Origin of the sequence: Flavobacterium ichthyis, assembly GCF_009915155.1 — a bacterium.
GTDB lineage: Bacteria > Bacteroidota > Bacteroidia > Flavobacteriales > Flavobacteriaceae > Flavobacterium > Flavobacterium ichthyis.
Map to the genome: position 1 here is coordinate 1 of NZ_JAABLM010000004.1, position 57,671 is coordinate 57,671.

The 57,671-nt window shown below is 35.9% G+C and carries 53 protein-coding genes and 5 tRNA genes (1 of these 58 running past the window's edge); 35 read left to right on the forward strand and 23 right to left on the reverse strand.

What is annotated here, in order from left to right:
* The first annotated feature begins 235 nt into the window (after positions 1-235).
* Positions 236-421 (forward strand): hypothetical protein, encoded by a 186-nt coding sequence (locus GV828_RS04015; protein WP_166536196.1) that lies wholly within the window; start codon positions 236-238, stop codon positions 419-421.
* Positions 422-447: 26 nt separating this feature from the next.
* Here GV828_RS04015 and GV828_RS04020 read toward each other — a convergent pair whose 3' ends face one another.
* Positions 448-2,544, reverse strand: coding sequence for a glycoside hydrolase family 97 protein (locus tag GV828_RS04020; RefSeq protein WP_166536197.1), 2,097 nt, complete (start codon positions 2,542-2,544; stop codon positions 448-450).
* Between the two features lie 202 nt (positions 2,545-2,746).
* On the opposite strand from GV828_RS04020, the gene GV828_RS04025 reads away from it, so the two are divergent.
* A complete protein-coding gene (locus GV828_RS04025) occupies positions 2,747-3,622 on the forward strand; it encodes a cation diffusion facilitator family transporter (RefSeq protein ID WP_166536198.1) in 876 nt (291 codons plus the stop codon).
* Positions 3,623-3,633: 11 nt separating this feature from the next.
* Here the strand turns inward: GV828_RS04025 and GV828_RS04030 are convergent, their stop codons facing one another.
* The 5 genes from GV828_RS04030 to GV828_RS04050 form a co-directional block, all read right to left on the reverse strand.
* Complete coding sequence (locus GV828_RS04030) at positions 3,634-4,524, reverse strand: mechanosensitive ion channel family protein (RefSeq protein ID WP_166536199.1); 891 nt, start codon at positions 4,522-4,524, stop codon at positions 3,634-3,636.
* Positions 4,525-4,795: 271 nt separating this feature from the next.
* A complete protein-coding gene (locus GV828_RS04035; RefSeq protein WP_166536200.1) occupies positions 4,796-5,389 on the reverse strand; it encodes an ATP-binding protein in 594 nt (197 codons plus the stop codon).
* On the reverse strand, positions 5,340-6,452 hold the full coding sequence (locus GV828_RS04040) for a DNA cytosine methyltransferase (RefSeq protein ID WP_166536201.1): 1,113 nt from the start codon (positions 6,450-6,452) through the stop codon (positions 5,340-5,342). Before GV828_RS04040 ends, GV828_RS04035 begins: the two co-directional genes overlap by 50 nt.
* A gap of 3 nt (positions 6,453-6,455) precedes the next feature.
* Positions 6,456-6,665 carry a helix-turn-helix domain-containing protein gene (locus tag GV828_RS04045; protein WP_166536202.1) on the reverse strand — a complete coding sequence of 70 codons (210 nt, stop codon included), beginning with the start codon at positions 6,663-6,665 and terminating at the stop codon, positions 6,456-6,458.
* A gap of 279 nt (positions 6,666-6,944) precedes the next feature.
* Positions 6,945-7,017 (reverse strand) — tRNA-Met (locus GV828_RS04050).
* A gap of 117 nt (positions 7,018-7,134) precedes the next feature.
* Between GV828_RS04050 and era the strand changes: the two genes are divergently transcribed.
* Positions 7,135-8,019, forward strand: a complete 885-nt coding sequence (gene era / locus GV828_RS04055) for a GTPase Era (protein ID WP_166536203.1) — start codon at positions 7,135-7,137, stop codon at positions 8,017-8,019.
* Here era and GV828_RS04060 read toward each other — a convergent pair whose 3' ends face one another.
* Positions 8,020-8,490 carry a hypothetical protein gene (locus GV828_RS04060; protein ID WP_166536204.1) on the reverse strand — a complete coding sequence of 157 codons (471 nt, stop codon included), beginning with the start codon at positions 8,488-8,490 and terminating at the stop codon, positions 8,020-8,022. It abuts the gene before it with no gap.
* Between the two features lie 185 nt (positions 8,491-8,675).
* On the opposite strand from GV828_RS04060, the gene der reads away from it, so the two are divergent.
* A complete protein-coding gene (gene der, locus GV828_RS04065; protein ID WP_166536205.1) occupies positions 8,676-9,986 on the forward strand; it encodes a ribosome biogenesis GTPase Der in 1,311 nt (436 codons plus the stop codon).
* Positions 9,987-10,230: 244 nt separating this feature from the next.
* Positions 10,231-13,023: an outer membrane beta-barrel protein gene (locus GV828_RS04070; protein WP_166536206.1), complete on the forward strand. Its 2,793-nt coding sequence runs from the start codon at positions 10,231-10,233 to the stop codon at positions 13,021-13,023.
* Between the two features lie 272 nt (positions 13,024-13,295).
* Here GV828_RS04070 and GV828_RS04075 read toward each other — a convergent pair whose 3' ends face one another.
* The 4 genes from GV828_RS04075 to GV828_RS04090 all read right to left on the reverse strand — a co-directional run bounded on the left by GV828_RS04075 (position 13,296) and on the right by GV828_RS04090 (position 15,553).
* A complete protein-coding gene (locus GV828_RS04075; protein WP_166536207.1) occupies positions 13,296-14,084 on the reverse strand; it encodes a TPM domain-containing protein in 789 nt (262 codons plus the stop codon).
* Between the two features lie 2 nt (positions 14,085-14,086).
* Complete coding sequence (locus tag GV828_RS04080; RefSeq protein WP_166536208.1) at positions 14,087-14,524, reverse strand: TPM domain-containing protein; 438 nt, start codon at positions 14,522-14,524, stop codon at positions 14,087-14,089.
* A 43-nt stretch (positions 14,525-14,567) separates the two neighbouring features.
* Positions 14,568-15,155 (reverse strand): LemA family protein, encoded by a 588-nt coding sequence (locus tag GV828_RS04085; protein ID WP_166536209.1) that lies wholly within the window; start codon positions 15,153-15,155, stop codon positions 14,568-14,570.
* A 65-nt stretch (positions 15,156-15,220) separates the two neighbouring features.
* Positions 15,221-15,553 carry a MerR family transcriptional regulator gene (locus GV828_RS04090; RefSeq protein ID WP_166536210.1) on the reverse strand — a complete coding sequence of 111 codons (333 nt, stop codon included), beginning with the start codon at positions 15,551-15,553 and terminating at the stop codon, positions 15,221-15,223.
* 221 nt (positions 15,554-15,774) lie between these two features.
* On the opposite strand from GV828_RS04090, the gene alaS reads away from it, so the two are divergent.
* Positions 15,775-18,411 carry an alanine--tRNA ligase gene (gene alaS / locus GV828_RS04095; protein ID WP_166536211.1) on the forward strand — a complete coding sequence of 879 codons (2,637 nt, stop codon included), beginning with the start codon at positions 15,775-15,777 and terminating at the stop codon, positions 18,409-18,411.
* Between the two features lie 61 nt (positions 18,412-18,472).
* Here alaS and GV828_RS04100 read toward each other — a convergent pair whose 3' ends face one another.
* Positions 18,473-18,895, reverse strand: coding sequence for an SRPBCC domain-containing protein (locus tag GV828_RS04100; RefSeq protein WP_166536212.1), 423 nt, complete (start codon positions 18,893-18,895; stop codon positions 18,473-18,475).
* Positions 18,896-19,019: 124 nt separating this feature from the next.
* Here GV828_RS04100 and GV828_RS04105 point away from each other — a divergent pair, with 124 nt between their 5' ends.
* Entirely contained in the window at positions 19,020-19,976 is a 957-nt protein-coding gene (locus GV828_RS04105; RefSeq protein WP_166536213.1) for a GSCFA domain-containing protein, read from the forward strand.
* A gap of 65 nt (positions 19,977-20,041) precedes the next feature.
* On the forward strand, positions 20,042-20,656 hold the full coding sequence (locus GV828_RS04110; RefSeq protein WP_166536214.1) for a DUF4230 domain-containing protein: 615 nt from the start codon (positions 20,042-20,044) through the stop codon (positions 20,654-20,656).
* A 59-nt stretch (positions 20,657-20,715) separates the two neighbouring features.
* Here GV828_RS04110 and GV828_RS04115 read toward each other — a convergent pair whose 3' ends face one another.
* The 4 genes from GV828_RS04115 to GV828_RS04130 form a co-directional block, all read right to left on the reverse strand.
* On the reverse strand, positions 20,716-22,473 hold the full coding sequence (locus GV828_RS04115) for an aromatic amino acid hydroxylase (RefSeq protein WP_166536215.1): 1,758 nt from the start codon (positions 22,471-22,473) through the stop codon (positions 20,716-20,718).
* A 160-nt stretch (positions 22,474-22,633) separates the two neighbouring features.
* Positions 22,634-23,170, reverse strand: coding sequence for a DUF4136 domain-containing protein (locus tag GV828_RS04120; protein ID WP_166536216.1), 537 nt, complete (start codon positions 23,168-23,170; stop codon positions 22,634-22,636).
* A gap of 218 nt (positions 23,171-23,388) precedes the next feature.
* Positions 23,389-25,422 carry a urocanate hydratase gene (locus tag GV828_RS04125; RefSeq protein ID WP_166536217.1) on the reverse strand — a complete coding sequence of 678 codons (2,034 nt, stop codon included), beginning with the start codon at positions 25,420-25,422 and terminating at the stop codon, positions 23,389-23,391.
* Between the two features lie 19 nt (positions 25,423-25,441).
* Positions 25,442-25,627, reverse strand: a complete 186-nt coding sequence (locus GV828_RS04130; protein WP_166536218.1) for a DUF5522 domain-containing protein — start codon at positions 25,625-25,627, stop codon at positions 25,442-25,444.
* A gap of 122 nt (positions 25,628-25,749) precedes the next feature.
* Here GV828_RS04130 and GV828_RS04135 point away from each other — a divergent pair, with 122 nt between their 5' ends.
* From GV828_RS04135 to hemL, 4 genes are all read left to right on the forward strand, one after another.
* Entirely contained in the window at positions 25,750-26,076 is a 327-nt protein-coding gene (locus tag GV828_RS04135; RefSeq protein WP_166536219.1) for a hypothetical protein, read from the forward strand.
* Complete coding sequence (locus GV828_RS04140) at positions 26,073-26,978, forward strand: 1-aminocyclopropane-1-carboxylate deaminase/D-cysteine desulfhydrase (protein ID WP_394350646.1); 906 nt, start codon at positions 26,073-26,075, stop codon at positions 26,976-26,978. Before GV828_RS04135 ends, GV828_RS04140 begins: the two co-directional genes overlap by 4 nt.
* Positions 26,971-27,840 carry a glucosaminidase domain-containing protein gene (locus GV828_RS04145; RefSeq protein ID WP_166536220.1) on the forward strand — a complete coding sequence of 290 codons (870 nt, stop codon included), beginning with the start codon at positions 26,971-26,973 and terminating at the stop codon, positions 27,838-27,840. Before GV828_RS04140 ends, GV828_RS04145 begins: the two co-directional genes overlap by 8 nt.
* Positions 27,841-28,121: 281 nt before the next feature.
* Positions 28,122-29,408, forward strand: coding sequence for a glutamate-1-semialdehyde 2,1-aminomutase (hemL, locus tag GV828_RS04150; protein WP_166536221.1), 1,287 nt, complete (start codon positions 28,122-28,124; stop codon positions 29,406-29,408).
* Positions 29,409-29,474: 66 nt separating this feature from the next.
* Here the strand turns inward: hemL and GV828_RS04155 are convergent, their stop codons facing one another.
* The 5 genes from GV828_RS04155 to GV828_RS04175 all read right to left on the reverse strand — a co-directional run bounded on the left by GV828_RS04155 (position 29,475) and on the right by GV828_RS04175 (position 33,944).
* The gene (locus tag GV828_RS04155) at positions 29,475-29,789 is read right to left on the reverse strand and encodes a hypothetical protein (RefSeq protein ID WP_166536222.1); all 315 of its coding nucleotides are present in this window, start codon (positions 29,787-29,789) and stop codon (positions 29,475-29,477) included.
* Positions 29,790-29,862: 73 nt separating this feature from the next.
* Positions 29,863-30,294, reverse strand: coding sequence for a hypothetical protein (locus tag GV828_RS04160; RefSeq protein ID WP_166536223.1), 432 nt, complete (start codon positions 30,292-30,294; stop codon positions 29,863-29,865).
* A gap of 364 nt (positions 30,295-30,658) precedes the next feature.
* A complete protein-coding gene (locus GV828_RS04165) occupies positions 30,659-30,973 on the reverse strand; it encodes a hypothetical protein (protein WP_166536224.1) in 315 nt (104 codons plus the stop codon).
* A gap of 81 nt (positions 30,974-31,054) precedes the next feature.
* Positions 31,055-32,755: a lysine--tRNA ligase gene (lysS, locus tag GV828_RS04170; RefSeq protein ID WP_166536225.1), complete on the reverse strand. Its 1,701-nt coding sequence runs from the start codon at positions 32,753-32,755 to the stop codon at positions 31,055-31,057.
* 421 nt (positions 32,756-33,176) lie between these two features.
* On the reverse strand, positions 33,177-33,944 hold the full coding sequence (locus GV828_RS04175) for a hypothetical protein (RefSeq protein WP_166536226.1): 768 nt from the start codon (positions 33,942-33,944) through the stop codon (positions 33,177-33,179).
* Positions 33,945-34,242: 298 nt separating this feature from the next.
* Here GV828_RS04175 and lipB point away from each other — a divergent pair, with 298 nt between their 5' ends.
* On the forward strand, positions 34,243-34,962 hold the full coding sequence (gene lipB, locus GV828_RS04180; protein WP_166536227.1) for a lipoyl(octanoyl) transferase LipB: 720 nt from the start codon (positions 34,243-34,245) through the stop codon (positions 34,960-34,962).
* On the opposite strand, the gene GV828_RS04185 is transcribed toward lipB, so the two are convergent.
* Complete coding sequence (locus tag GV828_RS04185) at positions 34,959-35,567, reverse strand: ribonuclease HII (RefSeq protein WP_166536228.1); 609 nt, start codon at positions 35,565-35,567, stop codon at positions 34,959-34,961. The genes lipB and GV828_RS04185 overlap by 4 nt on opposite strands.
* 203 nt (positions 35,568-35,770) lie before the next feature.
* Between GV828_RS04185 and GV828_RS04190 the strand changes: the two genes are divergently transcribed.
* From GV828_RS04190 to GV828_RS04215, 6 genes are all read left to right on the forward strand, one after another.
* Positions 35,771-38,803 carry a SusC/RagA family TonB-linked outer membrane protein gene (locus GV828_RS04190; RefSeq protein WP_166536229.1) on the forward strand — a complete coding sequence of 1,011 codons (3,033 nt, stop codon included), beginning with the start codon at positions 35,771-35,773 and terminating at the stop codon, positions 38,801-38,803.
* Between the two features lie 12 nt (positions 38,804-38,815).
* On the forward strand, positions 38,816-40,267 hold the full coding sequence (locus GV828_RS04195) for a RagB/SusD family nutrient uptake outer membrane protein (RefSeq protein WP_166536230.1): 1,452 nt from the start codon (positions 38,816-38,818) through the stop codon (positions 40,265-40,267).
* Between the two features lie 20 nt (positions 40,268-40,287).
* On the forward strand, positions 40,288-41,157 hold the full coding sequence (locus GV828_RS04200; protein WP_166536231.1) for a Calx-beta domain-containing protein: 870 nt from the start codon (positions 40,288-40,290) through the stop codon (positions 41,155-41,157).
* A 141-nt stretch (positions 41,158-41,298) separates the two neighbouring features.
* Positions 41,299-43,164 (forward strand): S8 family serine peptidase, encoded by a 1,866-nt coding sequence (locus tag GV828_RS04205; protein ID WP_166536232.1) that lies wholly within the window; start codon positions 41,299-41,301, stop codon positions 43,162-43,164.
* Positions 43,165-43,260: 96 nt separating this feature from the next.
* Positions 43,261-45,246 (forward strand): putative porin, encoded by a 1,986-nt coding sequence (locus tag GV828_RS04210; protein WP_166536233.1) that lies wholly within the window; start codon positions 43,261-43,263, stop codon positions 45,244-45,246.
* 266 nt (positions 45,247-45,512) lie between these two features.
* A complete protein-coding gene (locus GV828_RS04215; RefSeq protein ID WP_166536234.1) occupies positions 45,513-46,874 on the forward strand; it encodes a pyridoxal-phosphate dependent enzyme in 1,362 nt (453 codons plus the stop codon).
* A 91-nt stretch (positions 46,875-46,965) separates the two neighbouring features.
* Here GV828_RS04215 and GV828_RS04220 read toward each other — a convergent pair whose 3' ends face one another.
* Positions 46,966-48,639: a PNGase F N-terminal domain-containing protein gene (locus GV828_RS04220; protein ID WP_166536235.1), complete on the reverse strand. Its 1,674-nt coding sequence runs from the start codon at positions 48,637-48,639 to the stop codon at positions 46,966-46,968.
* Between the two features lie 99 nt (positions 48,640-48,738).
* On the opposite strand from GV828_RS04220, the gene GV828_RS04225 reads away from it, so the two are divergent.
* The 16 genes from GV828_RS04225 to rplA form a co-directional block, all read left to right on the forward strand.
* Positions 48,739-50,013 (forward strand): DUF2851 family protein, encoded by a 1,275-nt coding sequence (locus tag GV828_RS04225; protein ID WP_166536236.1) that lies wholly within the window; start codon positions 48,739-48,741, stop codon positions 50,011-50,013.
* Between the two features lie 25 nt (positions 50,014-50,038).
* Complete coding sequence (locus GV828_RS04230; RefSeq protein ID WP_166536237.1) at positions 50,039-50,260, forward strand: PspC domain-containing protein; 222 nt, start codon at positions 50,039-50,041, stop codon at positions 50,258-50,260.
* A 37-nt stretch (positions 50,261-50,297) separates the two neighbouring features.
* Positions 50,298-51,170, forward strand: coding sequence for a helix-hairpin-helix domain-containing protein (locus tag GV828_RS04235; RefSeq protein ID WP_166536238.1), 873 nt, complete (start codon positions 50,298-50,300; stop codon positions 51,168-51,170).
* Positions 51,171-51,198: 28 nt separating this feature from the next.
* Positions 51,199-52,371, forward strand: coding sequence for an acyl-CoA dehydrogenase family protein (locus GV828_RS04240; RefSeq protein WP_166536239.1), 1,173 nt, complete (start codon positions 51,199-51,201; stop codon positions 52,369-52,371).
* Between the two features lie 230 nt (positions 52,372-52,601).
* Complete coding sequence (gene rpsU / locus GV828_RS04245) at positions 52,602-52,796, forward strand: 30S ribosomal protein S21 (protein WP_166536240.1); 195 nt, start codon at positions 52,602-52,604, stop codon at positions 52,794-52,796.
* A 74-nt stretch (positions 52,797-52,870) separates the two neighbouring features.
* Positions 52,871-53,767: a tyrosine-type recombinase/integrase gene (locus GV828_RS04250; RefSeq protein WP_166536241.1), complete on the forward strand. Its 897-nt coding sequence runs from the start codon at positions 52,871-52,873 to the stop codon at positions 53,765-53,767.
* A 35-nt stretch (positions 53,768-53,802) separates the two neighbouring features.
* Positions 53,803-54,105, forward strand: a complete 303-nt coding sequence (hpf, locus tag GV828_RS04255; RefSeq protein WP_166536242.1) for a ribosome hibernation-promoting factor, HPF/YfiA family — start codon at positions 53,803-53,805, stop codon at positions 54,103-54,105.
* An 89-nt stretch (positions 54,106-54,194) separates the two neighbouring features.
* Positions 54,195-54,268 (forward strand) — tRNA-Thr (locus tag GV828_RS04260).
* Positions 54,269-54,301: 33 nt separating this feature from the next.
* Positions 54,302-54,382: transfer RNA gene (locus GV828_RS04265), tRNA-Tyr, on the forward strand.
* 33 nt (positions 54,383-54,415) lie between these two features.
* Positions 54,416-54,487: transfer RNA gene (locus GV828_RS04270), tRNA-Thr, on the forward strand.
* Between the two features lie 51 nt (positions 54,488-54,538).
* Positions 54,539-55,732: an elongation factor Tu gene (gene tuf / locus GV828_RS04275; RefSeq protein WP_166536243.1), complete on the forward strand. Its 1,194-nt coding sequence runs from the start codon at positions 54,539-54,541 to the stop codon at positions 55,730-55,732.
* Positions 55,733-55,792: 60 nt separating this feature from the next.
* Positions 55,793-55,863, forward strand: a tRNA-Trp gene (locus tag GV828_RS04280).
* Positions 55,864-55,880: 17 nt separating this feature from the next.
* Entirely contained in the window at positions 55,881-56,075 is a 195-nt protein-coding gene (secE, locus tag GV828_RS04285) for a preprotein translocase subunit SecE (RefSeq protein WP_166536244.1), read from the forward strand.
* A gap of 5 nt (positions 56,076-56,080) precedes the next feature.
* Positions 56,081-56,632 carry a transcription termination/antitermination protein NusG gene (gene nusG, locus GV828_RS04290; protein WP_166536245.1) on the forward strand — a complete coding sequence of 184 codons (552 nt, stop codon included), beginning with the start codon at positions 56,081-56,083 and terminating at the stop codon, positions 56,630-56,632.
* A gap of 65 nt (positions 56,633-56,697) precedes the next feature.
* A complete protein-coding gene (gene rplK / locus GV828_RS04295; RefSeq protein WP_166536246.1) occupies positions 56,698-57,138 on the forward strand; it encodes a 50S ribosomal protein L11 in 441 nt (146 codons plus the stop codon).
* Between the two features lie 8 nt (positions 57,139-57,146).
* Positions 57,147-57,671: the 5' portion of a 50S ribosomal protein L1 gene (gene rplA, locus GV828_RS04300; RefSeq protein ID WP_166536247.1), read on the forward strand. It continues 165 nt past the right edge of the window; the window shows 525 of its 690 coding nt (coding positions 1-525); it begins with the start codon at positions 57,147-57,149; the stop codon falls past the right edge of the window.

The following is a 57,671-nucleotide window of genomic DNA, read 5'->3' on the forward strand; positions in this document are numbered from 1 at the left end:
TCGTTGCAGCAGCGATTGAAGTGGAAAGCCCGGAGGCAGAAAAACTATTTTTTGTGCCCGGAAAAAACAGCGACCAGCGGAAGCTCGTTTTTTGGGCTACAAAAAAAGTTTTTTCTGCCGAGGACTTATAACGGAAAGCGCGACCGCTGCCCAAATGATTGCTGTAATTTTTAATTTGATTGATGTAAAAGGTGGGTTGGGTTTTATGCGTAAATTTGGTGTAAAATCAATCATTATGAAACATTTAGAAGATAAAAATTTGCGTGAGAAATCAGCAAGTGAAAAGGAAAGTGAAGCGCTAATTGAGCAATATAAGTTGAACGACGAGGCGTTTAGAAAGAGTAGCAAAGAGGATTTTGTGGAAACGGTTTCGAAGTTTCACCACGAGGATGAAAGAAAATCAACGGACAAAAAGCAATAAAAAAGGCTCCTTTTGGGAGCCTTAAATTATTTGATACTAATTGCAAATCCGCCACTTGGCGCCATTTGTTGATTGAGTTTTGTTTTAGAAGTAACTTTGATTTTTTTAATTTGGTATGATTGCGGATTAGTTTGGTAATGTGCGTTTTTTCCATCAGCGTAAACAATGGCTTCAAACGTTTTTCCTTTCGGCAAAAAGCTAAAATCCACAGTAGCAGTTCTTGAATTTTCATCCGTGATACCACCCACAAACCATTCGTTTTTATCTTTTGCTTTTCTAGCGATGGTGATAAAATCTCCAGGTTCTGCTTCCAAAATATAGGTATCATCCCAATCGATTGCCACATCTTTAATGAACTGGAAAGCGTCCAAATGTTTGTTGTAGGTTTCCGGTAAATCAGCCGCCATTTGCAAAGGGGAGTACATCGTAACGTAAAGTGCTAATTGCTTTGCTAATGTAGTGTTTACAATTGAATTATTATCCGGGTTGTAAGCGCTAACTTTGGTTTGGAAAATTCCTGGCGTATAATCCATCGGACCTCCCATAAGTCTTGTGAAAGGTAAAATAGTAGTATGGTCAGGATTGTTGCCACCAAATGATTCGTATTCTGTTCCGCGAGCGGATTCGTTTCCGATTAAATTTGGATAGGTTCTGCTCAATCCTGTGGGGCGAACCGCTTCATGAGCATTCACCATAATTTTATACTCCGCTGCTTTTGTAATTGCATACAAATAATGGTTATTAGCCCATTGACCATAATGGAATTCGCCTCTTGGAATGATATCGCCTACATAACCACTTTTAACCGAATTATAACCATTATCTACCATAAATTGATAAGCCTGATCCATATGGCGTTCGTAATTTCGGATGGAACCAGAAGTTTCGTGATGCATCATCATTTTTACACCTTTTGAAGCTGCATAACGATGTAATTCTTTTACGTCAAAATCAGGATAAGGAGTTACAAAATCAAATACATAATCTTTAGATTTTCCGAACCAATCTTCCCAACCTTCATTCCAACCTTCAACCAAAACGGCGTCAAATCCATGCTTCGATGCAAAGTCAATATACTCTTTTACATGAGCAGTATTGGCTGCATGTTTGCCGTTTGGTTTTGTTTTGGAATAATCCAATTCGCCTAATTTTACACTGGTCAAATCATTGTAAGCCCAAGAACTTTTTCCGGTAATCATTTCCCACCAAACGCCAACATATTTTACAGGTTTAATCCAAGAGACATCTTTGTATTTCGTAGGTTCGTTTAAATTTAAAATTAATTTCGAAGCCAAAATATCAGCTGCTTTGTCGCTTACTACAATGGTTCTCCAAGGCGTTTGTGTGGACGCTTGCATATAACCTTTATTGCCTATAGCGTCAGGAGTCAAATAAGAATTTAAAATAAAATTTTTATCGTCTAGTTCCAAATGCATGGCAGAATAATCAACCAAAGCTGCTTCGTGAATATTGATGTACAAGCCATCCTTGCTTTTGAGCATCAGAGGCGTTTGCAATCCTGTATCTGAAAACGGGTATTGTGAAGCATTTGGCGTCACGGCTTCTTTCATTTTTCCTCTCACTTCTGATAAATTTGAAGTAACCGTGCTGTATTCTTGCGTGTCAAAATCCCCTGGAAGCCAAAACGCTTTGTGGTCGCCATTTAAAGCAAATTGCGTTTTTTCTTCTTTAATTACAAAATAGGTTAGGTTTACTTGCTCGGGAAATTCGTATCTAAAACCTAAACCATCGTTAAAAAGTCGGAATCGGATGTTGATTTTTCTGTTTTTTTCTGCTTTTTGCGAAAGCACTACTAACAATTCTGTATAATGATTTCTGATGGTTTTTTGCTCACCCCAAACTGGTTCCCAAGTTTCGTCAAATGTAGTGGTACTGGTTTTTTCTACTGAAAATCCGTCAAGAAAAGAGGGGACGTCTTTGGTTTCAATTCCCAATTTGCTGGGTTTAATAACCGCTTTATTTTTGAAATTTAATTGATAAATAGGTGTTCCTTTAGTGTCAAGGCTGAAGGTTAGCTTTAAATTTTTATCGGGCGAAGTAATTTCTTGTGCCTGAATTGAAAAGCCAATCAATAGCAAAATCAAACTGAAAGTAGTTTTCATATATATTAAAAGATTTGCATTAGTTTCCCGTAAAAGTAAAAAAATCATCAGTTTTTTGCCTGTGTTTTTGTTTAGATTTATAAAATCAGATGTATTACAACGTTATAGTAAATAATTTTGTTGAAAAATATTTCCAAACTAAAATTCAACCGGAAGATTTTTTCCCAACTTAATCATAAGTAATATCTTTGTAAAAAAAGAAGTGACGAACGCACATCAAAAAGCAGCAAAAACCGCTTGGTTTAGTATAATTGGCAACACATTATTGGCTTTAATAAAATATTTTTCGGGCGTTTTTGGAAATTCTTATGCTTTAATCGCTGACGCAATTGAATCTACTTCGGATATTTTTTCTTCCTTTTTAGTGTTATTTGGAATAAAATACGCCAGCCGTCCTGCAGATGACAATCATCCGTACGGTCATGGAAGAGTAGAGCCGTTAATGACCTTTTTGGTAGTGGGATTTTTAATTGTTTCGGCTACAATTATTGCGTATGAAAGTATTTTAAATATTAAAACACCACATGATCCGCCGGAAGTTTGGACTTTAATTGTACTGGGGATAATTATTTTATGGAAAGAGATTTCTTACAGAATTGTTATCAAAAAAAGTAAAGAAATCAATAGTAGCTCTTTAAAAGCAGATGCTTGGCATCACCGGAGTGATGCAATTACATCAGTTGCTGCATTCATAGGAATAAGCATTGCGGTCTTTTTTGGAAAAGGATATGAAGCTGCAGATGATTGGGCAGCATTGTTAGCATCTGGGTTTATTTTATTTAATTGTTATAAAATTTTTCGGCCTGCTTTAAGCGAAATTATGGACGAACACCTCTATGACGATTTAATCCATGAAATACGCAGGATTGCGTTAGAAGTGGACGGGATTTTAGATACAGAAAAATGTTTTATACGCAAGGCCGGCATGAATTATCATGTAGAACTTCATGCTATTGTAAACGGAAAAATTTCGGTGAAAGATGGGCATTGGTTGGCACATAAACTCGAGGATCACTTGCGATTAAAACTGCCAGAATTGGGTCACGTTTTGGTACATGTTGAACCAGATGTTTATTGATTAAAATTTTTTTATCTGGGTATATTTAGTTTAATTTCGTCTAAAGATTTTCCGCCTTTGATTCCGAAATCTAATGTGCGAATCGGGAATGGAATCGAAATGCCGTTTGCATCATACGCTTTTTTAATAGCAATAATGGCTTTATTTCCAATTGCTAAATAAGAGGGTTGTTCGGGTGTGTTAATCCATATTCTAACGGTATAATTTATGGAACTATCACCAAATTCGGTATAAAACATAGAGGTTTCGTCAATGTCTGACAAGCCTTCCATATTTTTCAATGCATCTAATGTAATTTGTTGAACGCGTTCTAAATCTTCTCCGTAAGAAACTCCCACACTTAAATCAAACCGCCGTTTTCCCAACATCGAATAATTTTCGATAGGATTTTGAAAAACATTTTTATTCGGGATAATCACCATTTGTCCTTGAAACGTCATTAATACCGTGTCACGTAAGTTTATTTCAATGACTTTTCCCATGTAATCACTAATTTTTACAATTTGACCAATTGCAATTGGTCTTCTAAAAGAAATAAAAATCCCTGAGATAAAATTAGCGGCAATATCTTGGAACGCAAATGCCAATGCTAATCCAATTATTCCAGCACCCGCAAGAATTGATGTTACGGCTTTGTCTAGTTTTAAAATGCTTAACGCAATGAAAAACGAAATTCCGATTAAGGTAAAATGAACAATTGAGGTGAATAAGTTGGTAAGTGTTGGATTAGGCGAAACTTTCGATAATAATTTGGCGATGAAGTTTTTTAAAATTTTTGAAAGGAAAAGTCCCAAAACTAAAACCGTGGCTGCCAAAGCGATGTTGGGTAACATTCTGATGAAATCATCTGCCCAATTGATTAATTTTTCAGAGATTAAATCGTACATTTTTTCGAAATCCATGCGTATAATTTTTTTTTAAGCTTATTGAAAGGTGATAAGTTACGAAAAATTTCGGCAAAATAAAACGGCAATTTTTTTTTTAAATCCAAAAAAAAAGCTCCAGATTTTTCTGAATATTTCTTTTAATTGGGTTTAAATCTCATTCTCAAAAAGTGTTTTATACTTCAAATCCAAAAGAAGCAAACTATAAAATTTTCATCTCAAAAAATGAGTATGAGGCTGTTGATTTGGCAAATATATTATATAAGATATTCATAACTCATTACGTCTGTCATAACAAATTATCATTTATACTTTCTATTTCTAAAATCGTTCCTTGCTCATTTTCATTAGCATCTTCAAACCAATATTTATTTTTTATATCTGTAAAATATTCTCTGTCTTCTTCAAATGGAAGCGTTAGTTGTCTTGCTTCTAAATCAGAATATTGAGACCAGTCTGTTTCAAGAAAAATCCATTGTTTTTCTCCTTTCTTTTTTGTTTTTAAAGTAAGTTTAGAACCTAATAAATCAACTGCAAATCGTCCAATACCTTTTTTACCTACAACTTTTCTATTATAAGGTTCTGGAGATGTCCTCTCTCTTCTTTTGCTACTTGTTCCTATGACCATCCATTTGTTTTTGAGGTCATTTAACTCCATTCCCAAACCATCATCTTTTATGATAATTTTTGATTTTTTACTTCTCGGATTAACATCTGTAAACTCTACTTCAACTCTGTCTGCATTAGCATCATATGAATTCTTTACTATTTCAAATAATGCAGTAATCCTGTCAGTTATAAGTTCTCTACCTAAAAGCCGATAAGAACTAACGTCAAAATTGAAGTTCAGGTAATTTATTTGAGTTTGATTTGGTTTGCTCATTCAACTTTTCTTTAGTTAATTTAATTATCTGGTCAAATATTGCTTTTGCCAATAAAGGTGGAACGGCATTTCCTATTTGTTGCTGTTGCTCTGACAATGTCCCCTTGAAAACAAAGTCATCTGGAAAACTTTGTATTCGTGCTGCTTCTCTTACTGATAATCCTCTATTTTCAAAAGGATGTATTAGCATATTCTTTCTGTAATTTGCTATTACCACAGATGGTTGTTCTGGATGTAATCTCCTATAAATACCGCTATGACAATTCGATATATTACTGTAATTGGTCATTAGTTCAGGAGGTATTGATTGCCAATTTTCTCCAACACCAATATACCTATAACGCTCAATTACATAATCCTTATTTCTTGACACATAATTTTGAGTAGCTATTTTCGAGTTTTCTCTCATTAATTTAGCATATTCACTAACGCCACCTTTTTTATATGGTAATTCATCTGTTAAAGTACCATTTTGTAGAGATGGTAAATCACTAATGGCTTGCTTGATGTTTACCTTTTTTTTATGTTTTTCAGGGAATGTAAAATCAACATCTAACATATTACCAACCATAAAAAACCTATTTCTCTTTTGAGGAACTCCATAATCGGAAGCAAGTAATACTCCGTCATTGATTTTATATCCTAACTCTTTAAATCGCTCCCTTAATTCTGATAAAACTTTTCCTTTTCCGAAAGACACTATACCCTCAACATTCTCAAAGACAAACCAAGTCGGCTTTAACTCATCAACAAGTCTAATAAATTCATTAAAAAGGCTATTGTTAGAATTATCCTCATTTCGTGTTTTCGTATTAGATATAGAAAAACCCTGACACGGCGGACCCCCAAACAGAGCAAAATAATCCTTTTTAGTGCTTAAAAGAGTACTATTAACTTTTTTTATATCATCACATATAACGTCTGTTTCTGGATGATTGGCTTTAAAAGTATTAGCCGCAGATTGATTGTTTTCAACAGCAATATCAATTTCTATTCCTGCCATAATCGCTCCTAAACTCATACCTCCAGCACCACTAAAAATATCTATTGCATTAAATCTCATAAATTAAAAATTTATCTCAATTTTTCCACCAAGTCCTTTTTCGACAACTTCTATTAATGTTTGAACTTTAATGTTATTTCCGTTTTCTCCCTCTATCTTAGAGATATAACTCCTCTTTTTACCAACTTTTTGAGCTAACTGTTCTTGGGTTAAACATTTCTGCTCTCTGGCTTCTTTCAACATTTCTCCAATATTTTTGCCTGATATTTTCATAGTAAAAATTTAAGAATAGAACTTCATTTATATTATTATGAAGTTACAAATGTAATTTAAAAGTTGCAATTAAAAAAATATCATTGATTTGAAAGATTAATCTTAAAATAAAAAAACTAACTGTAATTATTTCATTAATTTACTCAACTACCCAATAATGAATATCAAAGAAGTAATAAGGATTATTGTACTTAAATAAGAAATTGGGAATCTCTCGGGAATTTTTAAAACAAAAAACCCGTAACTACTTTATTATAAGTTTGTTACGGATTTTCTTTGTAGCGGGAACAGGACTCGAACCTGTGACCTTCGGGTTATGAGCCCGACGAGCTGCCTACTGCTCTATCCCGCGATGTTTCGAGTGCAAATATACAACCATTATTCGTTTCTGCAAACGTTTTTACGAAAAAAATCTTTTATTTTCGCTATTGGGCTGATATGACTACCTTTGCATCATAAAATATTTTTCATGTCACATAAAGCAGGTTTCGTTAATATCATCGGAAATCCAAACGTAGGAAAATCGACCTTAATGAATGCATTCGTTGGGGAACGACTTTCTATCATCACATCTAAAGCACAAACAACACGTCATAGAATCCTTGGGATTGTTAATGGTAAAGATTTTCAAGTAGTTTTTTCCGACACTCCGGGAATCATTAAGCCTGCATATGAGTTGCAGGAATCGATGATGGATTTCGTAAAATCTGCTTTTGAAGATGCCGATGTTTTGATTTATATGGTAGAAACCGGTGAAAAAGAATTAAAAGACGAGGCATTTTTCAATAAAATTATTCATGCAAAAATTCCGGTTTTATTATTGTTGAATAAAATTGATAAATCAAATCAGGAAGTTTTAGACGAGCAAATAGCCCTTTGGACCGCAAAAGTACCCAATGCACAGATTTTCCCAATTTCGGCATTAGAAAATTTTGGCGTACCTGAAGTTTTTGCAAAAATCGTTGAACTTTTACCACAATCGCCACCGTTTTATCCAAAAGATGCTCTAACAGACAAGCCCGAACGTTTTTTTGTAAACGAAATCATCCGTGAGAAAATTTTGCTGAATTACGACAAAGAAATTCCATATGCGGTAGAAATTGAAACCGAAGAATTTTTAGAGGACGAAAATATTATCAGAATCAAAGCGGTGATTATGGTGGAAAGAGACACGCAAAAGGGGATTATCATTGGGCATAAAGGTTCGGCGATTAAACGAGTTGGTGTTCAGGCGAGGGAAGAAATGGAGAAATTTTTTGGTAAGCAAGTTCACATCGAAATGTTCGTAAAAGTAAATAAAGACTGGCGAAGCAATGCTTTTCAGTTGAGAAGATTTGGTTACAACAACAAATAATTAATCAATAATTTTTTGGGCAACATTGAGGAGTTCACGCATTTGCTGAGCTCCTTTTTTTCTGTTTAAAATAGCAATTGCATTAAGCAATAACAATCCATTTGCAATAGCAAACATCACGACCATATCAAATTTTATTGACGCGCCAACTGAGTGTTTTGAATATGCAATAACGCCAAAAAGAATAAAAAGAATTCCTAAAATAAAATGTAATCCGACAAAAGTTACCCATAAAAGTGGATTAGGACCAAATGTTCCTTTTACAAAAGTTTGTCCGTCTTTTGTAGCATCAAGTTCGAGATGAAGAGTTGGCGACCAAAATTCACGTTTGAGAGCGCCAATTCCCAGCCAAATATGATTCCCTGCCTCGCTAAATTTAAAATTGATATTCTCATCAGATTTTAAATCGTGGTAGTTCCCCAGAATGTCCTGAATTTTTTTGGGCGAAAATCGGCTGAATTTAGGTCTCAATTTTATATTTTTTTCAAAATCCATCTCGATAGCTTTAACTGTAAATTTAAATTTTTATTTTCTTGGCATGTGCTAAATTTCCGTTAAACAATATTTGAAAGTTTAATTTCTGTTTATCCACACACTTTTACCGCTATTGTCTTAATAAAAAAATGTTACCTTTGCACAATATTTGAAAAAAAGCTATGAACAACATTGTTGCTATCGTCGGGAGACCAAATGTGGGTAAATCCACACTTTTCAACCGAATGATTAAAAGGAGGGAAGCAATTGTAGATTCGGTTTCGGGAGTAACCCGCGACAGAAACTATGGGAAAAGCGAATGGAACGGAAAAGAATTTTCTGTAATTGATACCGGAGGTTATGTAAAAGGTTCGGATGATATTTTTGAGGGAGAAATCCGCAAACAAGTAGAATTAGCTATTGACGAAGCTGACGTAATTATTTTTGTGGTAGATGTAGAAGAAGGTATAACACCAATGGATGAAACCGTTGCCAAATTGTTGCGTCGCGTTACAAAGCCTGTGATTATGGCAGTTAACAAAGTGGACAACGCCATGCGCGAAAAAGATGCTGTAGAATTTTACAATCTTGGTTTGGGTGATTTTTACACTTTTGCCGGAATTTCCGGAAGTGGAACAGGTGAATTACTCGATGCTTTGGTAGAAGCTTTCCCAGAAAAACCTGAGCCATCAGGAGAAGAAGAAGAGTTGCCACGTTTTGCGGTTGTAGGTCGTCCTAATGCTGGAAAGTCAAGCTTTATCAATGCGTTAATTGGAAAAGACAGGTATATTGTTACTGATATTGCCGGAACAACTCGTGACGCCATCGATACAAAATTTGACCGTTTTGGTTTTGAATTCAACCTGGTTGACACCGCAGGAATTCGCAGAAAAGCAAAGGTTAAAGAAGATTTAGAATTTTATTCGGTTATGCGTTCAGTGAGAGCCATTGAGCACGCTGATGTTTGTATTTTGATGATTGATGCCACGCGAGGATTTGAAGGGCAAGATCAAAATATTTTTTGGTTAGCCGAAAAAAACCGAAAAGGTGTAGTGATTTTGGTAAACAAATGGGATTTGGTTGAAAAGGACACCATGTCTGCCAAACAGTACGAAGCAAAAATTAGAGAAGAAATTGCACCTTTTACGGATGTGCCAATTATCTTTATTTCGGCGTTAACCAAGCAAAGATTATTGAAGGCTTTGGAAGAAACCGTAAAAGTTTTTGAAAATAGAAAGCAACGCATTCCTACTTCAAAATTCAATGATCACATGTTGAAAATCATTGAAAATTATCCACCACCAGCATTGAAAGGAAAGTACGTGAAAATTAAATTTTGCATGCAATTACCAACACCTACGCCACAGTTTGTGTTTTTTGCGAATTTGCCACAGTACGTGAAAGATCCTTATAAGCGTTTTTTAGAAAATAAAATTCGGGAAAACTGGGATTTAAAAGGTGTTCCAATTGATATTTACATCAGAGAAAAATAAACGAAAAACGAGCCGTAAAGCTCGTTTTTTTTATGATCAAAAGTCAATTTAATTTAATAGGTTGGTTTTCGTACCAATCTTTAAATTTTTCGGGTTATCAATTTTTTAGAAGAGCACGTGAGTCGTTTTCGATTTAAAAAAAAGTATTTTCTTGTTAAAACTATTGTAACAAATTTTAAAATTACATACTAATCTTATTATTTAGCAGTTATATTTTCTTACAAACGATAACCCTATTCAACCCATGCAACGAATTGTCCCCCTGATTTTCTTATTTTTTCTTATTGTTATTCCTGCAAATTCTCAAAATTTTACCATCAAAGGAAAAGTGATGAGTAAAGAGGTAAAAACACCTATTGAATCTGCAACGGTTTATTTGACCAAAGAGCAGGATTCCTCAATGATTGATTACACAATTTCTGACAAAAACGGAAATTTTTCAATTCCTATTCGCAAACAATCCCAAGCTTTCATCGTAAAACTTTCCATGATTGGTTACGAAGTTTTCGAAAAACGATACGAAAGTTTAGAAAGCGATATTGATATGGGGGAAATATTTATTTCGGATGATGTAACAACGCTAGGAGAAGTTTTAGTTGTGGGCGAAGCACCTCCAGTTCGGATTAAAAATGATACGTTAGAGTTCAATGCTTCATCTTTTAAAGTTCGACCGGATTCTAACGTCGAGGCTTTGCTAAAACAACTTCCCGGAGTAGAAATTAATAAAGACGGAAAAATCACAGTTAACGGAAAAGAAGTAAATGAAATTTTAGTCAACGGAAAATCTTTTTTTGGCAAAGACGGGCAAGTTGCCATCAAAAATCTTCCTGCAGAAATAATCAATAAAGTACAAGTTTCGGATACAAAAACAAAAGAAGAAAAGCAAACTGGTCAAGGAGCAAGTGGTGATAAAGCCAGCATCAATCTTACCATTCAGGATGACAAAAATAAAGGATTGTTCGGGAAATTTACAGGAGGTTATGGAACGGATGATCGATACGAAGCCAGCGGTTTGCTCAATTATTTTAAAGACAAACAAAAATTTAGTTTTTTAGGCGCTTCTAATAATATAAATTCCACCGGATTTTCCATGGACGAAATTTTCGATTCTATGGGAGGTGGCCGAAATCGATCAATTTATACACGTGGAGACGGCTCGTTTAATATCAATGGAATTGATTTTGGAGGAGGTTCAGGAATCACCACTTCTAATATGATTGGATTAAATTATTCTGATGAATGGTTTAAAAAATTTGACCCAAGCGCAAGTTATTTTTTCACAAATTCAACTACTGAAAATGATACCAGAAGCCGAACTGAAAGTTTCTTAACTAATGCTGATGGAACCAATTCAAGTTTTATTACCGAAAGCGTTGGTTCTTCTGAAAATAGGAATGACGGCCACAACATGAGCTTTGAATTTGAATATAAAATTGATTCGCTTACCACTTTAAATGTTACGCCATCATTCGTAAAAAATAATTCCGAATTTAGAAGCCGTTCACAACAATCGTCTTTAAATAATATTGGCTTAGTGAATGAGAGTGATAGTGAAAATTTTAACAATACTATTAATTCAACATTTGAAAATGATTTATATCTCAACCGAAGATTCAAGAAAAAAGGCAGAAGTCTAGGCATTGCTTTTAATCATTCAAACAAAAATTCTGACATCGACAACGTAACCAATTCCGAAACTTTTTTCTTTCAAGATCCAGAACGCACTGAAGATATCAGGAGACAAAAAGAACAAGACGGTATCCGGGATGATCGCTATTACGTGCGATTAGGTTATAGCGAACCACTCAAGGATTCATTAAACATCACCGTTCGAGCAGCTTACGAATGGAAAGATTATTCAATGAATAAAAACACCTTTAATTTTAACGAAACCAGCGAAGCTTATGATGATTTCAATTCGTTGTTGTCCTATTCAATGGATTCGAGAACCACAACTTTTAATCCATCTGCTGCCCTTAATTTGCGTAAAAAAAGTATCAGTGGAGGAATTCAATTAGGAACTGAAGTAACACACTTTGATAACGGTTCGCTTTTCGATGGCACCGAAAGTAAAATCAATAAAAAATACATATATCCTTCGGCAAATGCTTGGTTAAGTTACCGAATGTCTAAATCTAAATCACTCTATTTTTATTATGATTTTGATGTTCGAATGCCAACAGCCATGCAAATCCTTCCTGTAACAGATTTAACCAATCCATTATTTCAAAGAGTTGGTAATGTAAATTTAGAACCTACTAAAACGCATAATTTTCACTTGAATTTTAACAATTACGATTATGCTTCTCGTTCCGGATTTTACTCTTATTTCGGATTTTCGTTTAACGAACGGGCCATCGTTACCTCTAGAGTTTTTGATGTTACTGATTTAATCAACCGAACCACTTACGAGAATGTTGAAAATACCTATTATGGTTATGGCGGAATTTCTTGGAATAAAACCATCAAAAAAGAAGAAAATACTTTCCGTTTTGGAGCTGAATTAAACTTAAATGTAAATTATGATAAAGGTTTGACCAATAATTTATTATACACCGCAAAAGGTTACAACATTAGTCCAACCATTAATTTAGGATGGGATTTAGGTGAAATATTGACGATTTCACCAAGTTACACTTACACCTTTGACGCCAGTAATTATACAAATTACAGCGTTGATAAAGCCTCAAATTTTTTACACAACATCAAGTTCCAAACCACCAGTTATTGGCCAAAACACGTAGTCTTTGGTAACGACTTTGGTTATACCTATAATTCTAACATTTCCGACGGTTTCCGTAAAGATTTCTTTCTGTGGAACACCAGTTTAGGCTATAATTTTTTCGAAGACAAATTATTGTTTAAAATAAAAGTCTATGACATGTTAAACCAAAACCAAAGTGCCGTACGATACATCAGCCCCGAAAGTATTCGGGACGTTGAAAACACAGTATTAAAGCGTTACGCCATGTTTTCCCTAACCTATAAAATCGAAAAATTTGGAGGTAAAAAAGAAAGAAACCGCTTCGAACCTTAAATAAAAAACGGCTGAAGAAAATATTTCTCAGCCGTTTTTTTTTGTATTTATTTTTTATTTGGAGCGAATCGCTTGGGCATTTTAGTTATCCATTTTCCTGCTACAAAAACTCGCTTTAAACCTGCTTTTAATGGCAGGTTTATGAGCTCAAACAAATTTTTGTATCAGGGCTAACAGAAAAACCATTTTCGTTTTCAGTAATCGTCCGTAACCAATAGTAGCGTTAAAAAGTTATACGAGAAAAGTGAAATCTTTTTTCAAAAAAAAGAAATTTACCAACTTCCACCAGCTCCACCACCACTAAATCCACCGCCACCAAAACCACCACCAAAACCACCACCAGAACTTCCGCCAAAACCACCAAAACCGCCACCTCCGGAATTTCTTCCCAAGCTGCTTAAAATAATGATATCGGCCAAGTCAATGCCACCACCACGATTACCACCATTGCGGTTATTTTTATTCCGAGAAATGATGATGATTAAAATGACAAACAAGATGATAAAAAAAATAATGCCACCAATGGCAGAACCAACTTGATTATCCGCTTTGCGTTTGCCTTTATATTTTCCTTTTAAAACATCAAAAATAGCATCTGTTCCTTTGTCGAGTCCGGCATAATAATCACCGTTTTTAAATTCCGGAATAATGACGTTACGGGTTAATTGCCCAATAATTCCGGCGGAAAGCCTGTCTTCAACTCCATAACCTGCCGAAATCCAAATTTTTCTTTCTTTTTCTGCTAAAAGCACAATCACGCCGTTGTCATTTTCTTGACTTCCTCCAATTCCCCATTTTTGTCCCCAAGCTGGAGTTAAAATTCCAATGTCTTCTCCTTTTAAACTTTCAATGGTAATCACCACAATTTGTGTGGTAGTGGAATCAGAATAGCGAACTAATTTTTCTTCCAGCGCCACTCTTTGTTGGTTATCTAAAATTGCAGCATAATCGTAAACACTAGTTTGAACCTTCGGGATAGGAGGAATTTCAAATTGTGCAAATGAGGCGACATTCGCAAAAAAAAGTAAAATAAAAAAGCTGTAAATTTTTTTGTAAGTCATCCTTATCCTTTAGAAATTTCGTTAGACAATTCATCCTTATCTTTGTCAGAAAAAGGGAAATATTGTTGTAATCTTTCGCCTGCACGAAGAATTCCGGCCACCAAACCTTCTTTGAATTTCCCGGTTTTAAAAGCATCAATCACCACATCTTTAGTACAATCCCAAAAATCTGCTTCTACGACTTTGTTAATTCCTTCATCGCCAATAATGGCAAAAGTATGGTCTGTCACGCCAACGTAGAATAAAACGCCGTTTTTAAGTGCGGTTTGGTTCATGCCCAAATAATGAAAAACCTCCTGAGCTCTTTCGAGCGGAGGTTTTTCGGTATGGTCTTCTATATGAACCCTAATTTCACCCGAAGTATTTCTTTCGGCTTGAGCAATTGCGCTAACAATTTCGGCCTCTTCTTCAGGTTTTAGGAAATCTTCAACTTTAGACATATAATTATTTTTTTATGATTCCCCTTTTGGGGTTAAGGGTCTATTAGAATTTTACTTCTACAGGTTTATCAGCTCCTTCAACCGATTTAAAGTATGGTTTCTCAGGATAACTTCCGCTTAAAAACCAACTGTTAGGAATAGTCAAAACATAACCATTATATACCTGAACTTGTTCGTTAAAACGTGTTCTTGCGGTTAAAATTTGGTTTTCTGTACTTGCTAATTCGTCTTGTAATTTCAAGAAATTTTCGTTGGCACGCAATTGTGGATACGCTTCCACAGAAACCAATAATCTTGATAAACTCGAAGAAACATTAGATTGCGCTTGTTGAAATTGTGCCATTTGTTCTGGAGTTACATTTGCCGGATCAATTGTTACCGAAGTTGCTTTGGCTCTGGCTTCAACCACAGCCGTTAAAGTTCCTTTTTCGAAATCTGCCGCACCTTTTACGGTATTTACCAAATTTCCAATTAAATCATTTCTGCGTTGGTAAGCAGTTTCTACATTTCCCCATTCTTTTCCAACAGCCTGATTGTGTTTTAAAGCGGTATTTTTAATTCCAACTACCCAAAATCCGATTATTACCACCAGTGCAATAATAATTCCTACAGGGATTAACCATTTTCTCATGTTTGTTTTGTTTTTGTGTTTAAATTATTGATTGATTTTACAGCAAAAATTTTGCCATATTTTTTTTACAATTCGTTTTTAATTTCTTTTAATTGTGCTTTGATGGCTTCAAGTTTGGCTACAATTTCAAATTTGTCCAGCGTTTTTTTCTGACCTTCTTTTAAATGTGTTTTTGCGCCATCAAGTGTAAAACCGCGTTCTTTCACCAAATGATAAATGAGCTGCAAATTTTTTACATCTTCGTGCGTAAACATGCGGTTTCCTTTGGCGTTTTTTTTAGGTTTGATGATGTCAAATTCTTTATCCCAAAACCTTATCAGCGAAGCATTTACATCAAACGCTTTGGCTAATTCGCCAATACTGAAATATCTTTTTTCTTGAGGTAAATCTAAATGCATTTAAATATTGATGATTGAATTTTCGTTCTGCTAATTTAAGAAATTCGTTTAATCAACACAGCGGATTGTTCAAATCTTTTAGAATTAGTTGGTTTGCTTTATTTTTCAATTCAAAATATTGATAAATATGCTATTTTTGCAGGTTAAAAAATGCATCAATTTAAAAATTTCAGCTTTTTTTCTAAAAAATATAAAAAACAGCCTGTCATCAAAATAAAATAATGAAAGCACAAGACATCAGAAAGCAATTTCTTCAATTTTTCGAAAGCAAACAACATCTCATTGTACCTTCAGCTCCAATTGTGTTGAAAAATGATCCCACGTTAATGTTCAACAACTCAGGAATGGCACAATTCAAAGAATTCTTTTTGGGGAACGCCACGCCAAAAAGCAGCCGCATTGCCGATACGCAAAAATGTCTTCGCGTTTCCGGAAAACACAATGATTTGGAAGATGTTGGGTTTGATACCTACCATCACACCATGTTCGAGATGTTAGGGAACTGGAGTTTTGGCGATTATTTTAAAAAAGAAGCTATCAATTGGGCTTGGGAATTGCTGACGGAAATTTATAAAATCCCAAAAGAAAATCTTTACGTTTCGGTTTTTGAAGGAAATCCAGCCGAAAATGTTCCGTTTGACCAAGAAGCGTGGGATATTTGGAAAAATTTGATTCCCGAAGACCGAATTATTTTGGGAAATAAAAAAGATAATTTTTGGGAAATGGGCGACCAAGGACCTTGTGGACCTTGCTCAGAAATTCACATAGATTTAAGAAGTGAGGACGAAAAGTCCAAAGTTTCCGGTAAAAGTTTGGTGAATAATGATCATCCGCAAGTGGTGGAAATTTGGAACAACGTATTTATGGAATTTAACCGTAAAGCCGACGGTTCGCTTGAAAAATTACCAGCCAAACACGTGGATACCGGAATGGGTTTTGAGCGTCTTTGCATGGCTTTGCAAGGTGTGACGTCTAATTACGATACTGATGTTTTCACGCCGTTAATTGCCGAAGTTGAAAAAATTACCGGAAAAAAATACACCCCTAACGAAGTTAAAAATATTGGTGAGGAGCAAAATAAAACGAATATTGCGATACGTGTTATTGTCGATCACGTTCGTGCGGTTGCTTTCGCTATTGCCGATGGTCAATTGCCTTCAAATACGGGAGCAGGTTATGTAATCAGAAGAATTTTGCGTCGTGCCATTCGTTATGGTTTTACATTTTTGGATACAAAAGAGCCGTTTATTTACAAACTGGTGGCGGTTTTAGCCGAACAAATGGGCGAATTTTTCCCGGAAATTAAATCGCAACAAACGTTGGTAACCAATGTAATTCGAGAGGAAGAAGCATCGTTTTTAAGAACTTTAGACCAAGGTTTGCAATTGTTGGAAAATGTGGTAAAAGATACCGAAACCAGCGAAGTTTCGGGTGCAAAAGCATTTGAATTATACGATACATTTGGTTTTCCAAAAGATTTGACAGCTTTGATTTTAAAAGAAAAAGGAATGTCTTACAACGAAGTTGAATTTGAAGCTGAATTGCAAAAACAAAAAGACCGTTCGCGTGCAGCTTCTGAAACTTCAACTGAAGATTGGACAATTTTAGTCGGCGGAAATGTGGAAACTTTTGTGGGTTATGACGAAGTGGAAAAAGAAGTAAAAATCACACGTTACCGCAAAATTGATTCTAAAAAAGACGGAAAATTATACCAAATTGTTTTAGATGCCACACCTTTTTATCCGGAAGGTGGCGGTCAGGTAGGAGATAAAGGAAAATTGATGACACCAAACCAAGCCATTGAAATTCTCGATACCAAGAAAGAAAATAATTTGATTTTGCATTTAACCAAAGAATTACCCGAAAATCCTGAAGGAAAATTTATGGCATTGGTCAATACAAAATTACGGGGCGAATCTGCGGCAAATCACTCGGCAACACATTTGTTACATCAAGGGTTGCGCCACATTTTAGGAACACACGTGGAACAAAAAGGTTCATTAGTAGCGCCAAATTATTTGCGTTTCGATTTTTCGCATTTTTCTAAAGTTACGGATGAAGAACTGGAACTCATAGAAAATTTTGTAAATGATAGAATTACGGAGCAGTTGCCACTCGTTGAACGCCGCGAAATTCCTTTTGCGCAAGCAATAGAAGAAGGAGCAATGGCATTATTTGGTGAAAAATACGGTGACAATGTGAGAGCAATAAAATTTGGCGAAAGTATGGAACTTTGCGGTGGAATTCACGTAAATAATACCGCTGATATTTGGCATTTTAAAATTACATCTGAAAGTGCTGTTGCAGCTGGTATTCGTAGGATTGAAGCCATTACCAATCAAGGAGTAAAAGATTATTTTGCCAATCAAGAATCAATGCTGAAAGATATTAAAAAAGCGTTGAAAAATCCGCAAGATGCGATTAAAGCTGTAAATTCTTTGCAAGACGAAAATGCCAAGTTGAAAAAACAAGTAGAAGCTTTACTGAAAGACAAAGCTAAAAATTTAAAAGCTGAATTAATTGCTGAAATTCAGGAGATTAACGGTGTGAAATTTTTGGCAAAACAAGTAGATTTAAACGCAGAAGGAGCCAAAGATTTAGCTTATGAACTGGGGAACTTGGGTAAAAATTTATTTTTAGTTTTGGCTACCGCCGAAGACAATAAACCGATGTTAACTTGTTATGTTTCAAAAGAATTAGTGGCTGAAAAAAATCTAAATGCCGGACAAATCGTTCGGGAATTAGGTAAATTTATCCAAGGAGGAGGAGGAGGACAACCGTTTTTTGCCACAGCTGGAGGTAAAAATGTTGCCGGAATTGAGGAAGCATTACAAAACGCGAAAAATTTTATTTTGTAAAAAAAAATAATAATTTGAAATTGAAAACCACAACTTCGCCGTTGTGGTTTTTTTTGAAAAGTTATATCGTTTCGGTATATTTTCTAAAATTGTCTAAAATAGCTTGCCAACCCGCTTGCTGAAATTCAATTGGATGCATATCTTCTGGATCAAAAATTTCTGTAACACGAGTTTTTTCGCCTAGATCTTCAAACTTGATGCTTACGAATCTGGCATCTGGCATTGAATATTCTATCAATTTTAAATGTTCTACAGCCGAATACTTTCCTTCAAAATCAAAACTCATGCTGCCGTCTTTTGCCGCCATCGTATAGGTAAAAACGCCACCAACTTCAAGGTTATTTTCTGCTTTTGGACAATGCCAATCATCGGACGCAAAATTCCAATTCATTACGTGTTTGGTTTCTGTAAAGCTTTTCCAAACAATTTCAACAGGTTTGTTTACTTCAGTTTGCACGGAAATTTGCTGTTTTTCTTCGTTCATATTTCTTGATTTTTGACTTTGTTTTAAACAAATGTATATGTTTTTTTTATAAATTTATGATGCGATAGCAAAATTTAAACCACACTCCAAGCCACGCAACTTTTGTATATTTGTAATAAAAAATATGCACTTTTCCACACCAATTCCTATTTTAAAATCTCAATTTCCTATTGATTATTCGTCGAAAATTTTGATGTTGGGTTCGTGTTTTGCGGAAAATATTAGTGACAAATTTTCTTACTACCAGTTCCAAAATACTGTCAATCCGTTTGGGATTTTATTTCATCCTGTAGCATTAGAAAATGTGATTCATAGGGCTGTTAATGATTTGGAATTTACTGAAAACGATATTTTTTTTCACAATGAAAGGTGGCATTGTTTTGAAGTACATTCGGAAATGTCACAACCGGATAAGATTTCTTTTTTGACAAAACTCAACAGCAATTTATTTTTACTGAAAAAGGCAATTCAAGAGGCTTCATATATTGTCATCACATTAGGAACTGCCTGGATTTACAGAAATTTGACGAGTGGAAATATTGTTGCCAATTGCCATAAAATTCCGCAAAAAGAATTTGAAAAAGAATTGCTGTCAATTGAATCTATTCAGCTGAAAATTAAGAGCATGATTTTTAAAATAAGTAAGATAAATCCTTCAGCAAAAATTATTTTTACGATTTCACCGGTTCGCCATACCAAAGACGGTTTCGTCGAAAATCAACGCAGCAAAGCGCATTTAATTACTGCGCTTCATGCTGTAATTTCAGTTCCCTCTTCCGGGGTTAGGGTGTTTTATTTCCCCAGCTATGAAATCATGATGGACGAACTCCGCGATTATCGGTTTTACGCTGAAGATATGATTCATCCGAATAAAATTGCGGTTAATTATATTTGGCAAAAATTTTGCGAAAGCTGGATGACCACTGAAACGATCGCAACGATGCAAGAGGTTGATAGTATTCAGAAAGGTCTTTCACATCGAGCATTCAACGTACAATCGGTTTCGCATCAAAAATTTCTCGAAAACTTGGATAATCGCGTTCAATTATTGCAAAAAGTTTACCCTTGGATGCAATTTTAAAAGTTTCTTAAAAATCGATTTTCGGCACATTTTTTATTGTATATTTTAAAATCAAAATAAAACTTATGATTAGAAGAATTTTGTACGGCTTTGCAATAGTTTTGGCAATCATTTTGCTTTTTCGCTTTTGTGAATTTAAAAAAGAAGATACCGCAACCATCGAATACGATTCGAATTTAATTCAAGAACAAATTGTAAATGTTGGGAAATTAATTGTAACCGAAGGTCATTTTGCAGAGGTTTTGACGTACAAAGACAGTGATAAATATTTGATGGATTTAGTGTCGATTGAGAAAAAAGCGCTCGTGGTTGTAAATGCCGATGTAACCGTGGCTTATGATTTGCGACAGATGAAATATGACATTGACGAAGCAAATAAAACCATTACAATTACGCATATTCCAAAGGAGGAAATCAAGATAAGTCCCGATATTAAATTTTACAACATCGAACAAAGCCGATTGAGTCCGTTTACTGGCGAAGATTACAACAAAGTGAACAGGGTTGTGAGGGAAAATTTGAAGAAAAAAATAGAAAAATCTACACTGAAATCCAATGCGCAAAACAGATTAATTAGTGAATTTTCCAAAATATTAATTACCACAAATTCGCTGGGATGGACTTTGAAATACAATGGCGAAACTGTTGATAATGGTAGTATTGATAATATTTTGATGTAAAAAAAATGCTGAACTTCATTACCGAATTTCAGCATTTATTATTTTATTACAAGAAAAATTTACGCTTGTTCTTTTTCAAAAATTAATTCGATTCCATCGTTGATTAAATGGGCAATTTCGGGTCTCGAAGTTTTTAAATTTTCCAAATGAAGCATTACTTTTTCCAATAAATTTCCGGTTGGATTTTCGTGCAAAATTTCTGCTATTTCTACTGATAAAAGCCAGTCCTTAGGATGATTTTGCTGTACGTTGAAAAAAATTTCCTCTAACGAAAATTCAGTTTGTTTTCGCTCTCGAATATTACGTACATTTTTATACAAATTTTCAAGTGCTTGCCTTTGCGAATTTTTTTGTGCTTTCACCGTTTGACTCGAAGGAACGTGGGTAATTAAATCAAAACTTTTTGCATCTGCAGGACCCGAAAACGCCGAGATAACTTTTTTCCCAACTGCCATATCGAAAATTCCCCATTCGGGTTGGAAGAGCACTTGATTTTCGTAGGTAACGGTACAATTTTTAAAGCTGATGAGGATAATTTTTCCTTGTAAATTTCTGGTACCAGTTATAATTTCCCCCGAAACTGTAATTCCGCCTTCAAATTCGAGCGAAGTATATTCGCCTTCGTAAATAGCGTAAGCCTGCAAATCTCGCGGACTCATGTCTTCTATTGCTAAATTTATGCCTTTGAGTTTTCCAATTGGACTTCCAAATCCTTCCGCGTGATAATTCGTGGAATGTCCAACTAATTCTTTTTCACGATAAGATAAAGCAGTTTTTCCGCTTGTTTGAATGTAAACAGGTTTTCCTTCATTTTCGATGACATTTGAAAAAACACCTGAGATTTGTAATCCGGTGCTTAATTCAATCGTTCCAAGTGCTTTGGAATTAATTAATTTTTCAATTCCTGAAAGTCCGCCTGTTCTCAAAGCCATAGTGTTCGCAAATTCTTCCAAAACTAAACTTAAATGCGCAAAATCTGGCGTTACGAAAAGTTGAGGTTGTGGCTTTGTGATGTCAAAACTTTGGTTAGCTGCTTCAATCGTGTAGGGAAGTTTTTCCACCTTATCAGTCATACACCAAGCGCTTTCGCCTATGGATGATAGCAATCCGGCACCATAAATTTTTGGGTTTTCTAAAGTGCCAATCAGGCCGTATTCTACCGTCCACCAATGTAAATTTCTGATTAAAGCCATTTCAGATAAATCATCGGTTTTTTGCTGTAATTCATCTACTTTTTTCTCAATAGCATCAATTTCGGCCTGTGGTGTTCCTTCGGCTTCCTTTAAAATAGATAATAAGCGAATGGCTTCGTAAATTTCGTAATCGTGTGAAGAGGAAATGGCTTTGCTTCCAATTTCTCCAAATCGTCTTAAGTATTCTGCATATTCAGGATTGGCAATAATTGGCGCATGTCCGGCACCTTCGTGAATAATATCTGGAGCTGGCGTATATTCAATATGTTCTAACTGGCGAATATCTGAAGCAATCACTAAAACATTATACGCCTGAAATTCCATAAAAGCATTTGGGGGAATAAAACCGTCAACGGCTACTGCAGCCCACCCGATTTCCTTTAAAATTCGGTTCATCCCATACATATTTGGAATATTTTCAATTTCCAAACCAGTTTTTTTTAAACCTTCTAAGTAAGAATTGTGGGCAACTTTGGAAAGATAATCAACATTTTTTCGCATTACATATCTCCAAACCGCTTGATTGATTGGAGTGTAATCTTCATAATTTTGCGGCTTGATAAATTGTTTTAAATGTGCCGGAAGTCTATCAATCAGTGGATTGCTTTCAAACTCAGTACTCATAATTCAAACGTTGTAGTTGAGGTGTAAAGGTATGGTTTTATCGCTAAAAAAGAAAACAATTTTAGCTGTTGTTAAGATTTAAGAAATCGCATTTGAGAAAAAAAATCCACAGCTATAATAATTTCAAGCTGTGGATTTTTATAGTATTATTTAACCGAAATTATTTTTTTTCGGGTGGATATTGGGCTAAAATTTTTTGTACAAATTCTTGAATTCTTTCGTCTTTCTTTTTAATATTTTGCGTAAGCACTCCAACACCTTCACCTTGCCAGATTAATTCTTTTTTCTTGGCATCGATCAAATCAATGTAAAGTGTTCCTTCGGTAGATGTAGAAACGGTGGTGTTTGTGCCTCCCCACATCCATGGATTCCAGCCCCAGCCCCAACCATAACCCCAACCGGCGTTAAATTGGTTCACATCAACTTGTTCTCTAGATTTTGTGAAAATATTGACTAGTAAGTCAGGATTAGAGCTTTTGGTAAATCCTTTAGCATTCATTTCAGTTTCGATGGCTTTCAGAATTCTTTTTTTGTCTAAATCCGAAACTTCAACCTTGTCAATACCTGACTTATGAAAAGCATACGATTTATACTGATTAAAATCGACACTTTTATCATAATCTGTTGCTACACGTACAGAAGAGCACGAAGCTACAACCGTGAGCAAGATAAGCGGAATTATTCTTAAAAATTTCATAGCGGTAATTTTTTATTTAAAGATAGTAAATTATGGCGTTTTATCGTTTATTTTTTTCCTTAAAACTCTTTATAGCACCAATTACCGTTAATATTGAAGATGCCAGCAATACTAGAATTTTTGGGATGGTATGGGTGAAAATCATTCCTAGAATAAAAAAACCCATTCCCATAAAGAGTAACGTAATGCTGTTTAAATTCTTCATTTAATAATTTTTATTAGAAATCTAAATGTGACTCTTCCACCTGATTTGGGAGGGTTACTTTTAGTAACGGTTCTTGCTGCATCGCTCGTTTAATTGCGAAAATTGCTTCGTTGTTTCTAGCCCAACTTCTGCGGGAAATGCCATTATTTACATCCCAGAAAAGCATTGATTTTAAACGTTTTGATGCTTCTTGAGAACCATCAAGAACCATACCAAAACCACCGTTAATTACTTCGCCCCAACCAACGCCACCACCATTGTGAATGGAAACCCAAGTTGCACCGCGGAAACTATCGCCAATAACGTTATGAATCGCCATATCGGCTGTAAAACGAGAACCGTCATAAATATTTGAAGTTTCGCGGTAAGGAGAATCGGTTCCAGAAACATCGTGATGATCACGACCTAAAATTACATAGCCAATTTCGCCTCTGGCAATCGCTTGATTAAAGGCTTCGGCAATTTTTATTCTGCCTTCTGCATCGGCATATAAAATTCGGGCTTGAGACCCAACTACTAATCTATTTTCTTGAGCACCTTTGATCCATTGGATATTATCGGCCATTTGCTGTTGGATTTCCTCTGGAGAGTTTTGCATCATTTCTTCTAAAACTTCACAAGCAATTTTGTCGGTTTTGGCTAAATCTTCTGGATTTCCCGAAGCACAAACCCAACGGAAAGGGCCAAAGCCATAATCAAAACACATTGGTCCCATAATATCCTGAACATAACTCGGATATTTAAAATCTATTTTATTTTCAGCCATAATATCGGCTCCAGCTCTCGAAGCTTCAAGCAAGAAAGCGTTTCCGTAATCAAAAAAGTAAGTGCCTTTTGCAGTATGTTTATTGATAGCATCTGCATGACGACGAAGAGTTTTTTGTACTTCTTCTTTGAATTTTGCAGGGTTATTCGCCATCAATTCATTCGATTCTTCAAAAGTATAGCCTGTCGGATAATAACCTCCAGCCCAAGGATTGTGCAACGAAGTTTGGTCGGAACCTAAATCAATGTGTAAATTTTCCTGGTCAAATCGTTCCCAAATATCCACCACATTTCCTAAATAGGCAATCGAAACCACTTCTTTGTTTTCCAATGCTTTTTTGACTCTTGGAATTAATTCGTTGACATTATCAATTATTTCATTGATCCAACCTTGTTCGTGACGAATTTTGGTGATTTTCGGATTCACTTCTGCACAAACCGTAACGCAACCTGCAATATTTCCAGCTTTAGGCTGTGCACCACTCATTCCACCTAATCCAGAAGTCACGAATAATGCACCAGAAGGCGATTTTTTTATTTTTCTAAAACCATTTAAAACCGTGATGGTCGTTCCGTGAACAATTCCTTGTGGTCCGATATACATATAACTTCCAGCTGTCATTTGACCGTATTGGGAAACTCCAAGAGCGTTGAATTTTTCCCAATCGTCTGGCTTAGAATAATTTGGAATCATCATTCCGTTAGTAACTACCACACGAGGCGCCTCTTTATGCGAAGGAAATAATCCCATTGGATGACCGGAATACATCACTAAAGTTTGCTCATCAGTCATTTCCGATAAATATTTCATTGAGAGTAGATATTGAGCCCAATTTTGGAAAACTGCTCCATTTCCACCATAAGTAATCAATTCGTGAGGATGTTGTGCAACAGCATGATCTAAATTATTTTGAATCATCAGCATGATGGCTTTTGCTTGCTCTGATTTTCCTGGATATTCCGAAATTGGTCTTGCATAAATTTTGTAATCCGGACGAAAACGATACATATAAATTCTTCCGTAATCATTTAATTCCTGCAAAAATTCGGGTGCTAAAACAGCGTGATGTTTTGGTTCAAAGTATCGAAGCGCATTTCTTACGGCTAATTTTTTTTCTTCAGCCGAAAGAATTTCTTTGCGTTTCGGGGCGTGATTGATGCTAGTGTCAAACGGCTTGATTTGCGGTAAATCAGAAGGAATTCCTTGTTGTATTTGTTCTTGAAAAAGCCCCCCATTCCCAATAGGGGGAGTTGTTGGAGCGGAGATATTTTGTGAATTCATAAAAGTATATTTTAAAAATCTATTTTCGGTTGTGGTTCCCCCTTTGGGGGTTAGGAGGCTTTTTATAAGGACAATGTCTGCAACCATTTGTGCAACAATAGCCTCGCTTGAGATGATATTTTTCGGTAAAACATTTGTAACCCTCGGGCGTGTAATAAAAATCTTCACCTTCAATCAATTTATTTTCATTATTTTGCTGATTCATTTCTTGAAGTTGATTTTTAAAATTAATTTTTCAAAAATAAATAATTTTCGGTGGCTTTAAGTGCAAATTATTATAGAAATCGTCAAAAATAAAAAGATAAGCTCAAAATTCGTTTACAATAAATGTTAGTCTTGGTTTCAAAATTTTTTATTCCCAAAGGTTATCGCGGCATTACCATTTTTCCGTTTGTGATTTTGCATTCAATTGAGGATAAAGAAGATTTGTGCTTGCTTAATCACGAAAAAATCCACATTCGCCAACAAATAGAAATGCTGGTTTTGCCTTTTTATATTTGGTATGTCATTGAATTTTTTATAAAATTTTTGAAATATAAAAACTGGAATAAAGCTTATCGGAATATCAGTTTTGAAAAAGAATGTTATACCAATGAAATGAATTTAAATTACCTAAAAAAAAGAACTTTCTGGCATTTTTTTAAATATTTATGATGCGAATTCCCTCTCATAAAATTAACCTGAACCATAACGGAATTTCAATCGAAATACGCCGTGAAGATTTGATTCATCCTTTTATTTCGGGGAATAAATTTAGAAAACTGAAATACAACTTGCTTCAAGCGAAAAAAGATAATAAGAATAATTTACTCACCTTTGGTGGAGCATTTTCTAACCATATTGCTGCCGTAGCATTTGCGGGAAAAGAACAAGGTTTTCATACCATTGGAATTATTCGTGGAGAAGAGCTTCAAAATAAAATTCAGGAAAATCCCACACTTCAGTTTGCACAACAACACGGGATGCAACTTGAATTTATTCCTAGAAACGAATACGCTAACAAAACGGACGGCGCATATCTTGAAAAACTCAAACATCAATTTTGCGATTTTTTTCTCATTCCTGAAGGCGGTACAAACGAACTTGCCATAAAAGGTTGCGAAGAAATTTTATCTCCCGAAGATAAAACTTTCGACTTTATTTGTTGTGCCATTGGAACCGGAGGTACGATTTCCGGAATCATTAATGCTTCTTTTGAAAATCAAAAAGTTTTAGGATTTCCGGCACTTAAAGGAGGTTTTCTTACAAAAGAAATCACTACATTTGTCAATAAAAATAATTGGGAACTAATTGAGGATTACCATTTTGGAGGTTATGCCAAGATTACACCCGAGCTCGTTTCGTTCTTAAATCAATTTTTTAACCATAATAAAATACCGTTAGATCCCGTTTATACTGGCAAGATGATGTATGGAATTATCGATTTGGTTCAAAAAAATTATTTTCCGCCAAATTCAAAAATTTTAGTCATTCACACCGGAGGATTGCAGGGAATTGAAGGCATGAACCAATTGTTAAGCAAAAAAAACTTACCCAAAATAGAATACCATGTTTAAAAAATTTTTAATTCTGGCAACAGTCTTGCTTCTGGCAAGTTGCGGTTCGTCAAAATCAAAAGTATCTTACAAGAAAAAAACGGCCACGAAATCGAAAAGAGAAGTGGTAACGAAAAAATCTTCACCCAAAATTGTCACCAAAAAAACCACTACAAAAACCACATCAACTAACAATCCAGAAGTAATAGAATCCACTTCTCGAACCGTAGTTTATGCCGATGTTGTAAATAATTATGTACAAGATTTTAAAGATATTGCCAAAAATAATATGCGAGAATACGGCATTCCCGCCAGCATTATTTTGGCACAAGGAATTTTAGAATCAGGTGCCGGACGTGGAACGCTTTGTAAAACCGCCAACAATCATTTCGGTATCAAATGCCATACAGGTTGGACAGGCGAAAGCGTTCGTCATGATGATGATGCCGCACAAGAATGCTTCCGAAAATATGCTGATCCCGCAGAATCTTACAAAGATCACGCGCTTTTTCTCACCTCTCGCGGTCGATATGCATCCCTTTTTAAATTAGACAAAGATGATTACCAAGCTTGGGCAAAAGGCCTAAAAGCTGCTGGTTATGCCACTGATCCCAAGTATCCGGACAAATTAATTTCATACATCGAACGTTACAATTTGCACCAATATGACAGCGAAGTTTTAGGCAAAAGCTTCACGCCAATCCGCAAAAGCGAACCGATTGTGATTAACAACGAAAACCGTGGCGATTTTTATGAAGTAACCAAAGGCGACACGCTTTACTCCATTTCAAAACGTTTCGGGACTACCGTTGACGAGCTTAAAAGACTCAACAATCTCAGCGACAACGCCATTTCCATCGGACAATCCATAAAAGTAAAATAAACTTAAAAGCCGGATTCAAGTTGAGTTCGGTTTTTTTTGGGCAATCCCGAAGCGTCGGGACAGGCATTTCTAGCTCCCGAAGCTTCGGGACATTTTCCTGCCCTTACTGCAAGTTTTTCCCATTCAAAAAAAGCGGGAAAAGGTTTTCCGTACGATTAGGGCTAAAAGAAAAATCATTTTGGTACAAGCAATCGCCAGTACCAAACTTAAAGGTGAAACTATCCATAAAAATAAGATTCAACTTTGTAACTTTGCCACGTTGTAACTTTCAAAAATAAATCATGCAATATAAAAGAAGCAGCCAGCTTTTTCACGAAGCTTCACAAGTGATTCCAGGTGGCGTAAACTCTCCGGTTCGGGCGTTTAAAGCCGTTGGAGGAACACCAATATTTATCCAAAAAGCAAAAGGAGCTTACCTTTACGACGAAGACGGAAATAAATTAATTGACTACATCAATTCTTGGGGGCCGATGATTTTAGGCCATGCTTTTGAGCCCGTTGTCAATGCCGTAATTGAAAGAACGAAACTCGGAACTTCTTTTGGAACACCAACCGAATTAGAAACTGAAATTGCCAAATTAGCCGTTTCAATGGTACCTAATATCGACAAAATACGTTTCGTAAATTCCGGAACGGAAGCTTGTATGAGTGCCGTTCGCTTGGCTAGAGGATTTACCAAACGCGAAAAAATAATTAAGTTTTCCGGTTGTTACCACGGTCATTCTGATTCTTTTTTAATTGCCGCTGGAAGTGGCGCCATCACTTTCGGGACGCCAAATAGTCCCGGAGTGACTCAAGGAACCGCAAAAGACACTTTGCTTGCCCAATACAACAATATTGAAAATGTCAAGGCTTTATTTGACGCAAATCCTAACGAAATTGCCTCCATCATCATCGAACCAGTTGCAGGAAACATGGGATGCGTTCCGCCGAAAAAAGAATTTTTACAGCAACTTCGTGAATTGTGTACAAAAAACGGAACCTTATTAATTTTTGATGAGGTAATGACCGGTTTCCGATTGGCAAAAGGTGGCGCTCAAGAATTATTTGGCGTTAATGCCGATATAGTGACATTTGGAAAAGTAATTGGTGGAGGACTTCCGGTTGGGGCTTTTGCCGCGCGAAACGAAATCATGGATTATTTAGCGCCAAATGGTCCGGTTTATCAAGCCGGAACTTTATCAGGAAATCCTTTGGCAATGGCGGCAGGATTGGAAATGTTGAAGTCTTTGAATAATGATGCAGAAATTTTTAAAAGATTAGAAGAAAAAACGGCTTATTTAGAAAAAGGAATTCGGGAGAAGCTGGATAAAAATAATGTGGTTTATACAATCAATAGAGTAGGTTCGATGATTTCTGTGCATTTTGCTAAAAATGCTGTAGAAGATCTGCAATCAGCAGCAGCGGGAGATAATGAAACTTTTAAGAAATTTTTCTACGGATTATTACAAGAAGGCGTTTACATTGCGCCATCAGCTTACGAAACTTGGTTTATTACCGATGCGTTAACCTACGAAGATTTGGATTTTACCATCAACGCAGTTGATAAGGTTTCGCAGAATTTTTAAATTTGTAGATGATTTGAAAATATAAAGGCTTCCAAACGGAAGCCTTTGTTATTTAAAAAACGCAGATTATTTTTGCGTTAATTTTTTCAATAATTCAGGTTTTGCATCCAATTTTGCCATTTGGTCTGCGGATAAAGTACCTCTCAATTTAGCGTCAACCGACTTGTGGATAATTTTCTTTTTTGCCTCCGATGTTCCTGATTTAGAAAGGGCTTCGTGTTTGCTTTTAAAAAGTTCCAAAAAAGTTTCTTCTGCTTGTTTGGTGATTGTAATTTCCTGTTTTAGAGCTTCCACATCGCTTTTCGCCAAATCGTTTGCATTTTGTGCAAATGCCATCATATTGAAAACTAAAAAGAATAAAACGGTCATTAATTTTTTCATTTTTTATAATCGTTTAGATTTATAATACTGATAATATCAAATTTAAGACCATTTTTTAAATTTAGCTGTTAAATTATTTTTTCTTTTCTTTTCTGTCTTTCAAACGGTCTTGCATTTTTGCTTTTTTTTCGGCTTTTAAGGTTTGGTATTTAGCGTATTGATCGGCTGTTAAAATCTTTTTCATTTTGGCGTCGTTGGCTTCCATTTCTTTTTCTCTTTCGGCTTTCATGAGTTTCATTTTTGCCTGACGGTCTTCTTTTTTTGCTTCTCTTTTGGCTTTGTTTTCCGCCATCAATTTAGCTACTTCTTTTTGTTGGGCATCAGTGAGATTAAGCTCCGAAGTGATTTTTTCTAACTGTTTTTTGTTTCTTTCTTCTGGAGATAACTTGTCTCTTTGTGGCAAATGTTCTCTTTCTGGTCTAGCTCTTTTTTCGCCAAGGGTTTTTTCTTGTGCAAAAGATGTCATCCCGATCATCAATAATGCTGCAATCATCATTTTTTTCATAAAAGTGTTTTTTAATTTTCTAGTTTGATGATAAGACAGTTGAGAATTAAAAAAGTTTAACGTGGGTTATCATTTTTTTTAGATTTTTAAAAATGTTGTAGGAAAATGAGTAGTTTGTGCTGAAAAGACAATTGCGTTTTATAGCAAGACGTTCTGTTGCAGCAGCGATTGAAGTGGAAAGCCCGGAGGCTGAAAAACTATTTTTTGTGCCCGAAAAACAGCGACTTTAGGAGCTCGTTTTTTGGGCTTACAAAAAAAGTTTTTGGGCCGAGGACTTGTAGCGGAAAGCGCGACCGGAGGGGCTGCTCAAATTATTTTTATTTTTTTGGTAAAAAAAAAGCTGCCTTTGCAGACAGCTCGTTTTTTATTTTAGTAATTGATTGTAAATCTTGGTGTTAGCTTTAAGTTTTGCAAAATTTTCTTCGCCAATGCCTTTGATTAATAGTGCTTCAACGTCGGCCTCAATTTGTTGTTTTTGTTCTGCTGTAAGGTTTTCTTGCAAAGCGGCTTTGTGCTTGTGATAGAAAGCGGCTTCGGCTCCTTTTTTAGCATTAGCGTCAAGTTTTACAACGGTTTCTAATGTGGCAACATTTTTCTTGGCAGTTTCTCGCAAGTCAGTGCTTTGGGCTTGGATTGCGAAAGCAAGGAAAAGAGCAAGAAGTGTAAATATTTTTTTCATAATTTTTTGGTTTAGTTGAGAAGGTCAAATCTAATTCTTTTTAAGAAATAAACCAATAATTTTTATTTTTTAACAATTGGCTTACGTCAATTCTACAATTTTATCTTCGCCGTTCACGACCACTTTTACCAAAGCATGTTTTGAAAGGGCTTTCATGCAAGCATCCCATTTTTTTCCGCTTAAACCAGCTGATTCTTTTAAGGAAGTTAAAGGCATCACGTTTTCGTTGGCTTTTAAAATATCGATAATCGATTTTTCTTCGGGTGAAAGTTCGATTTCTGCGTTTTTTTTCTCTGGACGCATTTGTGGAAAGAACAATACTTCTTGAATTGATTGATTGTTCGTTAAATACATGATTAAACGATCCATTCCAATTCCTAAACCGGAAGTTGGCGGCATTCCGTATTCTAACGCTCTTAAAAAATCGTTGTCAATAATTCCGTTTGCTTCGTCGTCACCTCTTTCTGCCAAGGCCATTTGTGCTTCAAAACGTTCCCGTTGATCAATCGGGTCATTTAATTCTGAATAGGCGTTTGCGATTTCTTTTCCGCAAATCATTAATTCAAAACGTTCTGTCAATTCTGGATTATTGCGGTGTTCTTTACAAAGCGGACTCATTTCTTTTGGATAATCCGTGATAAAAGTTGGCTGAATAAAGTTTCCTTCACATTTTTCTCCAAAAATTTCATCAATCAATTTTCCTTTGCCCATGGTTTCATCTACTGCAATTCCCATGGATTTTGCGGCTTCAAAAATTTCTTTTTCGGTCTTGCCAGAAATATCAAAACCAGTATACTTTATGATGGCATCCGTCATGGTAACTCTTGCGTAAGGTGCTTTGAAGCTCACGTGATGATCTCCAAAAGTTACATCAGTCGTTCCGTTTACTTTTATTGCACAATGCTCGAGTAAATTTTCGGTAAATTCCATCATCCAGTTGTAGTCTTTGTAGGCTACGTAAATTTCCATTGCGGTAAATTCTGGATTGTGAGTACGGTCCATTCCTTCGTTACGGAAATTTTTTGAAAATTCGTAAACGCCATCAAAACCACCTACAATTAATCTTTTGAGGTATAATTCGTTGGCAATTCTCATGTATAAAGGAATGTCCAAAGAATTGTGATGTGTGATAAATGGACGAGCTGCGGCACCTCCAGGAATCGACTGTAAAACCGGAGTTTCCACTTCCATATAACCTGCCGAATTGAAAAATTCGCGCATTGCGCTGTACAATTTGGTACGTTTCACAAAAACTTCTTTTACGTGAGGATTTACCACTAAATCAACGTACCGTTGACGGTAACGCAATTCCGGATCGGTAAATCCGTCGAAGATGTTACCATCGGCATCAGTTTTTGGTAATGGTAATGGACGTAGTGTTTTGCTTAGAAGCGTAAAATTGGTCGCGCGAATGGATTTTTCTCCTACTTGAGTGGTAAAAAGTTCACCTTCTACGCCAATAAAATCTCCTAAGTCAATTAATTTTTTAAAAACTTCGTTGTAAAGTTCCTTATCTTCTCCCGGACAAATTTCATCACGGTTGATGTACACCTGAACACGACCTTCGCTGTCTTGCAACGAAATAAACGACGCTTTTCCTTGAATTCGCGTGCTCATCACACGACCTGCAACCACAACTTTCTTGCCTTCCTCAAAAGTGTCCTTTACTTGTTTCGAAGTATGGTTTACTGGAAACAAATTTGCCGGATAAGGGTTAATGCCGAGTTCTCTCAACCTCCCCAATTTTTCTCTTCTGATGATTTCTTGTTCTGAAAGTTGCATATTGCGTTAATTTTTAAGCGTGCAAAGATAGTGATTTTAGATTTATGATTTTTGATGTAAGATTTAGGATTTTAGATTTTTTGAATTTGGAATTTTTTTATTGGAATTTCTTTTTGCCTTTTTGGAATTTTTGAAGCGAAAGGCTTGGGCTTTTTTATAATCGTCGTTCCCGCTTTCCGCTTCAATCTTTTTGGGATTGCCATGGGTTAAAATCCCGGCAATATAAAAAAAGGATTTCCGCTCCAATCGGGGCTATTGGGGAAAGTTGGTTTTAAATTTGGAGGCTTCTGGACAAAGATAATCGATTATAATAATGTCATCCCTACGGGACTTTCATAGTATCATAATCACGAGGTTATCATCATTTCATCCCTACGGGAATTTTGTGAAATGTTTTTTTTTGCTTTAGACGATAAAAGATTTAACGCAGGTAAGGATTTTTTGCGCTTTTAAATGCTTTCCACTCTGAAGTTTTGGCTTCGTTACCGCTACTATTTGTTGGGGTAAATCTTACTTTATAGTTTGAACTATCTTTAAGATCAAAATTACCAGAACACATTTCGTATCCTACCTTTAAAATATTTTTATCGGGAAAAACATAAAACGTTGAGATTTCGTTCGTACGTAAATCTAAGAGTTCGGTTTTAAAAATAACCGTAGAGTTATTCACTTTGTTTATTTCAAAAATTGCATTGGATGAATTGCCACAACCATACATTTTTGATTCGGATTTAACAAAACGGAATGTAAAATCAATATTTATAGAATTTTCGATTTCTTCGGAAGCGGTGGTCCAAGTAATTTTTTCCTGGTTTTTTGTAGCGGAATTCCAGACAGAAAGTTCTTTGGTTTCTATAGGAGTTTCATCACTATATTTAAGATGGTATTTGGTATTGTACTTCAATTTTGAACTCGGAAAGAAAATTGCTTGATTCTGACCTTTTCCTGTGAAGATTTCTTTTAGTTTTAATTCAATTAATTCGCCTGATTCAGACTCTAAAAATACTTTTCGGGTTGGAAAGTTTTTTACCGTTGCAGTAGTAGTGCCATAACCCTGAATTATAAAAATTGAATTGGTGCTAATGTTAGTTCTGTTCAATGGGAAAAAGGATGTGGCTCCCATTGCGCAATCTGCATTGCAAGGTATTGACGAAGTGAGTATTAGGAATAAAAGAATGAGATTTTTCATGTCATTAAAATTAAAAAAATAATTGGGAAAAACAAATTGAAAGCAATTTTGGTTTATGAATTTCCGTTTAGCCCCGATGCGAGGGAAGAGCTCCCGATTTATCTTCGGGACTCTGGAAGGACAGCGGGAACATGCCCCAAAGTTTCGGGAGCTGAAAAAGAAACGACCTTTCGCTTCGAAAAAAAATTCAATTTCAATGACAATTACAAAAAAGAATCAATTCTCTTCAAAAAATGAAAATTCGTATAGTATCAATCTAAAATCTAAAATGCGTAAATTTGTCAGTAAATATTAAGGTATGAATAAAGTTGTAAAGCTGCAGGATTTAGGGATGAAGGATTATAAGGAAACGTGGGATTTTCAGGAGGCGTTGTTTCAGGGGATTTTGGATATAAAAATTAAAAATCGCAGGGAAGATTTGCAAGAAAACACTCCGAATTATTTTTTGTTTGTGGAACATCCGCATGTTTATACTTTAGGGAAAAGCGGGGACTTCGGCAATTTGTTGTTGAGTGAAAAACAATTGGAGGAAAAAGGCGCGACTTTTTATAAAATAAATAGGGGAGGTGATATTACGTATCATGGTCCCGGGCAAATTGTGGGTTACCCGATTTTGGATTTGGAAAATTTTTTTACCGATATTCACAAATACCTTCGGTTTTTGGAGGAAGTGATGATTTTGGTTTTGGCAGAATACGGTTTGACTGGCGTGAGAAGTGAGGGTGAAACTGGAGTTTGGCTTGATGTGGGAACGCCGTTTGCGAGAAAAATTTGTGCTTTGGGAGTTCGGGCTTCGCGTTGGGTAACGATGCATGGTTTTGCACTAAACGTTAATGCTGATCTAGGTTATTTTGACAATATTATTCCATGTGGGATTCGTGGTAAAGCCGTTACTTCTCTTCACGTGGAACTTGGTGTTGAAAGAGTGATTGAAGCCGAGGTGAAAGAAAAAATCATCAAACATTTCGTAGCGCTTTTTGAAGCAGAAATGATACCGATGAAAGAGTTGGTAGTTTAAATTTCTATAAAATCTAATGCCAATTGCTCCGGCAAAAGCCTGAATGACTTCCGGTGGTATTTTGTAGCACCATATTTTTTGATGGCTTCGCGGTGTTCTTTTGTGGGATAGCCTTTATTTTGTTTCCAATTATACATTGGAAATTCTTCGTGAATTTTATTCATATAATCGTCCCGGTAGGTTTTTGCTAAAACCGAAGCCGCTGCAATACTCAAATATTTGCTGTCGCCTTTAATTATACAACTGTGCGGAATATTTTCCACGGGTTTAAATCGGTTGCCATCTACTATAATATAATTAGGAATAGGATTTAGCTTTTTGATACATTCCTGCATGGCGTGAATGGAAGCGTTGAGAATATTGATTTCGTCAATAATCAACGGTTCAATATGAGTTACGGAATAGCAAATGGCATTTTTTTCGATTATTGGGCGAAGAAAATCTCGGTTTTTTTCGGAAAGTTGTTTTGAGTCGTTTAAGATTTCATTCAAAAAATGTTCGGGCAAAATTAATGCGGCAGCGGTAACAGGACCTGCAAGACAACCGCGTCCTGCTTCGTCAGTTCCACATTCGAAATTTAAAGAGGAGAAATTGGAGAGGAGCATGATTTATTATTTTTTTTCAAAATTAAAAATTTTAACGCAACCTTAATTAATATTTTACATCTTATTAAGGTCTTGTGAGCACCAAAAAACTCTTAATTTCCATTTTTTAACACTATGCACTCATATTATTCCGAAGTAATATTTGTTTGTTTAAGAAATTATTAAGAAGTTTGCAGGATAACTAACTCAAATAAATTTTTAATATGAGATCGAAGTTCAAATGGATTTTTACGCTATTGTTAGCGTTTTCGATGCAGTTTTCTTTCGCTCAGGAGAAAACAATTACAGGTACAGTGACCGAAAGTGGTTTGCCGTTGCCAGGTGTTACTGTCAAGGTGCAGGGTAAAACCGCTGCTACTCAAACAGATTTTGATGGAAATTTTTCTATCTCGGCTGCTCAAGGCGATGTTTTGGAATTTTCATTCGTCGGTTTAGAAACCAAAACGGCAGTTGTAGGTGCTTCAAATGTCGTAAATACAGCAATGGTAGCTGGAGCTACTACCCTTGATGATGTCTTGGTAGTAGGTTATTTTACTCAGAAAAAAGAAGATGTAACCGCAGCAGTTTCAACAGTTGGTTCTGATGAAATTGCTAAAATGGCTCCGTCGATGTCTCTTGATAACATGTTGCAAGGTAAAGCGGCAGGGGTTCAGGTTGTAGGTGCTTCTGGGCGTCCTGGTCAACCTGCGAGAGTTGCTATTCGAGGTATTAATCAAATGGATGGTAATAATGCTAACCCTCTTTATGTTGTGGATGGCGTTTATATGAGTTCAACAGAGATGTTGTCAATTAATCCTGCGGATATCGAGAATCAGGTTGTTCTTAAAGATGCTGCTGCAACTGCGTTGTACGGTTCTCGTGGAGCAAATGGGGTAATTGTTGTAACAACTAAAAGGGCTAAGAAAGGTGTTACTCAATTCCAGTTGAATACAAGTTATGGTTTCTCGGACAGAGTGGATGATAACTTTGATATCATGAATGCGTCTCAATACTTGGCTCACGAGCAAAAATTGAGAGAGGCAGGTGTTCAAGGGCTTCCTATTCGAACTCCAGAGCAAATCGCGTTTTTATCGGCGAACGGTGAGGATTGGGAAAAACAAGTGTTTAAAAAAGGTATTTTGCAAAACGTACAATTCCAAGCTTTAAGTGCTACTGAAAACACAAATTTCTTGGCGTCATTTGGTTACGATAAAAATACTGGATTGATTAATCCTTGGAATGGTTTTGACAGATTGTCTGGTCGTATTAAGGTGGATCAAAAAATGAAACACAATATTACAATCGGTGGTAACGTGAATTTATCTTATACAAAAGATGATCGTCCAAGAGAATCTTTTAACGTATTAAGTCCTGTGTTTACTGCATATGGTAACTCTCCTTTGGTTCCTAAATATGCTATCGATCCTACAACAGGAGAGCAAATTGTTGACGAAAACGGTAACCCAGTTTTTGGTTCAAGTGGTTTGCCGAGTAACTTAAACTACTTCGAGATTTACGAGGATGATTATTCAATTGAAACAAGACAAATCAGAACATTTGGTAACGTTTACGCTCAAATCGATGATTTGTTTACTGATGGATTATCATTTAAAACAGAATTTAATGCGGTATATGGAAGATCGGTAAATGAAACCTTCGTTGCGCCAGGATCAAATATTTCAAATGCGTTTGGTTACGCTGATTTAGGTTTAAAAAGCGATGGGGGGTCTGATTCATTTGATTATCGATGGGTTCACACACTGAGATACAACACTACTATTGCAGACAAACACAATTTGGATGTTATTGTTTTTAATGAATACAATAAATATAATTTTTATAGCTACTTCTTGGAGTCACAAGGATTTCCAAATTCGTTCTTGACTGTTCAGTCGGTAGCTGGTCAACCTACAGATGCTACAACTTCTAGAACTGATTATTTGTTTATTGGTTATGGAGCAAACGTGCTTTATGATTTTGATAACAAATATTTCTTACAAGCGTCGCTGAGACGTGACGAAGGTTCTATGTTTGGACGTCAAGACAACGTAGGTTACTTCCCGGGAGCATCTGTTGGATGGAAAATTTCTGAAGAAAGTTTCATGGATAACGCGGAATTTGTAAACAATCTAAAGCTAAGAGCATCATGGGGTAAACGAGGAAGTAATTCTGGATTAGCACAAAATTACCCTCAAACGGCTGTTGCTTTTCCTGGTTATAATAATATTCCTGGTGCTGCTCCAACTTCTGCGATTGCCAATCCTTTCTTGCAATGGTCGGTAAGTGAAACTTATGGTGCTGGTTTAGACTTTACGCTTTTCAATAGAAGATTGACTGGTACAGTTGATTATTTTAAAGATATCAGAACTAACTTTTATTTTCAAGATGTGCTACCGTTCGAGTCTGGGGCATACACCCAAGAAGTTAATGCCGGAGAATTTTATAACCAAGGATGGGAGTTTGCTTTATCTTATGATTTAATCTCCAACGAGAATTTGGTTTGGAATATTAAAGGAAACTTAACTTTAGTTAAAAATAAAGTTACAGACTTGTATAATTTAGAAGAAAAACCTGTTGGAGGTCATATGAATGTTGTTGGTGGTATGGTAAATGAGTATTTTGAGGTACGTTATGCTGGTGTAAATCCTGCAAACGGAGAGCCTTTGTATTATACGCCAGACGGTGGTGTGACCAATGTGTTTAACGGTGAATTAGCAGTTAGATTAGAAGATAAAACACCAGCACCTACTTATTTTGGTGGATTTGGAACTTCAGTAAATTGGAAAAATTTAGATTTCAGCGCTGATTTTTCATATCAAGGTGGAAATTATATCTATAACGTGGCAGAATTGGTATTGTTGGATCCAACTCGTACTAACCAAAATTTCCGAACAGATGCTAGTAATTTCTGGACCGCTCCAGGTCAAACTGGTGTATTGCCTCGTCCAATTAATGATGACGGAACCAGAAGAACACTTCAGGGGACTGATCAGTTTTTACACAAAGGTGATTTCTTAAGATTTAGATCTCTTAATATCGGATATACATTTGGTAAAGATGTTTTCGGAGAATCATTTATGGAAAGAGTACGTGTTTATGTATCGGGCCAAAACTTATATACTTGGACAAAGTTCAAGGGTGATCCAGAAGTCGGATTTATGGGATTAGAAAGTACAGGTACATTTGTAGGTTCTGCATATCGTTGGGCTTATCCTAATGCACAAACATATATGTTTGGAGTTCAATTAACATTTTAATAACAAATTGCAATGAAAAATAAATTTTTTAAAATTATAATAGCGGTTTTTGGTATCACAGTATTTTATAGCTGTGATGATCAAATTGACGACTACCAACCCTACGATGCTGTAGTGTTAGAAACCTTCTATCAAACACCTTCAGATTTTGAGCAAGCATCGACTGCATTGTATTCTGCGTTCAGAAGTGCAGGTTACTACGACGGTGGTGGTTCGGCGGGTGGATTAATTATCGTGCCAGATATTTTGTCAGATAATTTAATTTTTAATACAGAAGGAAGACAGTCGGGTCGTAATACTGCAGAGTTTACTTATAATACAAATAATACGCCAACTGCAATTTACGGTAGTGCGTACAGAAGTATTAGTAGAGCGAACTTAATTATTGATCAAATAGATAACCTAAATGACGGAGCTTTTAAAAATAACATTTTAGGACAGGCTTTAGCAATTAGAGGATTATGCCATTTTGATGTTGCACGTTTTTATTCAAAAATCCCTACACAATCTGCGGATGCTAACAATAGTATTGGTATAGCGTACTCAAAAACTTATGATCCACAAGCGAGACCAGCAAGATTAGAAACAGTTCAAGAAACTTACGCAGAAATTATTAATGACCTTGAGACAGCTTCAACACTGATTGCAACTGATAATGGAGAGGGTAAATTAGATTTAGCTGCCGTTAAAGGTTTGTTGTCACGTGTCTATTTATACCAAGGGAATCATGTTTTAGCGGCTCAACGTGCTCAAGAATCTATTGATGCAGGAGCAACTTTAGTTTCTAGAGCCAATTTTCGTGCTACCTGGTTAGATTCAAATTCTGACGATGTACTTTTCAAGGTTAAAATAACCCAACAAGACAACGTTTTTATCGGAAACGATTACAACCAGTTGTTAAACGGTCAATTGTATTCTGAATATGTTTGTGATTTTGGACTATTTCAATTATATCAAAATTCAGATATTCGTAAAACTGCGTATATTCAAACTTCTCAAACGGGAGACTTTACGTACAACCACATTATTAAATATTACCAAAATGCTTCTGGATTAAGATTCGTTGATGGTAAATATTTAAGAACCTCAGAAGTATATTTGAATATGGCTGAGGCTAAATTCCGTAATAATGACGAAGCAGGTGCGCTTGCTGCGTTGAATATGGTTCGTACTCGTCGATACAGTCCGTATACTCCTGGATCAGAATCTGGTCAAGGATTATGGAATGCTATTATGCTCGAAAGAAGATTAGAGTTAGCATTTGAATCTGATCGTTTCTTTACATTAAAACGTTTAGGATTAGGACTTCAAAGATCTGGTTTTGGTCATTTGGCTGATGGTGCTGGTAACATTGCATTTCCACAGACTGTTCCTGCTAGTTCTCATTTATGGCAATTGCCAATTTCGCAACTTGCCTTAAACTCTAATCCTAACATTATCCCTAATCCAGATTATCAAAATTAATCTCTTAAAGAAATTGAAAAATGAAAAAACTATCTAAATATTTATTATTTTTCGCAATATCACCGTTGCTGTTTTTAGGTTGTGATGATATAGAGGAAAATCTTTTTCGAACATTTGATGATTTTACTTTTGTAAGCTTAAGTGGTAACAGTAATACGTTAACTGTACAAGAGAATGCCGGTTCTGTTAATATCCCAGTAAGTCTTTCATCTCCTTTAGATTCGGATTTACAAGTAAGTTTAGTTGTAACTGATAGTACTGCAGTTACGGGAGTGGACTTTACTTTTGCTAATACTATAGTTACTATCCCAGCTGGTCAAACTTCAGCAATGTTTGTTTTGAATGTTATCGATGACGAGGTTTTTAATGAAAGTAAAATTTTCTCAGTTGAATTGAATTCGTCAAACCCAGCAGTGATGGCTGGTTTATCTGGTAACGCAGCAACTTTTCAAAAAACAGTTGTGATTGTTAACGATGACTGTCCTACAAACTATGATTTATGGTTTGGTGCTTTAAGTGTAGAAGATGTAGGTTACGGTTCAACTCCTGGTTCTGGTGGAGCAACCCCTGCTGGAACTTGTGATATTTTGAGAGTGAACAATGACCTTCCAGGAATTGGAGGTGCTACTGCAGCTATTTATGATGTTCGCTTAATTCCATTTTCTGATGGAGATACTCAAGGTGAAGCAATTGTCGATAGAACTTTGGCAAGGGCAGCTGCTCAGACTCATGCTACTTTAGGTGTGTTAGATGCCGTTTACGAGGCAAGTGGTTTTTATGATGAGACTACTCGTGAAATCACATTAGAATATACGCTTCTAGCACGTAATAGTCAAGGTACAATTGTTGGGTCATTCTACACTGGAACAAATATTATCCGAGTTCCTTAATATAATGTATATACATTGATTAAAGCGGCAGTTTTTACTGTCGCTTTTTTTTTTTTTTTTTTTTTTTCGTTAAAATTCAAGAGCTTACCAATAATAGAGCATCTTTTTTCTATATTTGTTTTTTATACTTAATTTATATAAATGAAAAAAATTTTATTTCTACTTTTAATCAGTTCGATCACTTATGCTCAAACTAAAGAAGAACTGAAAAAAATCGTCGATAAGACTGATATTGATAATTTAAATATTCTTTCAGATAAATTGTCAAAAGAGTATCAACAAGCACAAGAGCGTATCAATGATTTTTTATCAAAAAACCCGGAATATTCAAAACGTGTACGTGACGGGTTTGTGATAAAGGAAATTTATGATATTGACAATTATGGTCATCCATTATACAATGTAACCTTTAATAGGAATGCGGCGGTAACAGCTCGTGCCAATGCCCTTTACACTGGAGGAAGCTTGGGATTAGATATTGAAGGACAAAACATGACAGCTGGAATATGGGATGGAGGTGCCGCAAGAGTAACCCATAACGAATTTCAGGGTCGAGTATTTGCTGCCGATGGTGCAGGTTTTGACGATCATGCCACTCACGTGACAGGTACAATTATTGCAGCTGGTCTTAATCCGTTGTTGCGTGGATTAGCTTTCAGAGCTAATGCGAGAAGTTACGATTGGAATAGTGATTCAACTGAAATGGCATCTGCTGCTGCTGGTGGACTGTTGGTTTCAAATCATTCCTATGGACCGGACGCAAGTTCCTTACCTCTTTGGATGTTTGGAGCCTATGACTCTCGTGCACGTTCGGTTGACCAAATCACTTTTGCTGCACCTTATTATCTGCCAGTTACTGCGGCAGGTAATGATCGTGATAGTTATGCAATTTATAATCCAACGAAAGATGGTTACGATTTAATTGCCGGATTTAATACGGCTAAGAATTTTTTAACTGTTGGAGCTGTTAATCAGGTTCTAAATTATACAGGTCCTTCGTCTATCACGATGTCAAATTTTAGTAATTGGGGGCCTACTGACGATGGTAGAATAAAGCCAGAAGTTGTAACTAAAGGTGTAAGTGTAAGATCTACTTTGAGTAGTAGCGATACTGATCAAGGTGTGTTAAATGGCACCTCTATGGCTTCTCCCGGAGTAGCCGGAACCGCACTTTTACTTCAACAATATTATAATAGCTTGAATGGCAATTATATGAGAGCCGCTACTTTAAAAGGGTTAATCATGCATAGTGCTGATGAAGCTGGTCTTTTTGAAGGCCCCGATTACCGTCATGGATGGGGATTGATTAACGCTGAAAGAGCTGCAACGATTATTAGAGACAAAGGTGTTTCTTCAATAATTGATGAGTTATCTTTGTTAAACACAGCTTCTTATACTTTTGATATTTCTTCTTTTGGATCTGAACCGTTGATGCTCTCAATTTCATGGACAGATCGTCCAGCAACTTCGGTTAATACTGGTACAAATGATCCATCAACCTTGTATCTTGTTAACGATTTAGATGTTAGAATCACTAAAGATGGGACAACTTACTATCCATGGACATTAAATCCATCAAATCCAAGTGCTGAAGGTTTAAGAACAGAGGATAATTTCCGTGATAATTATGAAAAAGTGCAAATTGATAACCCGAATGGAGTTTATAGCGTTACAGTTACCCATAAAGGTTCTCTTACCGGAGGCCAACAACCATATTCACTAATCGTTTCTGGGCCACAATTGTCGCTTTCTAACGAAAACTTTAAACTTGATCGTGCCGCAATTTCAATCTACCCAAATCCAGCAAATGATATTTTAAACCTTGCATTTAACGACAATATACAGATCACTAATCTTACAGTTTTAGATATTACTGGAAAAGTGATTAATGCAAATTTCGATTTAAATGATAAATCTATTAACGTATCAGCATTGCAATCTGGAGTTTACTTCTTGAGAATTGCTACAGAAAATAGTGTAGTCACTAAAAAATTCGTCAAAAAATAATATTCTTGAAAAATATTTTTAAAAAGCCGTTTGTTATCAAGCGGCTTTTTTAATTCTATACTTCAAATTAGGTATCTTTGAACAAATTTTTTTAAAATGAACTTTAGGTTAATTATTATTCTGCTTCTTATTTGCGCTTCCTCACAAACCGCTGCTCAAATCAAAACACGCCGAGAAGCAAACCTTTCGGTCGAAAATAATATTTCATTAGGTGATAAGTCTCAGCTAACAACAAGCATTTCTCAAGACTCCATCCCCTCAATTGATCTCTACAAAATTATTTCTATTAATAATGACACGACCTACGTAGATACCTCGCTTACCATTCAAAAAGAATACAAGTTCAATTACCTCCGTCGAGACCAGTTTGGTTTAATGCCGTTTGCCAATGAAGGACAAACCTTTACAACCCTCAATTACGGACTCAAAAATCAATCACCATATCCGTCACTTGGTTATGCTGGAAAACATTTCAATTACCAAGAAGTACAAGACATTAATTATTACCATGTTCCCACACCATTTAGCGAATTATTTTTCAAAACTACAATGGAACAAGGGCAAATGCTCAATGCCTTATTTACCATCAATTTGTCCGAACAGTTAAATTTAGCGATAGGATATAGAGGTTTGCGATCCCTTGGGAAATACGTAAATCAACTATCAAGCAACGGAAATTTCCAGTTTAGTGCTAACTATGCCGCCAAAAACAACCGTTATCGATTAAAAACCCATTTTACCGGACAAGACCTTACCAATGGTGAAAACGGTGGCGTATTCAGTTTAGAAGATTTCGAATCAGGTGACGAAGATTTCCGTGATCGCTCGAGACTTGATGTAAACCTTAACGATGCCCGAACAATTCTCAAAGGTAATAGATATTTTGTTGACCACATTTTTCGATTCAATAAAACTCACGGAAATAACAACCTGTATTTCACACATCAACTCAATTACGAACACAAGTTTTTCGAATATCGACAACCCACTGTCATTACCCAAATCGTTACTCCCGCAGAAGGCACCATAATTTTTTCACGTTTTGGCGACTCGTATAATTCTGCCAACATTAACGATAAATCTCGTTACAACCGCATGTTCAACAAAGTTGGCGCCATTTATGAAAACAGCACACTCGGGCAATTTATGTTTTTCATAGAAGATTTTCGCTATAACTATTTCTATAACCGAATCATTTTTGGCAACGATACAACACCAATTTCTAATTTGTTGAGCGACAATTTTAACGTTGTTGGCGGTCAATACGCCTATCAAAAAAACAATTGGAATGGTCGTTTTCAATTTTCAAATTCTATCTCCAATCAGGCAATGACCAATCTTGATCTCAACCTTTCCTACAAACTCAACGAAAAGAATAATTTCAGCGCAAGCTATCAAAACATCAGCAAAGTCCCAGATCACACTTATAATTTGTTCCAAAGCAGCTACGTGGCCTATAATTGGTCAAATAATTTTGCCAATGAAAAAATCAATAAATTAAGCCTCAATGCCAATACACAATGGTTAAACGCCACCATCGAAGTTACGAATCTAACAGATCACCTCTATTTTCGCAACACCAGTACTAATCCGCAAACCGTAACCATAACACCCGAGCAATTTTCCGAAGGAATTAACTACCTCTCGGTAAAAGTTTCAAGAGAATTTCGCTACAAAAAATTTGCGTTAGACAACACTATTCTTTACCAAGAAATCGATCAAAACCAAGACATACTCAACCTTCCTAAAATCGTAACCCGAAACACCATATACTACACAGATAATTTATTTAAGAAGGCACTTTTCATCCAAACAGGATTCACCCTCAACTATTTTACCGACTATTTTGCGGACGATTACAACCCCGTAATTGGCGATTTTCATATTCAAAACCAGCAAAAAATAGGTAATTTTCCCATGCTCGATTTCTTCTTAAATGCCAAAGTTCGTAACACCCGGATTTACCTAAAAGCCGAACATTTCAACGCACTTTTCGGGCAAAACAACTATTATTCCGCACCTAATTATCCTTATCGAGACTTCACCGTTCGTTTCGGATTGGTCTGGAATTTTTTCACCTAAAACACATTGTTGGGCGTGCCCCTTCGGGTCAGGCTGTTCGCTTCAACAACTGCAAAAAAATACCAGATTTGCAATTTTGTACAAAGAGCTTCCGCTGGTCGCTTTTGTACAAAAGCAAATCTAAAGTATTTTGTAGCAGTAGGTTTCCGCTACCATCCTTCACGCAAATCCTGCTAACCACAAAACATCTGCTGAAAAATTATCAATTGCAACTCTGTAACTTAAAGCCTATATTTGCAAAAAAATTGTAAAATCATTCAAAATAAATGAAATACGCTAAAAATATACTCGAAACCATCGGAAACACACCATTGGTTAAACTCAATAAAGTAACCCAAGAAGTTGACGCTTTAGTACTGGCAAAAGTAGAAACCTTTAATCCCGGAAATTCTGTCAAGGATCGGATGGCTGTAAAAATGATTGACGATGCCGAAGCCGACGGTCGCCTTAAACCCGGCGGAACCATCATCGAAGGAACTTCTGGAAATACCGGAATGGGATTGGCTTTAGCAGCGATTGTTAGAGGTTACAAATTAATTTGCGTCATTTCGGATAAACAATCTAAAGAAAAAATGGACATCCTTCGTGCCGTTGGTGCTAAAGTTGTCGTTTGTCCCACAGATGTTGAGCCAACCGATCCACGTTCTTATTATTCGGTTTCAAAACGTTTGGCTGAAGAAACCCCAAACGCGTGGTACGTAAACCAGTATGATAATCCGTCAAACGCAACAGCACATTACGAACAAACAGGACCTGAAATTTGGGAACAAACCGAAGGAAAAATCACACATTTCGTAGTTGGAGTAGGGACAGGAGGAACTATCTCTGGTGTGGCGAAATATTTAAAAGAAAAAAATCCAAACGTTAAAATTTGGGGAATCGATACTTACGGTTCAGTTTTTAAAAAATACCACGAAACCGGGATTTTTGACGAAAACGAAATCTACTCTTACATTACCGAAGGTATCGGCGAAGACATTTTGCCTAAAAACGTTGATTTTTCACTCATTGACGGATTCACAAAAGTAACGGACAAAGATGCTGCAGTTTACACCAGAAAATTAGCCTTAGAAGAAGGAATTTTTGTAGGTAATTCAGCTGGAGCTGCAATCAAAGGTTTATTACAACTAAAAGATGAATTTAAACCAACTGATGTAGTAGTAGTACTCTTCCACGATTCGGGAAGTCGTTACGTAGGAAAAATGTTCAACGATGATTGGATGCGCGAACGCGGTTTCCTCGACCAAGAAATTAAAAAAGCCGAAGATTTAATCAAAGATCATAAAGACAAGCCTTTGGTTGTAGTTCGTACTGAAGAATTAGTTTCACACGCCATCGAGAGAATGAGAAAACATAAGATTTCTCAAATTCCCGTGATTGACGTTACTGGATTCGTAGGTTCTATTGATGAAACTGATTTGTTCCAAAGTTATATTTCAGATAAAAACTTAGCAGAAAAACCAGTTCGCGAAGTTATGGGCAAACCTTATCCTATTGTAAAAGCTGGAACTTCGGTTGAAGAAATTTCAAAATTATTTAGCAAAGAAAATCAAGCAGTTTTAGTAGATTTAGGCGAAAATAAACACCATATCATTACGAAGTACGACATTATTGGATCAATCCAATAACATTAAAAACAGTTAGAAATTCATTTACCTTTGTGTGAAAGGAACTAAAAAAAATAAAAAATATCCTGACGAAACAAACGTCAGGATTTTTTTATTCTCCAATCAAAGTTCCCGAAACATTCCAAGAACTAAAGCTTCCGCCTTCGCTTTCGCCTTGTGGAATAACCACGCGAATGCTGTGTTCTCCGGCAGTCAAATCGCCTAAATCAATAAAAATAGGATTAGTGGTAGTTCCCGGACACCAATTTGACCTGCTGTAATCAGACGAGGAAAGTCCGTTAGCAAAATTCCCTGAAGCCGGATTAAACAAGCGGTACGATCCACAATCCGTTCGCCAAGGCACGAAGCTAAAAATCTCTTTGCCGTCTAAAATAATCGTATTTTTTTTCGGGACAAATTCGTCACCATTTTCCCAACCTCCGTGTCCAGTCGTGATGTATCGCAAACGCACGTTTTTCAAATTTTTGTCCAAAGTAAATTTTACTTCCAAACCTTTTTCGCTGTTGAACATCGTGGCATAATCTTGTTCCGCCATTTCCATTATATTAGTCGTGTTAAATAAAGAAAGCACGATTTGTTTTTTTGCAAGAGCATTTTCTTCGGGGTGAATCGTAATATTAAGATTAACTTTGTGTCCACCTTTGTCATAATTTCCAATAAATGTTCCGATATAAACCTCTTTGCCAGAAATTTTATCTCTTAATTCCGAAATATCCTGACGATAGGGCACAATCTCATGCCACGTTTTGCCTTTAATTTCTATATGGTTAAAATTTTTAATTCCAAATGGTGTAAAAAAGCGCATCAATTCTAAAACCGGAGAAAAGTTATTTGTTTTTACAACTCCGTGGTATTTTTTGCCATTACCATTTTCATACGCGGGAAGCGATTTTACACCATTTTGTAATCCGTTGAAAAAAGAAAAATTTTCTTCAGCATCGATTAAAAATACCGAACCCGTTCTATCATAAGCATCGCCAGAAGATTGCTCGTTTAAATCCACAAAAATTTGACTTCCGGGATTAATTTCCGGAAATTTTATTTTTTTTAAAATCACTGTTCCGTTGGCAAATCTTAAAATGCTATCGTTACTTTTGGCTTCTCCCGAAAAATGAATGGTTTCGTTTTTAAAAACCGGAATTGTAGTAAATCTAGATTGCCATAAAACATCGCGATAACTCAACAAATCGGTGGTGGAAAGTTGGGATAAATTTATTTTTAAATCTTCTGGGAAAGCCTTGATATTTTCAACTTTTTCTGCAGTTACTACGTAATTATTGTTGCGGTTCATTTCTAAAACCAAACCCAAATTTTGCCCTAAAACAGTTGGTGCTCCAAAAATTTGCAAATCATTCGTGTACCAAATTTCGATGGAGTTAGAGTTGATAATCGTTTTTGCTTTTTTGCAACGATAACCTAAAATCGTTTTGGTTTCACTCAATAGTTCAAATTGCTGTTTACCAATCGAAACACTATCAATTGTAGCAATTTTTTTTCCGGGCGAAAGTTGGGCAACTTGGTATAATATATTTCCCTTTCGATGAATTAAAGTATTTTCAATAGGAAATTTCGCCTGAGAATTGTAAGCTTTTTCGCTCGTTACATAAGTCAAATTTTTATCTGCGAAAACTAAAATTTTGTCCTGATTTTCGATTGTTTTTCCATTAGAACTACGACTATAAGTAACCTTTAATGCGGTTGGTTTTTTTTGAGCAATCATAAAATTGCAACTTAAAAAGGCTATTGCCAGCAAAATATTTTTCATAGGAAAATTAGAGTTTATTCAAAGATACACTCATTTCAAGAAAATTTGTAAATTTAATCACGACAATATTTGCCAACCCTTTTTATTATCTACCGAAATATGAAAGAAGATTTTTTGCATTATGTATGGCAGTTTAAACAATTTGACTTTACAAATCTTAAAACTGCTCACAACGAAAAAGTGATTATTTTTAATTCCGGGCAGTATCTACAATTTTCTGGTCCGGATTTTTTTAATGCTCAAATTGAAATTGGCGGGCAAAAATGGGCTGGAAATGTGGAAATTCACCTTAAATCTTCCGATTGGTATTTACATTCTCACGAGCGAGATTCTAATTATGACAATGTTATTCTTCACGTAGTTTGGGAAAATGACGCTGTTGTTTTTAGAAACGACAATTCAGAAATTCCTGTTTTGGAACTTAAAAACTATGTTTCGCCAACTATTTTGTCAAAATACAACGCTTTAATTAGTCAAAAAAAGTGGATTTATTGCGAAAATCAAATTGCCTCTATCGATTCTTTTGTCATTGATAATTTTAAAGAAAAACTTTTTTTCGAAAGATTGCAACGCAAATGTCAGCCCATTTTTGAGATGCTTGACGAAATGGCAAATGATTGGGAAGCCGTTCTATTTTGTGCATTAGCAAAAAATTTTGGATTGAATACAAATGGAAATTCTTTTTTTGAAATGGCAAAATTGATTCCGTTTTCCATCATCCTAAAAGAAAAATTTGAGCACGAAAATCTGGAAGCTTTGTTTTTTGGACTCACGCACTTGCTCGATGTTTCGCTTGAGGATTTGTATGCCAAGGATTTGAAATTTCGGTTTAAATATCTTACTCAAAAATATAATTTGTCGCAAAAATACATTTCGCAACTCGAGTTTTTTAAACACCGTCCGGACAATTTTCCAACAATTAGATTGACACAATTGGCGCAACTTTACCATCAACAAGAACATTTATTCCTGAAAATAATTGAGAGCAATTCTTTGGCAGAAATTTATGACATTTTTAATGTTTCGGCTTCACAATATTGGCAAACGCATTACCTTTTTGATCGGGAGAGCAAGTTTAAAACTAAGAAACTTTCAAAAAATTTTATCGATTTGCTGGTAATGAATACTGTAATTCCGTTCAAATTTGCCTATTCAAAATTCATGGGCAAAGAAATTTCTGAAGACCTTATTGTCTTAATGCAGCAAATTTCGCCTGAACAAAATAATGTCGTTGGTAAATTTGACATGATTGGCTTAAAATCGAAAAATGCATACGATAGTCAATCGTTGCTACAACTCAAAAATGAATATTGCAATTACCGAAATTGTTTAAAATGTAATATTGGCTTAGTATTGATGAAAAATCACGAATAATTTTTTATTTTTGAAAAAAAAAACAATGGTTACGAACATTCGACATTTTTTTGAAAAACACGGTTTTGAAGTTTCTTCAAGGCTTGCAGATCGTTTAGGAATGCGAGCTTCAAGTGTTAGGTTGTTTTTTATTTATATTTCTTTTTTTACTGTAGGGCTTTGGTTTGGTGTTTACTTAACGCTCGCTTTTTTGGTCCGGCTGAAAGATTTAATTTATACCAAACGAAGTTCAGTTTTTGACCTCTAAATTTTTTTAATTTTTTCCCCGCCAAAATGATGAATACATGCCAAAATTTTCTTTTTTCAAATTCTCTTCGGGAGAAAGAGCCGGCATTTTAATCCTGGCTGTTTTAATTATTGCTTGCCAAACTGCTTTTTTTTTCATCAAGCAAAAATCAGTCAAAACCGCTTCGGTGGAAGAAAAAAAATGGTTAAGTTTACAAGCCTCGATAGATTCTGTCAATTTAGCCGAGCAAAATATTTCCGAAAAAATTTACCCATTCAACCCCAATTTTCTCACGGATTATCGCGCTTACAAATTAGGAATTTCCACTGCGGAAATTGACCGGCTTTTTGCCTATCGAAAACAAAATAAATTTGTCAATTCTGCTGCAGAATTTCAAGCCGTCACTAAAGTTTCCGATTCTTTGTTAGCCAAAATTTCGCCTTACTTTAAATTTCCGGATTGGGCGAAAAACAAAAAACAAAATTTTCAAGATCATTCCATTCCTAAAAATAATTTTGCCAAAGAAAAAATTCAAATCATTGATATTAATTTGGCAACAAAAGAAGATTTAATCAAAGTTTACGGTATTGGCGATGGGCTCTCTGATAGAATTTTGAAACAAAAAGAATTGTTGGGCGGCTTTGTCAATATGGAGCAAATGCAGGATATTTGGGGACTTTCGCCAGATGTAATTGCTCAATTGAACCAGCGATTTAGAGTGGAAAAAATGCCTGTGGTTAAAAAAATTAAAATCAATGATGCGTCAATGAAAGAACTGGGGCAATTTCCATATTTTAAATATCCGATAAGTAAGGAAATTATAACTTACAGAAGTATGAATAACAAGATTAGTGGTATTGAGGATTTAACAAAAATAAAAGGTTTTCCCGTTGAAAAAGTGAAGATAATTGCATTATATTTGGAATTCTAAAAAGATAGTCTAAAATACCTTTTAATATATGAGTTCATTATACTTTACAGAAGAGCATGAAATGTTTCGTGCCAGTTTTCGCGATTTTTTACAAAAAGAAGTAGTTCCCCACATTGAGAAATGGGAAAAAACCGGTACGATTGAGCGATTTATCTGGAAAAAATTTGGAGAAATGGGCTTTTTCGGACTGACGTATCCTGAAACTTATGGAGGTTTAGGCTTAGATTTATTTTATACCGTAATTTTTTTAGAAGAATTACAACAAATAAAATCTTCAGGTTTTGCAGCAGCAATGTGGGCTCACGCTTATCTTGCCATGACACATTTGCAAGCCGAAGGCGACGAAAGAATCAAACAAGAATATTTAGCCGACAGTATTTCTGGCGATAAAATTGGCGCTTTGTGTATTTCCGAACCATTTGGCGGAAGCGACGTTGCCGGAATGAAAACAACGGCGGTGAAAAAAGGCGACCAATACATCATCAACGGTTCGAAAACTTTTATCACCAATGGAGTTTATGCAGACTATTATGTTGTAGCGGCAAAAACCACTCCAGAACTTGGTAACAAAGGCATCAGCATATTTTTGGTAGATGCAAAAAGTGATGGAATCACCGCTACCAAACTCGATAAATTGGGTTGGAGAGCTTCGGATACGGCAGAAATTTCGTTTGACCAAGTGAGCATTCCCGCCGAAAATTTAATGGGCGAAGAAGGCAAAGGATTTCCGTACATCATGCAACATTTCGCCTTAGAAAGATTGATTATGGCCATCAATGCACACGCCAGAGCAGAATTTGCACTCAATTACACCATACAATATATGTCAGAACGCGAGGCATTTGGCACAACAATTAATAAATTTCAAGCTTTGCGACACACAATGGTCGAACACGCCACTGATGTCGAACATTGCAAATTATTTAATTACGCCGCTGTTGCCCGATTAATTCAAGGTGAATACGTAGTAAAAGAAGCCACGATGGCAAAATTAAAATCCACAGAAGTAGCCGACGAAACCATCTACAGTTGCTTACAAATGCTTGGCGGTTACGGTTATATGGAAGATTATCCGTTGGCAAGATTGTTTAGAGACAGCCGTTTAGGGCCAATTGGCGGAGGAACATCCGAAATTTTGAAAGAGATTTTATCCAAAATGATCATCGACCAAAAAAGTTATAATCCTGCAGTTAAAAAATAATTTTTAGAAGCTAATCCGGCTATTCACTATTATCTTTTTACTTCAAACTGTGTTTTTCTAAATAAAAAAAGGAGCTTCCGTTGGTCGCTCTTTTTTGATAAGAAAAAACTACCGTTTTCCGTAAAAAGGATAACCGTTTCTATCCGGGCTAAAAAATAATCACATTCCTGCTTCATAATTTAAAATAAAGTGTATCTTTGCACCCGTAAATGAGAGGAGGTGTCTAAATTATGTTGATTATACCAATTAAAGACGGAGAAAATATTGATAGAGCGCTAAAACGCTACAAAAGAAAATTTGACAAAACTGGAACTGTTCGTCAGTTAAGATCACGTCAAGCGTTCACAAAACCGTCAGTAACAAGAAGAGCACAAATTCAGAAAGCGGCTTACATCCAAGGGTTGAGAGACCAAGCGGAAGGATAGTAGTTAATTTCTGTTGTAATACAAAAGTCAGTTATCAAAGTTTTATTATCTTTGATAGCTGACTTTTTTTATAGATGAGAGATAATGCAACCGCTTTTGCCGAGTATTTAAATAATGAGAAAAAATATTCTCCTCATACCGTTTTAGCTTACACTAAGGATTTAGCCGAATTCACGCAATTTATCAAACAAAATTTTGCGGAAGATAATATTGACACAGTCAATTATGCGATGATTCGAAATTGGATAGTATCATTAGTTGATTCAAAAATATCCAATACTTCGGTCAATCGAAAAATAGCATCATTAAAGGCATACTATAAATTTTTGCTTAAAATAAAGCAAATTGACATCTCGCCTTTGGCAAAACACAAATCACTCAAGAAGCCGCAAAAAGTACAAATCCCTTTTTCCGAAAAAGAATTAGACGATGTTCTGCAACTTCCGGTTTTCAGTCACGATTTTGAGGGCATTCGGAATAAATTAATAATCGATTTATTTTACGCTACCGGAATTCGACGCAGCGAATTAATCAATCTTAAATATATAGACGTCGATTTGTCCCGAAATATTATTAAAGTTTTAGGAAAAAGAAACAAGGAAAGATTAATACCACTCATCGCTTCAGTTGCTGATTTAGCAAGGCTTTACGACCGCTTTAGAGCTGAGTTGGAAGAGGTTCGAGAGCCCGAATATTTTTTTCTAAGTACAAAAGGCGTTAAATTAAACGAAACTTTTGTTTATCGAATTATTAATACGTACTTTAGTCATGTCTCTTCCAAGGCAAAAAAGAGTCCGCATATATTAAGGCATACTTTTGCGACTCACATGCTAAACAATGGAGCAGACTTAAATTCGGTAAAGGAATTATTAGGGCATTCGAGTTTGGCGTCCACGCAAATATATACCCATAACAGTTTAGCAGAACTAAAAAAAGTATATGGCGAATCACATCCTCGGGGTCAAAAGTAATTCCAAATGTTTAATCCAAAAAAAACTATATTATTATGAAGGTAAATGTTCATGCGGTTAACTTTAATGTTGACGGAAAACTAGTAGATTTCATTCAAGAGAAAATGGATAAGTTAGAGAAATTTTATGACAGAGTCGTTTCGTCTGACGTTTTTCTAAAGGTAGAGCAAACAAGTGAGAAAGAAAATAAAATTACGGAGATGAAAATAAGCGTGCCTGGGGATGAATTTATCGTAAAAAAGCAATGCAAAACCTTTGAAGAAGGCGTGGAACTTTGCGCAGAAGCAATGCAAAGAGTACTTTTAAAAAGGAAGGAAAAAGTAAGAACTCATATATAATATAATTTTTTTTCAAAAATATTTTGAATAAGAAACAAAAAGATATACATTTGCAGTCCGTTAGAAATAGCGGACTTTTTTATTGAGTCGCCGGTGTAGCTCAGTTGGCTAGAGCAGCTGATTTGTAATCAGCAGGTCGTGGGTTCGAGTCCCTCCATCGGCTCAATATAATAAAATATTGAAAATTAAAAGGTTAGGGAAGATACTCAAGCGGCCAACGAGGACGGACTGTAAATCCGTTGGGAAACCTTCGCAGGTTCGAATCCTGCTCTTCCCACAAAAAAAACAATCATAATATGATTGGAAAAAAGCCGGTGTAGCTCAGGGGTAGAGTGCTTCCTTGGTAAGGAAGAGGTCACGGGTTCAAATCCCGTCATTGGCTCGTTTAAGAATTTGAACACTAATATATAACTAAGATTAAAAATTAATTAAAATGGCAAAAGAAAGTTTTAATCGTTCCAAACCGCACTTAAATATCGGTACAATTGGACACGTGGATCACGGAAAAACTACATTGACTGCTGCTATCACTAAAGTTTTGGCAGAAGCTGGTCACTCTAAGACTGCTGCTAAATCATTCGACCAGATCGATAACGCACCAGAAGAGAAAGAAAGAGGTATTACAATTAATACATCTCACGTAGAGTACGAAACTGCTAACCGTCACTATGCACACGTTGACTGTCCAGGTCACGCGGATTACGTGAAAAACATGGTTACTGGAGCTGCTCAGATGGATGGTGCTATTCTTGTAGTAGCTGCAACTGACGGTCCAATGCCACAAACTCGTGAGCACATCCTTTTAGGTCGTCAGGTAGGTATTCCTCGTATTGTTGTATTCATGAACAAAGTGGATATGGTTGATGATGCTGAGTTATTAGAGCTTGTTGAGATGGAAATCAGAGATTTATTATCTTTCTACGAATATGATGGAGATAATGGTCCGGTAATTCAAGGTTCTGCTTTAGGTGGATTGAATGCTGATCCAAACTGGGTTCCTAAAATCATCGAATTAATGGATGCTGTTGACAACTGGATCGAAGAGCCAGAAAGAGATGTTAACAAACCATTCTTGATGCCAGTTGAGGATGTATTTACAATTACAGGTCGTGGAACTGTTGCTACAGGTCGTATCGAAACTGGAGTTGCTAATACTGGAGATCCTGTTGAAATCATCGGTATGGGAGCTGATAAATTAACTTCTACTATTACAGGGGTTGAGATGTTCCGTAAAATCCTTGATAGAGGTGAAGCTGGAGATAACGTAGGTTTATTGTTAAGAGGTATTGATAAAGCTGATATCCGTAGAGGTATGGTAATCATTAAGCCAGGATCAGTAAAACCACACGCTAAATTCAAAGCTGAGGTTTATATCTTGAAAAAAGAAGAAGGTGGTCGTCACACGCCATTCCACAATAACTACCGTCCGCAGTTCTACGTACGTACAACTGACGTAACAGGAGTTATTTCTTTACCTGCAGGTGTAGAGATGGTAATGCCAGGTGATAACTTGACTATCGAAGTAGCTTTATTAAGCCCAATTGCATTAAGCGTTGGTTTACGTTTCGCTATCCGTGAAGGTGGTAGAACTGTAGGTGCTGGTCAGGTAACTGAAATTCTTGACTAATTCAAGAAAAAAATAAATAATGAGCCAGCAGTGTCTCGCGATACTGCTGGTTTTTAATAAACGGGCGTAGTTCAAGGGTAGAATAGCGGTCTCCAAAACCGTTGATGGGGGTTCGAATCCCTCCGCCCGTGCAAAAAAATAAATTATAATGGCAAAAGTTGTTAATTATATTTCCGAAGCTTTCGAGGAATTAAAAAATAATGTTACCTGGCCAGAATGGGCAGAAGTTCAACGTCTGACGATTATCGTTGCTGTTTTCTCTGTGGTATTTGCATTGGCAACTTGGGGGGTAGATGTAGTATTTGCTAAAGCAATCGAAGGTTTCTATAATTTATTGAAATAATTGTCATGACGGATAACAATGTGAAAAAATGGTACGTTGTTCGCGCCGTTAGCGGTCAAGAGAACAAAGTAAAAGCCTACATAGAAACTGAAACTAATCGTTTGGGAATGTCTGATTATATTTCTCAAGTATTAGTGCCAACTGAAAAAGTGGTACAAGTACGTGATGGAAAAAAAATCAACAAAGACCGTGTCTATTTCCCGGGTTATGTGATGGTTGAAGCTAATTTAGTAGGTGAGATACCACACATTATCAAGTCAATTACCGGCGTTATAGGTTTTTTAGGTGAAACAAAAGGCGGAGATCCTGTGCCTTTGCGTCAGTCTGAGGTAAACCGTATGTTAGGTAAAGTTGATGAATTGGCTGTGAAAACTGATAACCAAGCTATTCCATTTACAGTTGGTGAAACTGTAAAAGTTGTAGATGGTCCTTTTAATGGTTTTAATGGAACAGTTGAAAAAATCAACGAAGAGAAGCGTAAACTTGAAGTTATGGTTAAAATTTTCGGAAGAAAAACACCATTAGAGCTAAGTTTTATGCAAGTAGAAAAAGTATAAATTTTGTTACATTATCTATAATCCACACTTTCTGCTTCCACTGAAAGTGTAAATTTTTTTAAACAATGGCTAAAGAGATTAGTAAAGTAGTTAAACTACAAGTTAAGGGAGGTGCCGCGAACCCTTCGCCACCGGTTGGACCTGCTCTGGGAGCTGCTGGAGTTAACATCATGGAGTTCTGTAAGCAATTTAATGCGAGAACCCAAGATAAACCCGGTAAAGTTTTGCCTGTACAAATTACTGTGTACAAAGACAAGTCATTTGACTTTGTTGTAAAAACGCCACCCGCTGCTGTTCAATTGTTAGAAGCTGCGAAATTAAAAGGAGGTTCAGGAGAACCAAACCGTAAAAAAGTAGCAAAAGTTACTATGGATCAAATTAAAGCAATCGCTGAAGACAAAATGGCTGACTTAAATGCATTTACATTAGAGTCTGCAATGAGTATGATTGCGGGAACTGCAAGATCTATGGGTATTACAGTAACTGGAGATGCTCCTTCTAATTAAGAAAAAACATGGCAAAATTGACTAAAAAACAAAAAGAGGCAGCATCAAAAATTGAAAAGAATAAATTATATTCTTTAAAAGATGCTTCTGAACTTATCAAAACAGTTGCTTCTGCAAAATTTGATGAGTCTGTTGATATCGCTGTTAAATTGGGTGTAGATCCAAGAAAAGCAAATCAAATGGTAAGAGGTGTGGTAACATTGCCTCACGGAACTGGTAAAGATGTAAGAGTTTTAGCTCTTGTAACGCCAGATAAAGAAGCCGAAGCTAAAGCGGCTGGTGCAGATCACGTAGGTTTGGACGATTATTTACAAAAAATCAAAGACGGTTGGACAGATGTTGATGTAATCATCACAATGCCAGCAGTTATGGGTAAATTGGGTCCGTTAGGTAGAGTTTTAGGACCAAGAGGTCTTATGCCAAACCCTAAAACCGGAACTGTAACTATGGATGTAGCGAAAGCTGTTCAAGAAGTAAAAGCAGGTAAAATTGACTTTAAAGTTGATAAAACCGGAATCGTTCATGCTGGAATT

Coding starts and splice junctions, on each gene's coding strand:
- GV828_RS04070 (WP_166536206.1), top strand. CDS start 10,231: ATGCAACGAATTGTCCCCCTGATTTTCTTATTTTTTCTTATTGTTATT.
- GV828_RS04205 (WP_166536232.1), top strand. CDS start 41,299: ATGAAAAAAATTTTATTTCTACTTTTAATCAGTTCGATCACTTATGCT.
- GV828_RS04210 (WP_166536233.1), top strand. CDS start 43,261: ATGAACTTTAGGTTAATTATTATTCTGCTTCTTATTTGCGCTTCCTCA.
- rplK (WP_166536246.1), top strand. CDS start 56,698: ATGGCTAAAGAGATTAGTAAAGTAGTTAAACTACAAGTTAAGGGAGGT.
- secE (WP_166536244.1), top strand. CDS start 55,881: ATGGCAAAAGTTGTTAATTATATTTCCGAAGCTTTCGAGGAATTAAAA.
- lipB (WP_166536227.1), top strand. CDS start 34,243: ATGAATAAAGTTGTAAAGCTGCAGGATTTAGGGATGAAGGATTATAAG.
- GV828_RS04155 (WP_166536222.1), bottom strand. CDS start 29,789: ATGAAAAAATTAATGACCGTTTTATTCTTTTTAGTTTTCAATATGATG.
- GV828_RS04165 (WP_166536224.1), bottom strand. CDS start 30,973: ATGAAAAAAATATTTACACTTCTTGCTCTTTTCCTTGCTTTCGCAATC.
- GV828_RS04160 (WP_166536223.1), bottom strand. CDS start 30,294: ATGAAAAAAATGATGATTGCAGCATTATTGATGATCGGGATGACATCT.
- GV828_RS04100 (WP_166536212.1), bottom strand. CDS start 18,895: ATGAACGAAGAAAAACAGCAAATTTCCGTGCAAACTGAAGTAAACAAA.
- GV828_RS04140 (WP_394350646.1), top strand. CDS start 26,073: ATGATGCGAATTCCCTCTCATAAAATTAACCTGAACCATAACGGAATT.
- GV828_RS04215 (WP_166536234.1), top strand. CDS start 45,513: ATGAAATACGCTAAAAATATACTCGAAACCATCGGAAACACACCATTG.
- der (WP_166536205.1), top strand. CDS start 8,676: ATGAACAACATTGTTGCTATCGTCGGGAGACCAAATGTGGGTAAATCC.
- era (WP_166536203.1), top strand. CDS start 7,135: ATGTCACATAAAGCAGGTTTCGTTAATATCATCGGAAATCCAAACGTA.
- tuf (WP_166536243.1), top strand. CDS start 54,539: ATGGCAAAAGAAAGTTTTAATCGTTCCAAACCGCACTTAAATATCGGT.
- GV828_RS04020 (WP_166536197.1), bottom strand. CDS start 2,544: ATGAAAACTACTTTCAGTTTGATTTTGCTATTGATTGGCTTTTCAATT.
- GV828_RS04185 (WP_166536228.1), bottom strand. CDS start 35,567: ATGCTCCTCTCCAATTTCTCCTCTTTAAATTTCGAATGTGGAACTGAC.
- GV828_RS04045 (WP_166536202.1), bottom strand. CDS start 6,665: ATGAAAATATCAGGCAAAAATATTGGAGAAATGTTGAAAGAAGCCAGA.
- GV828_RS04235 (WP_166536238.1), top strand. CDS start 50,298: ATGCCAAAATTTTCTTTTTTCAAATTCTCTTCGGGAGAAAGAGCCGGC.
- GV828_RS04195 (WP_166536230.1), top strand. CDS start 38,816: ATGAAAAATAAATTTTTTAAAATTATAATAGCGGTTTTTGGTATCACA.
- GV828_RS04125 (WP_166536217.1), bottom strand. CDS start 25,422: ATGAATTCACAAAATATCTCCGCTCCAACAACTCCCCCTATTGGGAAT.
- GV828_RS04105 (WP_166536213.1), top strand. CDS start 19,020: ATGCACTTTTCCACACCAATTCCTATTTTAAAATCTCAATTTCCTATT.
- GV828_RS04080 (WP_166536208.1), bottom strand. CDS start 14,524: ATGTCTAAAGTTGAAGATTTCCTAAAACCTGAAGAAGAGGCCGAAATT.
- lysS (WP_166536225.1), bottom strand. CDS start 32,755: ATGCAACTTTCAGAACAAGAAATCATCAGAAGAGAAAAATTGGGGAGG.
- GV828_RS04175 (WP_166536226.1), bottom strand. CDS start 33,944: ATGAAAAATCTCATTCTTTTATTCCTAATACTCACTTCGTCAATACCT.
- GV828_RS04225 (WP_166536236.1), top strand. CDS start 48,739: ATGAAAGAAGATTTTTTGCATTATGTATGGCAGTTTAAACAATTTGAC.
- GV828_RS04115 (WP_166536215.1), bottom strand. CDS start 22,473: ATGAGTACTGAGTTTGAAAGCAATCCACTGATTGATAGACTTCCGGCA.
- GV828_RS04035 (WP_166536200.1), bottom strand. CDS start 5,389: ATGAGCAAACCAAATCAAACTCAAATAAATTACCTGAACTTCAATTTT.
- rpsU (WP_166536240.1), top strand. CDS start 52,602: ATGTTGATTATACCAATTAAAGACGGAGAAAATATTGATAGAGCGCTA.
- GV828_RS04030 (WP_166536199.1), bottom strand. CDS start 4,524: ATGGATTTCGAAAAAATGTACGATTTAATCTCTGAAAAATTAATCAAT.
- GV828_RS04075 (WP_166536207.1), bottom strand. CDS start 14,084: ATGACTTACAAAAAAATTTACAGCTTTTTTATTTTACTTTTTTTTGCG.
- GV828_RS04135 (WP_166536219.1), top strand. CDS start 25,750: ATGTTAGTCTTGGTTTCAAAATTTTTTATTCCCAAAGGTTATCGCGGC.
- GV828_RS04240 (WP_166536239.1), top strand. CDS start 51,199: ATGAGTTCATTATACTTTACAGAAGAGCATGAAATGTTTCGTGCCAGT.
- GV828_RS04200 (WP_166536231.1), top strand. CDS start 40,288: ATGAAAAAACTATCTAAATATTTATTATTTTTCGCAATATCACCGTTG.
- GV828_RS04090 (WP_166536210.1), bottom strand. CDS start 15,553: ATGCATTTAGATTTACCTCAAGAAAAAAGATATTTCAGTATTGGCGAA.
- hpf (WP_166536242.1), top strand. CDS start 53,803: ATGAAGGTAAATGTTCATGCGGTTAACTTTAATGTTGACGGAAAACTA.
- hemL (WP_166536221.1), top strand. CDS start 28,122: ATGCAATATAAAAGAAGCAGCCAGCTTTTTCACGAAGCTTCACAAGTG.
- GV828_RS04220 (WP_166536235.1), bottom strand. CDS start 48,639: ATGAAAAATATTTTGCTGGCAATAGCCTTTTTAAGTTGCAATTTTATG.
- GV828_RS04040 (WP_166536201.1), bottom strand. CDS start 6,452: ATGAGATTTAATGCAATAGATATTTTTAGTGGTGCTGGAGGTATGAGT.
- nusG (WP_166536245.1), top strand. CDS start 56,081: ATGACGGATAACAATGTGAAAAAATGGTACGTTGTTCGCGCCGTTAGC.
- alaS (WP_166536211.1), top strand. CDS start 15,775: ATGAAAGCACAAGACATCAGAAAGCAATTTCTTCAATTTTTCGAAAGC.
- GV828_RS04230 (WP_166536237.1), top strand. CDS start 50,039: ATGGTTACGAACATTCGACATTTTTTTGAAAAACACGGTTTTGAAGTT.
- GV828_RS04190 (WP_166536229.1), top strand. CDS start 35,771: ATGAGATCGAAGTTCAAATGGATTTTTACGCTATTGTTAGCGTTTTCG.
- GV828_RS04145 (WP_166536220.1), top strand. CDS start 26,971: ATGTTTAAAAAATTTTTAATTCTGGCAACAGTCTTGCTTCTGGCAAGT.
- GV828_RS04120 (WP_166536216.1), bottom strand. CDS start 23,170: ATGAAATTTTTAAGAATAATTCCGCTTATCTTGCTCACGGTTGTAGCT.
- GV828_RS04130 (WP_166536218.1), bottom strand. CDS start 25,627: ATGAATCAGCAAAATAATGAAAATAAATTGATTGAAGGTGAAGATTTT.
- GV828_RS04110 (WP_166536214.1), top strand. CDS start 20,042: ATGATTAGAAGAATTTTGTACGGCTTTGCAATAGTTTTGGCAATCATT.
- GV828_RS04250 (WP_166536241.1), top strand. CDS start 52,871: ATGAGAGATAATGCAACCGCTTTTGCCGAGTATTTAAATAATGAGAAA.
- GV828_RS04015 (WP_166536196.1), top strand. CDS start 236: ATGAAACATTTAGAAGATAAAAATTTGCGTGAGAAATCAGCAAGTGAA.
- GV828_RS04085 (WP_166536209.1), bottom strand. CDS start 15,155: ATGAGAAAATGGTTAATCCCTGTAGGAATTATTATTGCACTGGTGGTA.